55 protein-coding genes and 1 riboswitch (2 of these 56 running past the window's edge) are annotated in these 56,646 nt (G+C 74.7%); of the genes, 39 read left to right on the plus strand and 16 right to left on the minus strand.

The features are described from left to right. The 5 genes from B9L22_RS10395 to B9L22_RS10415 form a co-directional block, all read left to right on the plus strand. Positions 1 to 315, plus strand: partial view of a glycosyltransferase family 4 protein gene (locus B9L22_RS10395; RefSeq protein ID WP_086150332.1) — the final stretch only. It extends 789 nt beyond the left edge of the window; 315 of the gene's 1,104 nt are visible here — the last part of the coding sequence; the start codon falls outside the window, past its left edge; its stop codon occupies positions 313 to 315. Then, the gene (locus B9L22_RS10400) at positions 312 to 1,253 is read left to right on the plus strand and encodes a polysaccharide pyruvyl transferase family protein (RefSeq protein WP_086150333.1); all 942 of its coding nucleotides are present in this window, start codon (positions 312 to 314) and stop codon (positions 1,251 to 1,253) included. The genes B9L22_RS10395 and B9L22_RS10400 overlap by 4 nt, the downstream gene beginning before the upstream one ends. After that, entirely contained in the window at positions 1,250 to 1,603 is a 354-nt protein-coding gene (locus B9L22_RS10405; protein WP_061267236.1) for a hypothetical protein, read from the plus strand. The genes B9L22_RS10400 and B9L22_RS10405 overlap by 4 nt, the downstream gene beginning before the upstream one ends. Further along, on the plus strand, positions 1,590 to 2,816 hold the full coding sequence (locus B9L22_RS10410; RefSeq protein ID WP_143317240.1) for a hypothetical protein: 1,227 nt from the start codon (positions 1,590 to 1,592) through the stop codon (positions 2,814 to 2,816). Before B9L22_RS10405 ends, B9L22_RS10410 begins: the two co-directional genes overlap by 14 nt. 284 nt (positions 2,817 to 3,100) lie before the next feature. Then, positions 3,101 to 4,429 (plus strand): hypothetical protein, encoded by a 1,329-nt coding sequence (locus tag B9L22_RS10415; protein WP_086150335.1) that lies wholly within the window; start codon positions 3,101 to 3,103, stop codon positions 4,427 to 4,429. On the opposite strand, the gene B9L22_RS10420 is transcribed toward B9L22_RS10415, so the two are convergent. Both B9L22_RS10420 and B9L22_RS10425 read right to left on the minus strand, forming a co-directional pair. Further along, positions 4,417 to 5,547: a glycosyltransferase gene (locus B9L22_RS10420; protein WP_233139986.1), complete on the minus strand. Its 1,131-nt coding sequence runs from the start codon at positions 5,545 to 5,547 to the stop codon at positions 4,417 to 4,419. The two genes, B9L22_RS10415 and B9L22_RS10420, sit on opposite strands and share 13 nt — an antisense overlap. Before the next feature lies 1 nt (position 5,548). Beyond that, positions 5,549 to 6,022 carry an acetyltransferase gene (locus B9L22_RS10425; RefSeq protein ID WP_233139988.1) on the minus strand — a complete coding sequence of 158 codons (474 nt, stop codon included), beginning with the start codon at positions 6,020 to 6,022 and terminating at the stop codon, positions 5,549 to 5,551. A gap of 136 nt (positions 6,023 to 6,158) precedes the next feature. On the opposite strand from B9L22_RS10425, the gene B9L22_RS10430 reads away from it, so the two are divergent. From B9L22_RS10430 to B9L22_RS10455, 6 genes are all read left to right on the plus strand, one after another. Then, a complete protein-coding gene (locus B9L22_RS10430; protein WP_233139989.1) occupies positions 6,159 to 7,583 on the plus strand; it encodes a glycosyltransferase in 1,425 nt (474 codons plus the stop codon). A 41-nt stretch (positions 7,584 to 7,624) separates the two neighbouring features. Continuing rightward, complete coding sequence (gene gmd / locus B9L22_RS10435) at positions 7,625 to 8,653, plus strand: GDP-mannose 4,6-dehydratase (RefSeq protein ID WP_061267240.1); 1,029 nt, start codon at positions 7,625 to 7,627, stop codon at positions 8,651 to 8,653. Continuing rightward, entirely contained in the window at positions 8,650 to 9,630 is a 981-nt protein-coding gene (locus B9L22_RS10440) for a GDP-L-fucose synthase (protein ID WP_194522590.1), read from the plus strand. Before gmd ends, B9L22_RS10440 begins: the two co-directional genes overlap by 4 nt. A 94-nt stretch (positions 9,631 to 9,724) precedes the next feature. Beyond that, positions 9,725 to 11,434 (plus strand): polysaccharide biosynthesis tyrosine autokinase, encoded by a 1,710-nt coding sequence (locus B9L22_RS10445; RefSeq protein ID WP_233139991.1) that lies wholly within the window; start codon positions 9,725 to 9,727, stop codon positions 11,432 to 11,434. Positions 11,435 to 11,519: 85 nt separating this feature from the next. Continuing rightward, positions 11,520 to 12,836, plus strand: a complete 1,317-nt coding sequence (locus tag B9L22_RS10450; RefSeq protein WP_061267319.1) for a UDP-glucose/GDP-mannose dehydrogenase family protein — start codon at positions 11,520 to 11,522, stop codon at positions 12,834 to 12,836. A 68-nt stretch (positions 12,837 to 12,904) separates the two neighbouring features. Continuing rightward, positions 12,905 to 13,438, plus strand: a complete 534-nt coding sequence (locus tag B9L22_RS10455; RefSeq protein ID WP_143317242.1) for a CAP domain-containing protein — start codon at positions 12,905 to 12,907, stop codon at positions 13,436 to 13,438. A gap of 135 nt (positions 13,439 to 13,573) precedes the next feature. Here B9L22_RS10455 and B9L22_RS10460 read toward each other — a convergent pair whose 3' ends face one another. From B9L22_RS10460 to B9L22_RS10470, 3 genes are read right to left on the minus strand one after another with little or no spacing between them, the layout of a single operon-like run. After that, entirely contained in the window at positions 13,574 to 14,662 is a 1,089-nt protein-coding gene (locus tag B9L22_RS10460; protein WP_086150340.1) for a hypothetical protein, read from the minus strand. After that, a complete protein-coding gene (locus B9L22_RS10465) occupies positions 14,659 to 15,069 on the minus strand; it encodes a hypothetical protein (protein WP_086150341.1) in 411 nt (136 codons plus the stop codon). The genes B9L22_RS10460 and B9L22_RS10465 overlap by 4 nt, the downstream gene beginning before the upstream one ends. Then, positions 15,062 to 15,529 (minus strand): hypothetical protein, encoded by a 468-nt coding sequence (locus B9L22_RS10470; RefSeq protein ID WP_086150342.1) that lies wholly within the window; start codon positions 15,527 to 15,529, stop codon positions 15,062 to 15,064. The genes B9L22_RS10465 and B9L22_RS10470 overlap by 8 nt, the downstream gene beginning before the upstream one ends. Before the next feature lie 181 nt (positions 15,530 to 15,710). Between B9L22_RS10470 and B9L22_RS10475 the strand changes: the two genes are divergently transcribed. From B9L22_RS10475 to B9L22_RS10515, 9 genes are all read left to right on the plus strand, one after another. Beyond that, entirely contained in the window at positions 15,711 to 15,926 is a 216-nt protein-coding gene (locus tag B9L22_RS10475; RefSeq protein WP_086150343.1) for a hypothetical protein, read from the plus strand. 127 nt (positions 15,927 to 16,053) lie between these two features. Then, complete coding sequence (gene thrS, locus B9L22_RS10480; RefSeq protein WP_085388007.1) at positions 16,054 to 18,084, plus strand: threonine--tRNA ligase; 2,031 nt, start codon at positions 16,054 to 16,056, stop codon at positions 18,082 to 18,084. A 6-nt stretch (positions 18,085 to 18,090) separates the two neighbouring features. Further along, positions 18,091 to 18,729, plus strand: coding sequence for an HIT domain-containing protein (locus B9L22_RS10485; RefSeq protein WP_369824824.1), 639 nt, complete (start codon positions 18,091 to 18,093; stop codon positions 18,727 to 18,729). Then, positions 18,729 to 19,397 (plus strand): phosphatidylinositol phosphate synthase, encoded by a 669-nt coding sequence (gene pgsA, locus B9L22_RS10490; RefSeq protein ID WP_086150344.1) that lies wholly within the window; start codon positions 18,729 to 18,731, stop codon positions 19,395 to 19,397. Before B9L22_RS10485 ends, pgsA begins: the two co-directional genes overlap by 1 nt. Continuing rightward, positions 19,397 to 20,377, plus strand: coding sequence for a phosphatidylinositol mannoside acyltransferase (locus B9L22_RS10495; protein ID WP_086150345.1), 981 nt, complete (start codon positions 19,397 to 19,399; stop codon positions 20,375 to 20,377). Before pgsA ends, B9L22_RS10495 begins: the two co-directional genes overlap by 1 nt. Positions 20,378 to 20,379: 2 nt before the next feature. Continuing rightward, on the plus strand, positions 20,380 to 21,585 hold the full coding sequence (locus B9L22_RS10500) for a glycosyltransferase family 4 protein (protein ID WP_198947291.1): 1,206 nt from the start codon (positions 20,380 to 20,382) through the stop codon (positions 21,583 to 21,585). Beyond that, the gene (locus tag B9L22_RS10505; RefSeq protein WP_086150347.1) at positions 21,582 to 22,232 is read left to right on the plus strand and encodes a hypothetical protein; all 651 of its coding nucleotides are present in this window, start codon (positions 21,582 to 21,584) and stop codon (positions 22,230 to 22,232) included. The genes B9L22_RS10500 and B9L22_RS10505 overlap by 4 nt, the downstream gene beginning before the upstream one ends. A 191-nt stretch (positions 22,233 to 22,423) precedes the next feature. Beyond that, on the plus strand, positions 22,424 to 23,365 hold the full coding sequence (gene pdxS, locus B9L22_RS10510) for a pyridoxal 5'-phosphate synthase lyase subunit PdxS (protein ID WP_034652135.1): 942 nt from the start codon (positions 22,424 to 22,426) through the stop codon (positions 23,363 to 23,365). A gap of 59 nt (positions 23,366 to 23,424) precedes the next feature. Next, complete coding sequence (locus B9L22_RS10515) at positions 23,425 to 23,988, plus strand: NUDIX hydrolase (RefSeq protein ID WP_086150348.1); 564 nt, start codon at positions 23,425 to 23,427, stop codon at positions 23,986 to 23,988. A gap of 6 nt (positions 23,989 to 23,994) precedes the next feature. Here the strand turns inward: B9L22_RS10515 and B9L22_RS10520 are convergent, their stop codons facing one another. Further along, positions 23,995 to 24,666, minus strand: a complete 672-nt coding sequence (locus B9L22_RS10520) for a hypothetical protein (protein ID WP_086150349.1) — start codon at positions 24,664 to 24,666, stop codon at positions 23,995 to 23,997. An 84-nt stretch (positions 24,667 to 24,750) separates the two neighbouring features. Between B9L22_RS10520 and pdxT the strand changes: the two genes are divergently transcribed. The 11 genes from pdxT to B9L22_RS10575 all read left to right on the plus strand — a co-directional run bounded on the left by pdxT (position 24,751) and on the right by B9L22_RS10575 (position 36,928). Next, on the plus strand, positions 24,751 to 25,413 hold the full coding sequence (gene pdxT / locus B9L22_RS10525; RefSeq protein ID WP_086150350.1) for a pyridoxal 5'-phosphate synthase glutaminase subunit PdxT: 663 nt from the start codon (positions 24,751 to 24,753) through the stop codon (positions 25,411 to 25,413). Positions 25,414 to 25,419: 6 nt separating this feature from the next. Further along, positions 25,420 to 26,181 (plus strand): YebC/PmpR family DNA-binding transcriptional regulator, encoded by a 762-nt coding sequence (locus B9L22_RS10530; protein WP_086150351.1) that lies wholly within the window; start codon positions 25,420 to 25,422, stop codon positions 26,179 to 26,181. A 222-nt stretch (positions 26,182 to 26,403) separates the two neighbouring features. Next, positions 26,404 to 26,973, plus strand: coding sequence for a crossover junction endodeoxyribonuclease RuvC (gene ruvC / locus B9L22_RS10535; RefSeq protein WP_034654762.1), 570 nt, complete (start codon positions 26,404 to 26,406; stop codon positions 26,971 to 26,973). A 199-nt stretch (positions 26,974 to 27,172) separates the two neighbouring features. Beyond that, on the plus strand, positions 27,173 to 27,808 hold the full coding sequence (gene ruvA / locus B9L22_RS10540; RefSeq protein ID WP_043651863.1) for a Holliday junction branch migration protein RuvA: 636 nt from the start codon (positions 27,173 to 27,175) through the stop codon (positions 27,806 to 27,808). A 2-nt stretch (positions 27,809 to 27,810) separates the two neighbouring features. Further along, positions 27,811 to 28,887, plus strand: a complete 1,077-nt coding sequence (ruvB, locus tag B9L22_RS10545) for a Holliday junction branch migration DNA helicase RuvB (RefSeq protein ID WP_086150352.1) — start codon at positions 27,811 to 27,813, stop codon at positions 28,885 to 28,887. A 188-nt stretch (positions 28,888 to 29,075) separates the two neighbouring features. Further along, entirely contained in the window at positions 29,076 to 29,534 is a 459-nt protein-coding gene (yajC, locus tag B9L22_RS10550) for a preprotein translocase subunit YajC (protein WP_021483634.1), read from the plus strand. Positions 29,535 to 29,615: 81 nt separating this feature from the next. After that, positions 29,616 to 31,613 (plus strand): protein translocase subunit SecD, encoded by a 1,998-nt coding sequence (gene secD / locus B9L22_RS10555; RefSeq protein ID WP_233139992.1) that lies wholly within the window; start codon positions 29,616 to 29,618, stop codon positions 31,611 to 31,613. Continuing rightward, the gene (gene secF / locus B9L22_RS10560; RefSeq protein ID WP_043651870.1) at positions 31,613 to 32,731 is read left to right on the plus strand and encodes a protein translocase subunit SecF; all 1,119 of its coding nucleotides are present in this window, start codon (positions 31,613 to 31,615) and stop codon (positions 32,729 to 32,731) included. Before secD ends, secF begins: the two co-directional genes overlap by 1 nt. After that, entirely contained in the window at positions 32,728 to 33,333 is a 606-nt protein-coding gene (locus B9L22_RS10565; protein WP_081895974.1) for an adenine phosphoribosyltransferase, read from the plus strand. Before secF ends, B9L22_RS10565 begins: the two co-directional genes overlap by 4 nt. Positions 33,334 to 33,407: 74 nt before the next feature. Next, positions 33,408 to 35,750, plus strand: a complete 2,343-nt coding sequence (locus B9L22_RS10570; protein ID WP_043651895.1) for a bifunctional (p)ppGpp synthetase/guanosine-3',5'-bis(diphosphate) 3'-pyrophosphohydrolase — start codon at positions 33,408 to 33,410, stop codon at positions 35,748 to 35,750. 71 nt (positions 35,751 to 35,821) lie between these two features. Then, positions 35,822 to 36,928 carry an ATP-dependent DNA ligase gene (locus B9L22_RS10575; protein ID WP_086150353.1) on the plus strand — a complete coding sequence of 369 codons (1,107 nt, stop codon included), beginning with the start codon at positions 35,822 to 35,824 and terminating at the stop codon, positions 36,926 to 36,928. Positions 36,929 to 36,958: 30 nt separating this feature from the next. On the opposite strand, the gene ligD is transcribed toward B9L22_RS10575, so the two are convergent. From ligD to B9L22_RS10595, 4 genes are all read right to left on the minus strand, one after another. Continuing rightward, entirely contained in the window at positions 36,959 to 38,035 is a 1,077-nt protein-coding gene (ligD, locus tag B9L22_RS10580; protein ID WP_043651896.1) for a non-homologous end-joining DNA ligase, read from the minus strand. A gap of 10 nt (positions 38,036 to 38,045) precedes the next feature. Beyond that, a complete protein-coding gene (locus tag B9L22_RS20020) occupies positions 38,046 to 38,699 on the minus strand; it encodes a hypothetical protein (protein WP_086150354.1) in 654 nt (217 codons plus the stop codon). Between the two features lie 91 nt (positions 38,700 to 38,790). Continuing rightward, on the minus strand, positions 38,791 to 40,659 hold the full coding sequence (locus B9L22_RS10590; protein ID WP_233139994.1) for a DUF349 domain-containing protein: 1,869 nt from the start codon (positions 40,657 to 40,659) through the stop codon (positions 38,791 to 38,793). Continuing rightward, positions 40,656 to 41,405, minus strand: coding sequence for a peptidylprolyl isomerase (locus tag B9L22_RS10595; RefSeq protein ID WP_086150355.1), 750 nt, complete (start codon positions 41,403 to 41,405; stop codon positions 40,656 to 40,658). The genes B9L22_RS10590 and B9L22_RS10595 overlap by 4 nt, the downstream gene beginning before the upstream one ends. Before the next feature lie 212 nt (positions 41,406 to 41,617). On the opposite strand from B9L22_RS10595, the gene B9L22_RS10600 reads away from it, so the two are divergent. The 3 genes from B9L22_RS10600 (at position 41,618) to B9L22_RS10610 (ending at position 44,556) form a co-directional block, all read left to right on the plus strand. Beyond that, complete coding sequence (locus B9L22_RS10600; RefSeq protein ID WP_369824825.1) at positions 41,618 to 42,400, plus strand: MBL fold metallo-hydrolase; 783 nt, start codon at positions 41,618 to 41,620, stop codon at positions 42,398 to 42,400. 61 nt (positions 42,401 to 42,461) lie between these two features. Further along, positions 42,462 to 43,859, plus strand: coding sequence for a histidine--tRNA ligase (gene hisS, locus B9L22_RS10605; RefSeq protein ID WP_086150356.1), 1,398 nt, complete (start codon positions 42,462 to 42,464; stop codon positions 43,857 to 43,859). A gap of 28 nt (positions 43,860 to 43,887) precedes the next feature. Continuing rightward, on the plus strand, positions 43,888 to 44,556 hold the full coding sequence (locus tag B9L22_RS10610; RefSeq protein WP_086150357.1) for a M23 family metallopeptidase: 669 nt from the start codon (positions 43,888 to 43,890) through the stop codon (positions 44,554 to 44,556). 17 nt (positions 44,557 to 44,573) lie between these two features. On the opposite strand, the gene B9L22_RS10615 is transcribed toward B9L22_RS10610, so the two are convergent. Genes B9L22_RS10615 through B9L22_RS10625 form a run of 3 tightly spaced genes read right to left on the minus strand, consistent with a single transcriptional unit; the run spans position 44,574 to position 47,906 of the window. After that, positions 44,574 to 45,362 carry an energy-coupling factor transporter transmembrane protein EcfT gene (locus B9L22_RS10615; protein ID WP_086150358.1) on the minus strand — a complete coding sequence of 263 codons (789 nt, stop codon included), beginning with the start codon at positions 45,360 to 45,362 and terminating at the stop codon, positions 44,574 to 44,576. Then, positions 45,359 to 47,209 carry an ABC transporter ATP-binding protein gene (locus B9L22_RS20025; protein ID WP_086150359.1) on the minus strand — a complete coding sequence of 617 codons (1,851 nt, stop codon included), beginning with the start codon at positions 47,207 to 47,209 and terminating at the stop codon, positions 45,359 to 45,361. The genes B9L22_RS10615 and B9L22_RS20025 overlap by 4 nt, the downstream gene beginning before the upstream one ends. Then, positions 47,202 to 47,906 (minus strand): ECF transporter S component, encoded by a 705-nt coding sequence (locus tag B9L22_RS10625; RefSeq protein ID WP_086150360.1) that lies wholly within the window; start codon positions 47,904 to 47,906, stop codon positions 47,202 to 47,204. Before B9L22_RS10625 ends, B9L22_RS20025 begins: the two co-directional genes overlap by 8 nt. 106 nt (positions 47,907 to 48,012) lie before the next feature. Beyond that, positions 48,013 to 48,132, minus strand: a riboswitch (TPP riboswitch). A gap of 144 nt (positions 48,133 to 48,276) precedes the next feature. On the opposite strand from B9L22_RS10625, the gene B9L22_RS10630 reads away from it, so the two are divergent. Together B9L22_RS10630 and B9L22_RS10635 are read left to right on the plus strand one after the other, a co-directional pair. Further along, entirely contained in the window at positions 48,277 to 48,714 is a 438-nt protein-coding gene (locus B9L22_RS10630; RefSeq protein ID WP_086150361.1) for a hypothetical protein, read from the plus strand. Between the two features lie 43 nt (positions 48,715 to 48,757). After that, positions 48,758 to 50,413 carry an Rv2578c family radical SAM protein gene (locus B9L22_RS10635; protein ID WP_086150362.1) on the plus strand — a complete coding sequence of 552 codons (1,656 nt, stop codon included), beginning with the start codon at positions 48,758 to 48,760 and terminating at the stop codon, positions 50,411 to 50,413. Between the two features lie 6 nt (positions 50,414 to 50,419). Here the strand turns inward: B9L22_RS10635 and B9L22_RS10640 are convergent, their stop codons facing one another. Continuing rightward, positions 50,420 to 50,887 (minus strand): PPOX class F420-dependent oxidoreductase, encoded by a 468-nt coding sequence (locus B9L22_RS10640; RefSeq protein ID WP_086150363.1) that lies wholly within the window; start codon positions 50,885 to 50,887, stop codon positions 50,420 to 50,422. A gap of 283 nt (positions 50,888 to 51,170) precedes the next feature. Here B9L22_RS10640 and aspS point away from each other — a divergent pair, with 283 nt between their 5' ends. The 3 genes from aspS to B9L22_RS10650 all read left to right on the plus strand — a co-directional run bounded on the left by aspS (position 51,171) and on the right by B9L22_RS10650 (position 53,751). Next, positions 51,171 to 53,027, plus strand: coding sequence for an aspartate--tRNA ligase (gene aspS / locus B9L22_RS10645; protein ID WP_233139996.1), 1,857 nt, complete (start codon positions 51,171 to 51,173; stop codon positions 53,025 to 53,027). A 197-nt stretch (positions 53,028 to 53,224) separates the two neighbouring features. Continuing rightward, the gene (locus tag B9L22_RS20030; protein WP_158097192.1) at positions 53,225 to 53,362 is read left to right on the plus strand and encodes a hypothetical protein; all 138 of its coding nucleotides are present in this window, start codon (positions 53,225 to 53,227) and stop codon (positions 53,360 to 53,362) included. Beyond that, positions 53,359 to 53,751 carry a hypothetical protein gene (locus tag B9L22_RS10650; protein ID WP_086150364.1) on the plus strand — a complete coding sequence of 131 codons (393 nt, stop codon included), beginning with the start codon at positions 53,359 to 53,361 and terminating at the stop codon, positions 53,749 to 53,751. Before B9L22_RS20030 ends, B9L22_RS10650 begins: the two co-directional genes overlap by 4 nt. Here B9L22_RS10650 and B9L22_RS10655 read toward each other — a convergent pair. After that, on the minus strand, positions 53,727 to 54,485 hold the full coding sequence (locus B9L22_RS10655; RefSeq protein WP_061267267.1) for a response regulator transcription factor: 759 nt from the start codon (positions 54,483 to 54,485) through the stop codon (positions 53,727 to 53,729). The genes B9L22_RS10650 and B9L22_RS10655 overlap by 25 nt on opposite strands. A gap of 90 nt (positions 54,486 to 54,575) precedes the next feature. After that, on the minus strand, positions 54,576 to 56,646 hold the 3' portion of the coding sequence (locus B9L22_RS10660) for an MMPL family transporter (RefSeq protein ID WP_338031504.1). It continues 176 nt past the right edge of the window; 2,071 of the gene's 2,247 nt are visible here — the last part of the coding sequence; its start codon lies beyond the right edge, outside the window; the stop codon is at positions 54,576 to 54,578.

Here is a 56,646-nt window from a genome sequence, read left to right on the forward strand (position 1 = left end):
GGCTGCCGTGCGTACCTGCATCCGTCGCGCTGGGAGTCGTGCAGCATCACGGTGCTCGAGATGCTCGCCGCGGGGGTGCCCGTCGTGGTCTCGTCGACGATCCACGCGGCCGAGCCCTTGCGCGCTGCGGGCGTGGCCGTCGTCGCCCACGTCGACCGTCCGGGGGGGCTGCTGGGCCCGCTCCAGGAGGTCGACGAGAACCGGGACCTCGGCCGCCGCGCCCGGGAGTGGACCGAGCGCGCGGCGACGTGGGACCGCGTCGGTGCTCGGTACGGCGACTGGCTGAGCAGGGTCGAGGAGGGAGCGGTCCGATGATCGTGGTGGTGGACCCGGGAGCGGCGTCGACGAACGTCGGCGACCAGATCATCTCGGAGGCGGTCGACGCCGAGCTCGTGACGCCGCTGCGCGAGCAGGGCCACGAGGTCGAGCTCGTGCCCATGCACGGGCGGCTGACCACGGCGCACCGGGCCGCCCTGCGGCACGCGCGCTCCGTGATCGCGTGCGGGACGAACCTCCTCTCCGACCACATGCGGTTCCGCCGCGCGTGGCACTGGCCGGCCGACGACGTCGACCTGTGTCGAGGTCGGCTGACGTTCCTCGGCGTCGGCTGGTGGCAGTACCAGCGGGCCGGGATCGACCCGGTCTCGGCCGCGTGGCTGCGCTCGCTCACGGGCGACGTGCCGTGGGCGGTGCGCGACGAGTACTCGCTCGCCCGGCTCCGCCGCGCGCGCGTGCCGGCTGTCCACACGAGCTGTCCGACGCTCTGGGGCGTGGAGAAGCAGACGCTCCCGTCCGACGAGCGGCGGGTCGTGGTCACGTTCACCGACTACAGCCAGGACCCGCTGGCGGACAGGAGGCTGGTGCACGCGCTCGCCGAGCGGTTCGACGAGCTCCTCTTCTGGCCGCAGGGCCCGGGCGACCGCGAGTACGTGGACGGCGTCCGTCGCGGGACGGGCACGATGCTCGGCCCCCGCCTCGAGGACTTCGACGCGGTGCTCGACGAGCCGGGGACCGCGTACGTGGGCCTGCGCCTCCACGGCGGTATCCGGGCGATGCAGCGGGGCGTGCCCACGCTCGTCCTGTCCATCGACAACCGCGCACGGGAGATCGCGCGGTCGGTCGGGCTGCGCGCGCCGTCGCGGAACGCGGCGCGGCGCTACCGGGAGGACCTGCGGTCGGGCGAGGTGGTCCGCATCGACGTGCCACGGGACGCCGTCGACTCCTGGCGTGCGCGATGGGGGATCGGGTCGTGACGGGGCGTCGGCCGGAGGCGACGGCCGTGCTGTCCGTCCCCGGGCACGCCGCCGCACGCGCGGACCGTGCCGCCGACTACGTGCTCGTCACCGACGAGCAGGGGTGGCACGACGCGGTGGCCGCGGGCCTGGACCCCGTGGCCACGCACCTGCGGTTCAGCGTCACGGACCGCCGCTCCGACGCCGCGGCTCGGCTCGGGCGGCTCGTCATGCCCTGGCGGTGGCGGCGGACCGTCCTCAACACCGGGATCGGCGTCGTGTACTGGCGGCGCGGGGCCCCGCTCGCGCCGCGCCTCGGCGCGCTCCTCGCGGGGAGCAGGCTCGTGAGGCTGACGCATGACCCCTCCTGACGTGCTGCGCCGCTCGCTCGCGGCACCGGCGACGGCCCTGACCCGCCCGCTCGTCCTCTCCCAGGCGGCGGCCAGCGCCGCGGGCGCGTTCGTCGTGCTCCTGGGCGCGTGGCACATGGAGCCCGCCGAGTTCGCGAGCTTCAGCCTCGCGCTGCTGGTGCTGAACGTCGGTACGGGCCTGGTGCGCAGCGGCCTCTTCCAGCCCGCGCTCATCGAGCGGCGCACGGACCCGCACGCCGTGGTCCCGGCCCGCTACGTCGTCGTCGCGGCGGGGGCGGTCGCGGCCCTGGTCGCCGCAGCGGACCTCGCCGTGACCGCGCTCGGTGCCGGCGGAGCGGTCGCGCTGGGGTCCCTCAGCGTCGCGCCGGTCGTGCAGGACTGGCTGCGGTTCCGGTGCATCGGTCAGGGCCGCAACGGCGCGGTCGCGCTCTCGGACGGGGTCCGCCTCCTGCTCGTGCCCGCGGTCCTCCTCGTCAGCGGCTCCTCGCAGCCGCTCGTGGCCTTCTACGCGGTGTGGTGCGCGGGCTACGCCGTCGCGGCCGTCCCGCTCGCGCTGGCCGCCCGACGCGTGGACCGGTACTCGCGGTACGCGGGGTACGGGGCCCGGGCGCGCTCCCAGGCGTACGAGTTCCTCGTCGCGCAGCTCGCGACGACGGTGCCGCTCCTGGTGCTCGGGGCGCTCTCCGTGAGCGCGAGCATCGGTGCGTTCCGGCTCAGCCAGACGCTCTACGGTCCCGTGAACGTCCTCTTCGCCGCGGTCGCGCTGAACCTGCTCTCGGACGCGGTCGGCACGGCCGACCGGCCCGACGACGCCACGCTCGTCCGGCGCGCACGACGTCTCGGCCTGCTCTCCGCGGGGGGCGCGACGGTGCTCGGAGTCGCGCTGGTCGTCGTCGCCGCAGCCGGGACGGTGCACCTGTCGGGCATCGAGCGCGGGGAGCTGGCCGTCGCGCTCGCTGCGGTGGGTTGCTTCGCGGCCTGCGGCGGCCTCGTCGGACCGCACCTCGTGGTCATGCGGATCTTCAAGGCGCAGTCCGTCGTGACCCGGGCACGGGTGGGGATGGTGGCCGTGACATGGTGCGGGTTCGTGGTCGGATACCTGGCCGGAGGGCCATTCTCGAGCCTCGCCCTCGGATTTGTCCTCGGGGGTGCGGGATACGTCGCGTTCTTCCTTCCCGCCGCGGTCCGGACGTACCGCGGGGTGGCGGTGTGAAGCGCGTTCCAGGGGGTGGCGGGAAGTCGATGCGCAGGTATTTTCCGGCGCGGCGGGGGAAATGCGTACGAAGCGCTTCCACGCATTCTCGCGCGGGTGCGGCGCGCGAGGTCACGGAGCCTGTGCCCGACAGCGTGACGGTACGCCGTCCGCACGCAGGAGAGGCCGCCCGCGGCCGCTTCGTGGGGGCTCGGCAGGGCCGGTGCGGGACGTGACACGAGGACAGGTGATGGACTGTGCATGACCGTTCGATGGCTCGCGCTGTCCGGCCGCAAGGAGCCGCGGTGCAGCCTGGTCGCGTCGAGGACCGCGCCGGCGGCCGGGGCTCCTCCGGGCAGACGGGCGGATCCGGGCGCCCCGGCGGCAGCGGGGCGGAGAGCCGTGGCGGCTCGCGCGACCCCGTGCTGGCGCTGGCACGGGGGCTGCTGTACTGCGGGCTCGTCCTCGTCTCCCTGCTGGTCCTGCGGGTGGGCGTCGGAGTCACGGCGGGGGACGTCGTCCTGCTCGCGAGCCTCGCGCTGTGCCTTGCGGCGGTGGGGCGGCCGCCGACGCCTCATCCGTACGGCGCGTGGGCGCTGCCCGCGTGCCTCCTGCTCGTCGTCGGGGGCTGCCTCGCGACCGCGGGCTCGCCGGCGCCCGTGGAGAGCCTCGTCAGCCTGCTGCGGGTGCTCTACGTCGCCCTGGCACTCCCGTGGCAGCTCGCGGTCCTGCTCGACGACGAGCGACGCCTGCGCCGCGGGCTCGTCGCGTTCGGCGTCGGAGCCGCTCTCTGCTCGCTGGGCACGCTCGTGCAGTACGCGCTCGGGCCCGGGGCGATCCCGGGCGGCGTCGTCACGACGGCCGGGCGCTACACAGGGTTCACCGGGCACGTGAGCGACACGGGTGCCGTCGCGTCGCTCGCCGTGGTGATCGGCCTGTCCGGGCTGACGCACGGCCTGGGGCGCCTGCAACGGCTCCTGCTCGTGGGCGTGGCGCTCTCGGGGATCGTCGGGCTCGTCCTCAGCGGCAGCGTGAGCGGCATGCTGGCGGCCGTCCTCGGGAGCGCGACGCTCCTCGTCCTGCGCGGGATCCCGCTCGGACGGGTCGCCGTCGCTGCGGTCGTCGCGGGCGCGGCGCTGTGGTTGGCGGGTGGCGTCCTCGGGGAGACGCAGGGTGCGCTGCGCCCCGCCGAGCGTGTCAAGCAGGTGCTCGGGCTCTCCGGCGGGGATGCGTCGCTCAACACGTCCGCGTCGCGGTGGGACACCATCGTGCTCGGTTGGCGCGGCTTCCTGGAGGACCCGTTCACCGGAGCGGGCCTGGACGCGCGGTCCTCCCTGGTGGTCGAGACGCTCGGCGTGCACAGCCTGCCGGTCGCGGCGCTGTACCAGGGCGGCGCGGTCTTCGCCCTCGGACTGCTCGGCTGCCTCGTCGTCGCGGTCGTCAGGGCCGTGCGGGCCGTGCCTCGGACGCCGATCCAGGTCCGGGTCCTCGCGGTGGGGGTCACGGCGCTCGTCTTCAGCGCCACGGCCCCCAGCCTGTACAACCGCTACCTGTGGGTCCCGGTCGCGCTCGTCGCCGCGGCTGCCGTGCTCGCGCCGGAGGGCCGCCCGGGTCGCGAGGCTCACCGCGTGTAGGCCTGCTCCAGCTCCTCGGCCACGGTCTCCATCGAGTAGTCCTCCCGGACGAGCTCGCGGGCCCGCACGCCCGTCGCCCGGCGGTGGGCCGGGTCGTCGAGGAACGCCGCCACCGCGGCGACGAGGTCGTCGACGTCCTCGCCGACGACCGCCCCGGCGCCCGCACGCTCGACGGGCGCCGCCAGACCGCACGACCGCGTGACGACGACCGGGACCCCGCACGACATCGCCTCGAGCACGCTCATGGGGAACGGCTCGTCGACCGACGGCAGGACGTACAGCGCGGACCGGGCGAGGCGTCGCGCCGTCCGCTCGGGGGGCAGCGCGCCCTCCCACGTCACCCGGGCGCGAGCGTCGCCGGGCAGGTCGGCGATCCGCTCGCGCACCGCCGCGGCCTGGCCCTCGTCGGGCCCGACGAGGGTGAACCGCGCCGTGGGAAAGCGGGGTGCGAGGCGAGCCGCGGCCTCCACGAAGTCCAGGGGGCGCTTGCGCGCGTGCAGCCGCGCGAGGAACAGGACCTCCGGGTGGCGCGGGTCCGCGAGCGGCGCCCCCTCGGCGGGCAGAGGCACTCCGTTGACGAGGCGGCGCACGGTCGCCGCGCGGCCGAAGAGCGTGCGCAGGCCGGCTTCCTCGACGGGGGTGAGCGCGAAGCTCGTGGACGCCCGGGCGACGACGCGCCGGGTGAGGACGGCGTCGAGGGGTGCGGCGAACGGGTGCCCGGACGGCATGACCATGCCGTGCGTCTGCGTCACGAACGGCTTGCCCGAGCGGCTCCAGGCGGCGGCCGCCGGCAGGGTGACGAGGTCGCGTGCGAGATGGACGTGGGCGACGTCGGCGCGCGCACCGTGGGTGCGGATCCATCGCACCATCGCCGGAGCGGCGAGCCCCGCGAAGCCGGTGCCCGGGACGGCCCGCACCGCGGGGAAGGTGACGACGGGCACGCCGTCCCACGTCGTCGGGAGGCGGTCGAAGCCGGACGCCGCGGCGACCAGGACCGCGTCGTGGCCTCGCGCGCGCAGGGAGCGGACCTGGTTCGTCGCGACGCGGACCGGGCCGCCGTAGGCGCCGTCGGGCGTCAGGAGCGTGGCGACGTGCAGGACGCGCAGGCGGGGCGGCACGTCAGAACCGTGTGCGGTCGGAGAGCGACCGCCCGTCCCAGACCCCGCCGTCGGGCACCTCGCCACGGACGACGGACCCCGGTGTGACGAGCGCGGAGCGCCCGATCCGCGTGCCTCCGAGGACGACGCACCGCGCCGTGACCCACGCGCCCGGACCGACGTGCACCGGCGCCGTCACCAGCCCCATGTCCGTCCTGTGTCGGTGGCTGCCGGTGGTGACGAGGGTGTCCTGGGACAGCACGGCGTCGTGCCCGATCCAGACGTCGTCCTGGTTGTGGATCCAGACACCTTCACCGATCCAACAATTTGCTTCGACATGAATCTTCCATGGGAATCGCACGCGCGTACGAGGGCGGAAGACGACCCCCTCGCCGATATGGGCACCGAAGGCGCGCAGCACCGCGACGCGCAGGCGCGAGCTGATCTGCCACGGGTTCGAGACGAACAGCAGCTCGGCCGCACCCCAGAGATACACGAGCGCGCCCGGGCGACCCCAGGACGTCTTTTCCCCGGGTGCCTCCGAGAGCGGTACGACCCGAATTCCGTCGCGTTCTTCCTGTGCTGTCATCTGCCCCCCAGCGAATGTGCCCGAACGTCGTTATCGTGAGTGCGTGAGCATCTCGGGAACGCGCATCCTGGTGATCGGCGCCAACTATGCCCCTGAACCTACCGGAAATGCGCCCTACACGTCGGCGCTGAGCCGTGCGCTCGTCGCGCACGGCGCTCGGGTGCGCGTCGTGACGACCTACCCCCACTACCCGCAGTGGCGCGTGCGCGAGGGTGATCGAGGGTGGGCGCGCCGAGAGCGCATCGACGGCGTCGACGTGCTGCGCCTGCGGCACTACGTCCCGCGGTCGCCGACCACGGCGCGCCGTCTGCTCGCCGAGCTGAGCTTCGGGGTGCGGTCTGCCGCGGTCCGCTGGCCCGACGCCGACGTCGTCCTGCTCGTCTCGCCCTCGCTGTTCGCGGCGGCCGTCGCGATGCTGCGCCTGCGGGCCGGTCGTGCCCTGGCCCCCCGCCGCGCGCGGAGGACGGCGCTCCCAGGGGTCGTCCTGTGGACCCAGGACCTCTACTCGCTCGGCGTCGCGGAGACCGGTACGGCGTCGGGTCTCGCTGCGCGGGCGGTGAGCGCCGTCGAGCGGTTCACCGCCCGCGGTGCGGACGGCGTGGTCGCCATCCACGAGAGCTTCGCGCGCCACCTCCGCGAGTCGCTCGGTGTCGACGCCGCTGCCCTGCGCGTCGTGCGCAACTGGACCCACCTCGCGGACGACGTGGAGCCTGCGGAGCGACCGGCCGTGCGCGCGGCCCACGGGTGGGCCCAGGACGAGACCGTCGTGCTGCACGCGGGCAACCAGGGGGTGAAGCAGGGGCTCGAGAACGTGGTCGAGGCGGCGCGCCGCGCCGACGCGCAGGGGGCTGCGGTGCGTTTCGTGCTCCTGGGGGACGGGAGCCGGCGGGCCGCCCTCGAGGCCGCCGGGGCAGGTGTCCGCAGCCTGCAGTTCCTCGACCCCCTGCCCGACACGCAGTTCCGTGCCGCGCTCCGTGCTGCGGACGTGCTGCTGGTCAACGAGCTCGCCGGGCTCGCGGAGATGTCCGTACCGAGCAAGCTCACGTCCTACTTCCACGCGGCGCGACCCGTGCTCGCCGCGTCGTCCGAGCGTTCGACGACCGCGGCGGAGCTGCGCGCGTCCGGCGGGGGCGTTCGGGTCGACCCGGAGGACCCGCAGGCGCTCCTCGACGCGGCGCTCGTGCTCGCGGCCGACCCAGGACGGCGGGACCGTCTCGGGGCCGCGGGTCGTCGATACCGCGACGAGAGGCTCACGGAGGGCGCGGCGGTCGACGCGTTCGCGGCGGTCCTCGCCGCGACCGCCCGCCGCCCGGTCCCGGAGCCGCGCACGAGCGCGGTCGCGACGGACGCGACGGCCACCGCTGCCCTCGCCACCGCGACGACCACCGCGACCGCGGGCACCGGGGCTCGCGCCACCGCACGGGCGGCCGACGGCGCTCCTCGTGCCCCGGACGTCGCCCGCACGTAGCCATCGGCCGCCGCGCCGCCGCACACCACACGGGGGGAACCATGAAGAAGGCACTCATCTCGGGCATCACCGGACAGGACGGCTCCTACCTGGCGGAGCTCCTGCTCCGCAAGGGCTACGAGGTGCACGGCCTGATCCGCCGCGCCTCGACGTTCAACACGGCACGGATCGACCACCTCTACCAGGACCCGCACGAGGAGGGCGCGCGCCTCTTCCTGCACTACGCGGACCTGTCCGACGGCGCCCGGCTCGTCACGCTCCTCTCGCAGATCCGTCCCGACGAGGTCTACAACCTCGCGGCGCAGTCGCACGTGCGGGTGTCGTTCGACGAGCCCGAGCACACCGCGGACACGACCGGGACGGGCGCGATCCGGCTGCTCGAGGCGGTGCGGCTCGCGGGCGTGGACACGCGCTACTACCAGGCGTCGTCGTCCGAGCTGTTCGGGTCCACCCCGCCGCCGCAGGGCGAGACGACGCCGTTCCACCCGCGGTCGCCGTACGCGGCGGCCAAGCTCTACGCCTACTGGATCACGAAGAACTACCGCGAGGCGTACGGCATGTTCGCGGTCAACGGGATCCTGTTCAACCACGAGTCCCCGCGTCGCGGCGAGACGTTCGTGACGCGCAAGATCACTCGCGCGGTCGCCGCGATCAAGGCCGGCCGGCAGCAGCACCTGTACCTGGGCAACCTGGACGCGGTCCGCGACTGGGGGTACGCGGCCGAGTACGTCGAGGGCATGTGGCGCATGCTGCAGGCCGAGACGCCGGACGACTACGTGCTCGCCACGGGGACGGGCCTTACGGTGCGCGACTTCCTCGAGGAGTCGTTCTCGCACGCGGGTCTCGACTGGGAGCAGCACGTGCGGTTCGACGAGCGCTACCTCCGTCCGGCGGAGGTCGACGCGCTCGTCGGCGACCCGAGCAAGGCTCACGCCGACCTCGGGTGGAAGGCCACGGTCGACGGCCGCGAGCTCGCCCGAATCATGGTGGACGCCGACCTGCAGGCGCTCGACCACGCGGGCTCGCCGTGGATCGACGAGGTGGCGCTCGCGACGTGGGACGCCGCGTGAGCGCGCAGGACCCGGTGGCCTTCGAGCCCGGACCGCTCGACCGCGACGCGGTCTTCTACGTCGCGGGCCACCGTGGGCTCGTCGGCTCCGCCGTCTGGCGCCGCCTCGAGGCGGCGGGGTTCGGTCGGCTCGTGGGCCGCACGTCGGCGGAGCTGGACCTCACCGACCGCGACGCCGTCTTCGCGCTCTTCCGCGCCGAGCGGCCGCGCTACGTCGTGCTCGCGGCGGCGAAGGTGGGCGGGATCCTCGCGAACGCGACGCACCCGGTGGACTTCCTCTCCGAGAACGTCCGCATCCAGGTCAACGTCCTGGACGCCGCGCGCGCGGTCGGGGTGGAGCGGCTGCTCTTCCTCGGGTCGTCGTGCATCTACCCGCGCCTCGCGCCCCAGCCGATCGTCGAGGAGTCGCTGCTCACGGGGCACCTCGAGCCGACGAACGACGCGTACGCGATCGCGAAGATCGCGGGCATCCTGCACGTGCAGGCGGTGCGCCGCCAGGACGGCCTGCCCTGGATCTCTGCGATGCCGACGAACCTCTACGGGCCGGGTGACAACTTCTCCCCGCAGGGCTCCCACGTGCTGCCCGCGCTGATCCGGCGCTACGACGAGGCGGTGCGCAGCGGCTCGCGCGTGGTGACGAACTGGGGGACGGGGACGCCCCGGCGCGAGCTCCTGCACAGCGACGACCTGGCCGACGCGTGCCTGCACCTCCTCGAGCACTACGACGGCGCCGAGCACGTCAACGTGGGTACCGGCCACGACGTGACGATCCGAGAGATCGCGGAAGCGGTCGCGGACGTCGTCGGCTACGACGGCGAGACCCGGTGGGACACGTCGAAGCCGGACGGCACGCCGCAGAAGCTGCTCGACGTGTCGCGCCTGCGCGCGACCGGCTGGGAGGCGCGCACCGGGCTGCGCGAGGGCCTCGAACGGACCGTGGCGTGGTACCGCGAGCGGGCCGGGCTGGTGCGCGGATGACCCGCGCCGGCGGGGGTGCGCCCAGGCTCGCGACGGGCGAGGGGCTGTGCGAGATTGGGGCGGTCGTGGGTCGACGCTCAGGGGGAGCGGGCCGGTGAGGGGGACGACGATGGAGCTCAAGGACTACCTGCTCCTGCTGCGCAGGCGGTGGGTCACGGTCGCCGTCGCGGCGGCGCTCGGACTGGTGCTCGCGGGTGCCTACTCGTTGCTGAGCACACCGACGTACTCCGCGCGGTCCCAGGTCTACGTGTCCGTGCAGGGGTCCGACTCGACGACGGACCTCCTCCAGGGCTCGAACTTCACGGTGCGCCAGGTGAAGTCGTACATCGAGCTCGTGACGAGCCCGCGCGTCCTGGACCCCGTCGTCGACGAGCTGGGGCTCGCGGACGACGCGGCGTCCCTCGCCCAGCGCGTGCAGGCGGACTCGCCGCTCGACACGGCGCTCGTCAACGTCACCGCGACCGACGAGTCGCCCCAGCTCGCGGCCGAGATCGCGAACGCGACCGCGCGCTCGCTCGCCTCGGTCGTCGCCGAGCTCGAGACGCCGGTCGGCGGCGGGGACTCGCCGGTGCAGATCAGCACGGTCAGGGCGGCGTCCGTGCCGACGGCGCCCGCGTCGCCGAACCTGCGGCTCAACCTCGTGCTGGGGCTCGTGATCGGCCTCGCGGTCGGGGTCGCGGTGGCCGTGGTCCGCGAGCTGCTCGACACGCGCGTCCGGTCCACCGCCGACGTCGAGGACGTGACGGACGCGCCGGTGCTCGGCGTCATCGGGTACGAGGCCGACGCGCCGGAGCACCCGCTCATCGTGCAGGAGTCGCCGCAGGCGGTACGTGCCGAGGCGTTCCGACGGCTGCGTACCAACCTGCAGTTCCTCGAGCTCGGACCGGCGGCGCGCACGTACGTCATGACGTCCGCGCTGCCCGGCGAGGGCAAGACCACCACGAGCGTCAACCTCGCGATCACCCTCGCGGACGCCGGCCAGCGCGTCGTGCTCGTCGACGCCGACCTGCGCCGTCCCGCGGTCGCCCGGTACCTGGGCATCGAGGGGTCGGTCGGGCTCACGACGATCCTCATCGGCAAGGTCGCCGTGGAGGACGCGGTCCAGCCGTGGGGCAACGGGAACCTCGACGTCATCGCGTCGGGCCAGATCCCGCCGAACCCGAGCGAGCTGCTCGGTGGCGAGTCCATGGCGCAGCTCCTGGAGCGGCTCCGGACGGAGTACGACGTGATCGTCGTCGACACGCCCCCTCTTCTCCCGGTCACGGACGCGGCCATCCTCGCGAAGGGGGTCGGGGGAGCGATCGTCGTCGTCGGCGCGGGCACGGTGCACCGGAACCAGCTCGAGACGGCGCTGTCGGCACTCGGCACGGTGGGTGTGCGGCCGCTGGGCATCGTGGTGAACCGCGTGCCGGTCAAGGGGCCGGGCGCGGGCCCGTACGAGTACGGCTACTACGAGTACACGGCGGACGCCGCGGCGGAGGCCTCTCAGGGCCGCTCCGCGCGGCGGTCGGCCGTGCGAGGAAGCCGGCACGCTCGCGGCGCGGCACGGCAGGCGGCTCCCGCGACCGGCACGGGGCCGTGGGCACCCGTCGCCTCGGAGGGTCCGGCCGGCGGGGCTCCGGCCGCGGAGGCAACGCGCGGTGCGGTGCCCGCGCCACCGCCGACGGGCGTCGCGACCGCCGTCGACGGCGCGGAGGCCGAGCTCGGCCCGGGGCGCCCCGGGAGCGAGGCGGCGGTGGCGGTCGGGTCGCGCCCGGCGACGGGGACCTTCGACGAGGTGGTGCTGCCGCGCGAGCGGCGGTGAGGGTGCAGGCCGTGGGCCGTGGGCCGGTCGCCCGGCAGCGGGACGGACGCGCGCGGCCATCGGCGGGACGAGCAGGGGGGACGGCATGAGGATCTCGGTGATCGGTTGCGGGTACCTGGGCGCGGTGCACGCCGCCTGCATGGCCCGGCTGGGGCACGACGTGGTGGGGGTGGACGTCGACGCGCGGAAGGTCGCGTCGCTGCGCGAGGGGCGGGCGCCGTTCTACGAGCCCGCGCTCGACGAGCTGCTCGCGGAGGCGCGCGCGTCAGGGCGCCTGACCTTCACGACCGACGTGGCCGAGGCCACGGACGCGGAGGTGCACTTCGTGTGCGTCGGGACACCGCAGCGGGCCGACTCCTACGCCGCCGACCTGTCGTACGTCGACACCGCGTTCCGCGCGCTGCTACCGCACCTGGCCGCAGACGCGGTCGTGGTGGGCAAGTCCACGGTGCCCGTCGGCACCGCGACGCGCCTGGCGGCGGACCTCGCCGCGGCGGCGCCGGGCGCGACGCTCGTCTGGAACCCGGAGTTCCTGCGCGAGGGCTTCGCCGTCCAGGACACGCTGCGGCCGGACCGGCTCGTGTACGGCGTCCCCGACGACGCGGCGGGCGCCCGGGCCGCCGAGGTGCTCGACGCCGTGTACGCCGCGGCGCTCGCGGACGGCACGCCGCGTCTCGTGGTGGACCGCGCGACGGCGGAGCTCGTCAAGGTCGCGGCGAACTCGTTCCTCGCCACGAAGATCTCGTTCATCAACGCGATGGCGGAGCTCTGCGAGGTCGCCGGGGGAGACGTCACCCTCCTCGCCGACGCGATCGGGCTCGACGAGCGCATCGGCCGCCGGTTCCTCAACGCGGGCCTCGGCTTCGGCGGGGGCTGCCTGCCGAAGGACATCCGGGCGTTCATGGCGCGCGCCGAGGAGCTCCACGCCGACCCGGCGGTGAGCTTCCTGCGCGAGGTCGACTCGATCAACCTCCGGCGTCGCGAACGGATGGTCGACCTCACGGTCGGCGTCCTCGACGGCCGCCCGCTCGCGGGCGCGCGCATCGCGGTGCTGGGCGCGGCGTTCAAGCCCGACAGCGACGACGTGCGGGACTCGCCCGCGCTCGACGTGGCGGAGCGGCTCCACCAGCGCAGCGCGCGCGTCGTCGTCACGGACCCCCGCGCGCTCGCGAACGCGCGGGCCAAGGCGCCCGCCCTGGGCTTCGCGGAGACCGTGGAGGAGGCGGTGGACGGCGTGGACGCCGTGCTCGTCCTCACCGAGTGGCGCGAGTACCGCGAGCTGGACCCGGGAAAGCTGTTCGGCCTCGTCGCAGCCCCGCGCGTCGTCGACGGGCGCAACGCGCTCGACGCGAGGGCGTGGCGCGCCGCCGGCTGGACGTACCGCGCGCTCGGGCGGCAGTGAGCGCCGCGCGGCGTCCCCGGCGGCGCCCGTGGCTGCGCACCGCGCGGCGGGCCACCGTCCTCGTCCTGGTGGCGACGCTCGGACCTCTGGCGGCGTGCTCGCCGGACGGCGACGCCGACCACCGGGAGAGCGGTGGTCCGGCGTCCGACCACCCGGCGACGGAGGCGCCCGCCCAGGCCGCGCCCGGCGCCGTGCCTCCGTCGTCCGGTGCGTCGGGGGCGGCGGACCTCGACGAGTATGCCGCGGGCCTGCTGCGGGGGACGCAGGAGGTACGCCGGGACGAGGGGCTGCCCCCGCTCGACGAGAGCGCGTGCGCGATCTCCGCGGCTCGTTCGCGCGCCGCGGCGCTCGTCGGTGCGCCGCTGGAGCACGCGCCGCTCGACGAGGTCCTCGCCGTGTGCGACCCGCCGGCGGGGAGCGCGGCGGAGAACCTCAGCCGCACGGCCGCGGACCCCGCCGAGGTGGTGGACGCGTGGATGGCGTCGCACGGGCACCGGGCGAACCTGCTCGATCCGACGCTGACCTCGGTCGGCATCGCGTGCGCCGCCGACCCGGGCGCCGGGCCGGCGGAGGTCGTGTGCGCGCAGGTGTTCCTCGGTTGACGGCGCTGAACCGTTGATATTTCAACTGTGAGGCACGTTGCGCCCCCGTGCGTCTGTCTGTAGGTTGAGCCCGCCCGCCGAGGCCCGGCGCGGGGGCAAGCGCGCAGGGGGAGCTTGGCGTCGGGCCCGGCGGGCTCAGACGCCCGCGAGGACGCGGGCCGTCCCCTCCGTGCTCGTCCGGTCGCGCAGCGCGCGGCCCAGCCGACGCAGCGCGTCGTCGTCCGCGAGCAGGTCGGACCAGTCGTCCGGGTCGACGCTCGGGGCGTCACCCCGGGCCCGCCGCGCCGCCGCGAGCTGGAGCTGGTAGGCGAGGATCACCTCGCGCGGGCTGCCGGGGACGGCGACGCGCACGTGGTCGACGTCGTCCCGACGCGAGTGCAGCGCGAGCGCGGCGAGGCCGTCGAAGATCTCGATGGTGCGGTGGTACTCGTCCACCGCCGCGCTGGACCCGGGGAGGCCCCCGCCGCCCACGGTCGCCACGACGAAGGCGTGCAGGTGCCCGAGATCGCGCCGGCGCTCGCGGGCGAACGCCGCCGACGACGCGAGCTGGCCCACGATGCCGACCGTCAGCAGGACGCTCGCCGCGAGCACGAGGTACCGGGTGCGCACGCCGAGGACGAGGTACGGCTCGGCGCTGCCGGGCTCGTGCAGCAGCGCGGCCACGAAGCTGAGGACGGCCCACACCATGGCGACGACCGCCCCGGCCGCCGCGACGTCCATGCCCCACCGCAGCCGCACGGGGCGCCGCGAGCGCGTGCGGACGCACGACACGGCGAACGTCGCGGTCGCCGCCACGAACGCGCCGTAGTACAGCGCGCGGTACACCCACATGAGCGGCCGGCCGGAGCTCTGGGCGTCGAGGTCGAGGGTCGTCCACGGCCCGCTCGCGACCGCGAGCGCGACCATCGCCCCGCCGACGAGACCGGCCGCGAGCGCCACGTGCCGCGTCCGTGGCGCGTGCCCGGTCGTCGTGCTGTACGCCCACACGCCCACGAAGAGGCACCCGGCGACGAGCGCGACGTGCTTGGCGACCTCGTGCGTGCCGCCGGGGGCGTGCGTCTTGAGGAGCTCGGCGACGGCCGGGACCCGCAGCGCGGACGCCACCGCGACGAACGCGAGGCCGAGCGGGAGAGCCGCGTCGGTGCCCGTGCGGGCGCGCAGCGCCGTCCATGTGGCGGCGGTGACGAACAGGGCCGTGGCGAGGAGGTCGAGCACGTGGCTCATCGGTAGAGCTCGAGGGACGTGAGGCGTGCGGCCGAGCTCCCGTGCGACGCGATGGAGATCATCAGCTCGCTCGCGAGCCGCTCGACGCGCTGCTCGGCGGGGTCGTCGTGCACGTCGCGGCACCCGGTGGGGACCGGGCCCGGCGCGGGGCCGGGGCGGATCGCGTCGAGCACGTGCACGAGCTCGTGCGCGACGACGTGGTCGCGGTGCGGTCCGGGGAGCGTCTGGCGGGCGTCGACGAGGACGAGGTCGCGCTCGGGGAACGCGAGCCAGAGGCCGGTGACGCCGGGGCCGAGGTCGCCCTCGACGACCTCGAGCGGCTTGCCGCGGGCCGCGGCGACGACGCGGCACGCCTCCTCGATGCTGCGGGCGCGGTCGAGCCCTGCGGCGCGCAGGAGGTCATCCATGGTCGGCCTCCGGGGCAGGAGGGTGCCCGTGGGGCGTGCCGGGCGGTGCCACAGGTGGGAGGTGCTCGAGGCTCCGTACGCGGTCGACGATCTCGATGATGGCGCGGACGTTCTCGGGGGACAGCCCCTGGGCGCGCAGCGCGAACTGCTCCACGCCCTCGTCGGCGAGCGCGGCGCGCAGGCGGTCGTCGGGGCTCTCCTCGGGGTCGACGAGGCTGCCCGTGCTCACCTTGAAGAAGGCGGCGATGCCCTCGACGACGCGCAGGCTGGGCGACGAGCGGTGCCCGCCGCGCAGGGCGCTGAGGTACGCCTCGTTGATGGAGTAGCCACGCTCCGTCATCCAGTGGGCGGCCTCCCTGTTGGTCACGGGACGCCCGCCGCGGCCGCGCGCGAAGAGCTCGTTGAGCCGGTGCCGGAAGACGCGCGCGGTGCGCTCCCCGGGTGCCACGTCGTCGTCCATGGGCCGATTCTGGCAGGCCCGGACCGCGCGTGCGCCGGTCCGGGCCGGCGGGTCACGCGGGTCGTGGCCGCTGCCCGTGCCCCGTCGCGCGGCGTGGTGCCGCCGGGTAGCGTTTCGTGCGGGCGCGGGACGGCCGTCGCCCGGCGCGGGACGCGCGCACCACGACCCCGAGGGAGCCGGTATGAGCGAGCAGACACCGAAGGACCGGGGCGGCCTCGGCGACCTCCTCGGCAAGGCCAAGGAGTTCATGACCGAGGAGCGCATCGACAAGGCCAAGGAGTTCATGACCGACGAGCGCATCGACGACGTCGCGGGGAAGATCAAGTCCGTGGCCCCGGACTCCGTCGACCGGCACGTCGACACCCTCGCCGAGAAGGCGAAGAAGGCCAACGACTGACCTGCGGGTCGGTACGATCGAGGGGCGCCGTCCACGACGGCGCCCTTCGTGCTGTCGGGGACGCCCCGGCGCCGGAGGACCTGACCGGGCGCCGCGGGCGCCTCCCGCCACAGAACGGAGCACGGACGTGTCTGACGTCGTCTCGTCACCACTCACCATCACCCTCGACGCGGAGGAGACCACGGTGACGACGGGCACGACGGGCACGGACCTGTTCGCGTCGCGTCGCGACGTCGTCGTGATCCGCGTGAACGGGGAGCTCAAGGACCTCGACACGCCGGTCGCGGACGGCGACGTCGTCGAGGGCGTGACGATCGACTCGCCCGACGGCCTCGCGGTGCTGCGGCACTCGGCCGCGCACGTGCTCGCGCAGGCCGTCCAGCAGGTCAACCCGGACGCGAAGCTGGGCATCGGCCCGCCGATCACGGACGGGTTCTACTACGACTTCGACGTCGAGACGCCGTTCACCCCCGAGGACCTCAAGGCGCTCGACAAGGCGATGTCGCGCATCATCCGTGAAGGCCAGACCTTCCGCCGCCGCGTGGTCACCGAGGACGAGGCGCGCGCCGAGCTCGCGCACGAGCCGTACAAGCTCGAGCTCATCGGGCTCAAGGGCTCCGGCACCGCGGACGACACCGAGGGCGCGAACGTCGAGGTCGGCGGCGGCGAGCTGACGATCTACGACAACGTGCGCGGCGCCGGGCGCGAGAGCGAGACGGTGGTCTGGAAGGACCTGTGCCGCGGCCCGCACCTGCCGAGCACGCGCCTGATCGGCAACGGCTACCAGCTCATGCGCTCGGCCGCGGCCTACTGGCGCGGGAGCGAGAAGAACCCGCAGCTCCAGCGCATCTACGGCACGGCGTGGCCGACGAAGGACGAGCTCAAGGCGTACCTCGAGCGCCTCGCGGAGGCGGAGCGGCGTGACCACCGCCGGCTCGGCAACGAGCTCGACCTGTTCTCCTTCCCGGAGGAGATCGGCTCGGGCCTGCCGGTGTTCCACCCCAACGGCGCGACGATCCGCATGGAGATGGAGGAGTACTCGCGCAAGCGGCACGTCGAGGCCGGCTACTCGTTCGTCAGCACGCCGCACATCACCAAGGCGAACCTGTTCCAGACGTCGCGCCACCTCGACTGGTACGCCGACGGCATGTACCCGCCGATGCACCTGGACGAGGAGCTCGACGACGACGGCAACGTCAAGCGCGCCGGCCAGGACTACTACCTCAAGCCGATGAACTGCCCGATGCACAACCTCGTGTACCGCTCGCGCGGGCGGTCGTACCGCGAGCTGCCGCTGCGGCTCTTCGAGTTCGGCACGGTGTACCGCTACGAGAAGTCGGGCGTCGTGCACGGGCTCACGCGGGCGCGCGGCTTCACGCAGGACGACGCGCACATCTACACCACGCGCGAGCAGATGCGCGACGAGCTGGGCTCGCTGCTCTCGTTCGTGCTCGACCTCCTGCGCGACTACGGGCTCGACGACTTCTACCTCGAGCTGTCGACGCGCGACCCCGAGAAGTCGGTGGGCGACGACGCCACGTGGGAGGAGGCGACCGAGGTCCTGCGCCAGGTCGCGACGGAGTCGGGCCTGGAGCTCGTCGCCGACCCGGGCGGCGCGGCGTTCTACGGCCCCAAGATCTCGGTCCAGGCGAAGGACGCGATCGGCCGCACGTGGCAGCTCTCGACGATCCAGCTCGACTTCTTCGAGCCGGAGCTGTTCGAGCTCGAGTACACGGCGTCCGACGGCACGCGCCAGCGTCCCGTGATGATCCACCGCGCGCTGTTCGGCTCGATCGAGCGGTTCTTCGGGATCCTCGTCGAGCACTACGCGGGCGCGTTCCCCGCGTGGCTCGCGCCCGTCCAGGTCGTGGCGGTCCCCGTCGCGGAGCCGTTCAACGACTACGTGGCGGACGTCGTCGCGCAGCTCAGGGCGCAGGGGATCCGCGCGGAGGTCGACTACTCCGACGACCGGTTCGGCAAGAAGATCCGCAACGCGAGCACGCGCAAGGTCCCGTTCGTCCTCATCGCGGGCGGCGAGGACGCCGAGGCGGGCGCCGTGTCGTTCCGCTACCGCGACGGCCGCCAGGACAACGGCGTGCCCGTCGCCGAGGCCGTCGAGCGGATCGTCTCCGCCGTGCGCGACCGCGTCCAGGTCTGACGGCGCGTGAGCGACGAGCGCACGGGGGCACCCGGCGCGGCCGACGAGGCCGCGCCGGGCGCCGCACCCGACCCCGCGACCGGTGCGACGGTCGAGACGCCGGACGCGCACCCACGGTTCGACGACGGCCTGGACCGGCTCTGGACGCCGCACCGCATGGTGTACATCGGCGGGCAGGACAAGCCCTCGGACGACTCGCGCGGCCAGTGCCCGTTCTGCCGCGTGCCGGACCGCACGGACGAGGACGGGCTGATCGTCGCGCGCGGCCGGACCGCGTACGTCGTGCTCAACCTCTACCCGTACAACCCGGGCCACCTCATGGTCGTGCCGTACCGGCACGTGTCCGACTACACGGACCTCACGGAGGCCGAGACGGTCGAGGTCGCGCACCTCACGCAGACGGCCATGCGGGTCGTGCGTGCGGTGTCCGCGCCCGACGGCTTCAACCTCGGCATGAACCAGGGCGCGGTCGCGGGCGCGGGCATCGCCGCGCACCTGCACCAGCACGTCGTGCCGCGCTGGGCGGGGGACGCGAACTTCCTGCCGATCGTCGCGCAGACGAAGGCCGTGCCGGAGCTGCTCGCCGACACGCGGGCGCGGCTCGCGGCCGCCTGGCCGACGACCGGCGAGGGGGACGACGCCTGATGTTCGGTCGCCTGCGCGCGCTCACCACGCGCCTGTTCACGCCGCTCGCCGCGTTCCTCCTGCGCGTCGGGGTGAGCCCGGACGCGGTGACGGTCACGGGGACGCTCGGCGTCGTCGTCGGCGCGCTGTGGCTCTTCCCCACGGGCCACCTGTTCGCCGGGGTCATGGTCGTCATGGTCTGCGCCTTCGCCGACGTGCTCGACGGCGTCATGGCGCGGCGCGCCGGCCGGTCGGGTCCCTGGGGTGCGTTCCTCGACTCGACGCTCGACCGGCTCGCCGACGCCGCCGTGTTCGTCGGGCTCACGCTGTGGTTCGTCCGCGCCGACGACCCGCGGCTCACGCCCGACCTCGCCGCGTGGGGGACCGTCGTCGCGCTCGCGTGCCTCGCGCTCGGCGCCGTCGTGCCGTACGCGCGGGCCCGCGCCGAGAGCGTCGGCATGACCGCGCAGGTCGGGATCGCCGAGCGCGCCGACCGCCTCGTCGCGGCCCTCGTCGCCACGGGGCTCGTCGGCCTCGGCCTGCCGCCCGTCGTGCTCGTCGCCGTGCTCGGCCTGCTCGCGCTCGCGAGCGCGGTGACGGTCGTGCAGCGCGTCGCGACGGTGCGCCGCCAGGCGCTCGCCCTCTCCGCGAGCGCCTCCCGGACCGACGACACGGAGGACGGTCGCTGATGGCCCTCGACGCCGGCAAGGCGTTCACGTTCGCCTGGCGCAACGCGCGCAAGGTGCCCGACCCGCTCCTGCGCGGGCTGTTCGACGCGATCGCCGACGTGACATGGCTCCTGCACGGCGGGGGAGTGCGCCAGCTCGAGCGCAACCTCGCGCGCGTCCGGCCCGGGCTCTCGCCGCGCGCCCTGCGCCGGCTGTCGCGCGCGGGGATGCGGTCGTACATGCGGTACTACCGGGAGGCCTTCACGCTCCCCGCCTGGACGCCGGAGCAGGTCGAGGCGCGCGTGCGGCTCGTCGGGTACGAGCACCTTGCCGAGCACCTCGACGGCGACCGGAGCCCGGTGCTCGCGCTGTCCCACCAGGGCAACTGGGACCTCGCGGGCGCGTACGCGACCCCGCACATCGCGCCCGTCCTCACGGTCGCGGAGCGGCTGAAACCCGACGAGCTGTTCGAGGAGTTCCTCGCGTTCCGCACCGGGCTCGGGCTCGAGATCCTCGCGCTGGGCGACGGCGACGTCTTCCGCGACCTCGTGCGCGGCGCGAGCCGGCCGGGGAAGATCATCCCGCTGCTCGCCGACCGCGACCTCACCCACCGCGGCATCGAGGTCGACCTCTTCGGCGAGCGGGCGCGGGTCGCGGCCGGGCCTGCGGCGCTCGCCGTGAGCACGGGCGCGCCGCTCGTGCCGGCCGGCATCTTCTACGAGCGCCTGCGCGGGGAGCGGCGCCGGGCCGCGGGCTCGCCCTGGGGCCTGGTCATCCGCTTCTTCCCGCGCGTCGAGATCGCGACGGACCTCCCGCGCGCCCAGCGGGTGGCCGCCGCGACCCAGTCCTGGGTCGACGCGCTGAGCGTCGCGATCCGCGAGCACCCGCAGGACTGGCACATGCTCCAGAAGGTGTTCGTCGACGACCTCGACCCCGAGCGCTACGCGCGCACGCGCGCCGCGGCGGGCGAGCCGGCCCCGGACGCGGAGCGTGCCGCATGAGCCTGCGCGTGGGCATCGTGTGCCCCTACTCGTTCGACGCCCCCGGCGGCGTGCAGTTCCACGTGCGTGACCTCGCCGAGGCGCTCATGGCGCGAGGCCACGAGGTCTCCGTGCTCGCCCCGGCCGACGACGACACGCCCGTCCCGGACTACCTCACCTCCGCCGGCGGCGCGGTACCGGTGCGCTACAACGGCTCGGTCGCGCGGCTCACGTTCGGCCCGCGCACGGCGGGTCGCGTGCGCCGGTGGCTCGACGCCGGACGGTTCGACGTGCTGCACCTGCACGAGCCCGTGACGCCGTCGCTGAGCATGCTCGCGCTCTGGATCGCGCAGGGCCCGATCGTCGCGACGTTCCACACGTCGCTCGTGCGCTCGCGCGCGCTCCAGGTCGCCTACCCCCTCGTGCGGCAGAGCCTGGAGAAGATCGACGCGCGCATCGCGGTCTCGGAGGACGCGCGGCGCACGCTGGTGGACCACCTGGGCGGCGACGCCGTCGTCATCCCCAACGGCGTGTACGTCGACACGTTCGCCGACGCCGTGCCCAGCCCGGCCTGGCAGGGCACCCCCGAGGCGCCGACGATCGCGTTCCTCGGGCGCCTCGACGAGCCGCGCAAGGGCCTGCCCGTCCTGACGGCCGCGATCCCGCGGATCCTCGAGCAGCTCCCCGGCGCACGGTTCCTCGTCGCCGGGCGCGGCGACGACGGCCGGGACGCCGCGATCGAGGCGCTCGGCGCGCACGCGTCGTCCGTCGAGTTCCTCGGGGGCGTGAGCGACGAGGACAAGGCGAGCCTGCTCGCGTCGGTGGACCTCTACATCGCGCCGCAGACCGGGGGCGAGAGCTTCGGGATCGTCCTCGTGGAGGCCATGAGCGCCGGGGCGTGCGTCGTCGCGAGCGACCTCGGCGCGTTCCGCCGCGTGCTCGACGACGGCGCCGCAGGCGTGCTGTTCCCCGTCGGCGACCCGGAGGCGCTGGCCCGCGCGGTGGTCGACGTCCTCGCGGACCCCGACGCCCGCGCGGCGCACCGGGCGCGCGCGGCCGAGTTCGTGCGGCGGTTCGACTGGTCCGCGGTGACCGACCAGGTCTCCGCGGTGTACGACATGGTGCTCGCGGCGTCCGAGGCGGTCATCCCCGTGCACGAGGACCCGCGCTCGCGCCGCGGCGGGCGGCTGCTGGGCCGCGTCCGCGAGGAGGAGGTGGGTCGCCCGTGACCTGGTCCGAGACCGCCGTCCTCGTCCTCGTCGTCGCGGCCCTGGCCGCGTGGCTGCTGTGGGTCGCCGCGTCGCGGCTCGACCGCCTCCACCGCAAGGTCATGGCGTCGCGGCTGGCGCTGGACGCCCAGCTCGTGCGCCGCGCGTCGGCCGCCGTGGACCTCGCGGCGTCCGGCGAGCTCGACCCCGCGAGCTCCGTCCTCGTCGCCGAGGCCGCGCACGCCGTCCTCGACGACGACGCCGACGCGCGCCGGCTCCGCGAGCAGGTGCCCGGCCTCGTGCCGGCGGACGGCCCGCGGCCCCGGCGCCTCCTGGGCGGCATGGCGGAGTCGCGCGCCCTCGCGGAGAGCGACCTCACCGCGACCCTGCGCTCCGCGCTGGAGGACGCGGACGACCTCGCCGAGGTGCGGTCGGTCCCCGCGGGCGACGAGCTGCTCGCCACGCTGTCCGCCGCGTGGTACCGCGCCCAGCTCGCGCGCCGCTTCCACAACGAGGCCGTCGCCCAGGCGCTACGCGTGCGCAGCAAGTGGTGGGTGCGCCTGTTCCACCTCGCGGGCCACGCGCCGATGCCCGTCACGGTCGAGCTCGACGACGCCGCGCCCGACGCGCTCGTGCGCCCCGTCGCCAGCGCGGCCACCCCCGACTGAGGGGCCGCTCTCGCGGACCGTACCGGGCCCGGCGGCCCGCTCCCGGCCGGTCCGGGGACCGGGGCCGTGGACGGCCCGGCGATAGGATGGGGAGCGCGTGGGAGCATGTGCCGTCGAGCCTGTTCGACGGCGTCCGCGCGCGAGCGCGCGACGTTCCCCTGACCTGAAGGTGTGAGGTACCGGTGACCAACGTGGCCGACCAGAACGTCCCTGCCGAGAGCGCCCCGGGCGCCGCGACCACGGAGGGTGCCGGCGCGGTCGGCACCGCGAAGGTCAAGCGGGGGATGGCGGAGATGCTCAAGGGCGGCGTCATCATGGACGTCGTCACGCCCGAGCAGGCGAAGATCGCCGAGGACGCCGGGGCCGTGGCGGTCATGGCGCTCGAGCGCGTGCCCGCCGACATCCGCGCGCAGGGCGGCGTCTCGCGCATGTCCGACCCGGACATGATCGACGGGATCATCGAGGCCGTCTCCATCCCCGTGATGGCCAAGGCGCGCATCGGCCACTTCGTCGAGGCGCAGGTGCTGCAGTCCCTCGGCGTGGACTACGTCGACGAGTCCGAGGTCCTCACGCCCGCGGACTACGCCAACCACATCGACAAGTGGCAGTTCACCGTCCCGTTCGTGTGCGGGGCGACCAACCTCGGCGAGGCGCTGCGCCGCATCACCGAGGGCGCCGCGATGATCCGCTCCAAGGGCGAGGCCGGCACGGGCGACGTCTCCAACGCGACCACGCACATGCGCACCATCCGCGGGGAGATCCGCCGCCTCACGTCGCTCCCCGAGGACGAGCTGTTCGTCGCCGCGAAGGAGCTCCAGGCGCCGTACGAGCTCGTCAAGGAGGTCGCCGCGACCGGCAAGCTCCCGGTCGTCATGTTCACCGCCGGCGGGATCGCGACCCCGGCCGACGCCGCGATGATGATGCAGCTCGGCGCCGAGGGCGTGTTCGTGGGATCGGGCATCTTCAAGTCCGGCAACCCCGCCCAGCGCGCGGCCGCCATCGTCAAGGCCACGACGTTCTACGACGACCCCGACGTGATCGCCAAGGTCTCCCGCGGGCTCGGCGAGGCGATGGTCGGCATCAACGTCGACGACATCCCCGTCCCGCACCGCCTGGCCGAGCGCGGCTGGTGATCGACCGCCGCGCGTCGCAGCCGTCCGTCGTCGTGCCGACGACGGACGGCTGAGCCGTCGTGGCCGAGGCCGCCGGAGCGCCGTCGTCCCTGGGCCCCGACTGGGTGCTCGGGGACGACGGCCTGTACTTCCGCCGCGGCGCGCGCGTGCTGCTCCTCGACGACGCCGACCGGATCCTCCTCGCACGCGGGCACGACGTCGACCAGCCCGAGCGCTCGTGGTGGTTCACGATCGGCGGGGGAGTGGACCCGGGCGAGAGCGACGTCGACGCCGCCCTGCGCGAGGTCCGCGAGGAGACGGGCCTGCGCCTCGACCCGGGCGCTCTCGTCGGCCCGGTGTACACGCGCAGCGCGATCTTCGACTTCTACCGGCAGCACTGCCGCCAGGACGAGGTGCTGTTCCTCGCGCGCGTCACCGGGGCGGACCGCGACGGCGGGCTGAGCCGCGCCGGGTGGACGGACGTCGAGCTCGACGTCGTCGACGAGATGCGCTGGTGGGCGCTCGACGACCTGCGCGGCGTCCAGATCGAGGTCTTCCCCGAGGGGCTGCCCGACCTCGTCGCACCGCTGCTGCACGGGTGGGACGGCGTGACGCGGCACCTCGGCACGGCGCGCGCGGACTGACCGGCGCTACGCCCGGCGGGCGATCACCCGCCACACGATCCCGCCGACGAGCAGCCCCGCGCCCAGCAGCCCGCCGCCGATCGCGACGAACCACAGCACGATCGTGCCGCCGAGCGTCGCGAAGAACGTGCCGAAGCGCCAGCCCTCGGTGACGACGAACGTCGTGCCTGCGGGTGCTGCGCCCTGCGCGACGGTCACCGTGCACGTCCCGGACGCCGGCGGCGTCGCCTCGGACACCGTCGTCGCCTGGAAGGAGCCCAGGCCGGAGCTCCCGGACACCGACGGGGCGCTCACCGTGAGGTCGCCGTCGGCGCAGGTCACGGTCACGTCCTCGACGTCGAGGCCCGCGCCGTCCGAGGACCCCGCGCGACCCACCGCCCAGATGCTGTACGGCTGGCCGCCCGTGACCGTGAGCTCAGCCTCGCCCGGCACGTCGCCCGACGCGAGCGCCGCCGACCCGGGCCGGCCCGCGCCGTCGATCACGCCGGTCGGCAGTGCCCGGACGAACGTCGTGACGCCGAAGACCCCCGCCACGAGCGCGAGCACGAGCACGACGGCGCCGACCACGATCATCGTCGTGGCGCCGCGCGTGCTGCGCGGGGGCCGCGGCGCCACGCCGGGGTACGGCGCCGGACCGGGCGCGGGATAGGGCTGGCCGGGGGCGGGCGGGTACGTCACGACGGCGAGGCTAGCAACCGGGGGCGCGGCCAGAGGCCCGCCGCGGGACGGGCGGCGGGGGCCGCCGACGTATCATTCCCCTTCGTGACGATCACGATCGGTGTCCTGGCCCTCCAGGGCGACGTGCGCGAGCACCGCGCCGCGCTCGAGGCCGCGGGCGCCCGCACGGTCGGCGTCCGCCGCCCCGAGGAGCTCGCCGCGGTCGACGGGCTCGTGCTCCCGGGCGGCGAGTCGACGACCATCGACAAGCTCCTGCGCATCTTCGAGCTCGACGAGCCGCTGCGCGCGCGCATCGCCGAGGGCCTGCCCGTCTACGGCTCGTGCGCCGGCATGATCCTGCTCGCTGACCGCATCCTGGGCGGCACCGCCGACCAGCGCACCATCGGCGGGCTCGACGTGACGGTCCGCCGCAACGCGTTCGGTCGGCAGGTCGACTCGTTCGAGACCGACCTCGCGTTCGCGGGTCTGGCGCCGGCGGACGACGGGCGCGACGACGCACCGAGACCGGGCCGGGACGGGGACGCGGTGCACGCCGTGTTCATCCGGGCGCCCTGGGTCGAGGAGGCCGGGCCCGGGGTCGAGGTGCTCGCCCGGATCCCCGAGCACGGCGCACCCGGCATCCCCGCGGCCGCCGCCGGTAGGATCGTCGCAGTCCAGCAGGGATCGCTGCTCGCCACCTCGTTCCACCCGGAGATCTCCGGGGACACGCGCGTGCACGAGCTGTTCGTCAGAATCGCGAAGGGGTAGGAACGCATGTCAGGGCACTCCAAGTGGGCCACGACCAAGCACAAGAAGGCGGCCATCGACGCCAAGCGCGGCAAGCTCTTCGCGAAGCTCATCAAGAACATCGAGGTCGCGGCGCGCACGGGCGGCGGTGACCCCGCGGGCAACCCGACGTTGTTCGACGCCATCCAGAAGGCGAAGAAGTCGTCGGTCCCCAACGACAACATCGACCGCGCCGTCAAGCGCGGCTCGGGCACCGGCGCCGACGCCGTCGACTACCAGACGATCATGTACGAGGGCTACGGCCCCAACGGCATCGCCGTCCTGGTCGAGTGCCTCACCGACAACAAGAACCGCGCGGCCTCCGAGGTCCGCCTCGCGTTCAGCCGCAACGGCGGCAACCTCGCCGACCCGGGCTCCGTGTCCTACCTCTTCGCGCGCAAGGGCCTCGTCGTCGTGCCGAAGGCGGCGGGCGTGACCGAGGACGACGTCATGCTCGCCGCGCTCGAGGCGGGGGCCGAGGAGGTCACCGACTCCGGCGACGTCATCGAGGTGCTGTCCGAGGCGAGCGACCTCGTCGCCGTGCGCAGCGCGATCCAGGAGGCGGGGATCGAGTACGACTCCGCCGACTCGATCTGGCACCCGTCGATGGAGGTCGAGGTCGACGCCGAGGGCGCGCGCAAGATCCTGCGCCTCATCGACGCGCTCGAGGACAGCGACGACGTGCAGAACGTCTACGCCAACTTCGACGCGTCGGACGAGGTCATGGCGGAGCTCGAGAACGACGACTGATCCCGTCGGCTCGGTCACCGAGACCGACGACGTGGTCCCCCTGGGTGGCGGGGCGGGTGAGGCGCGCGCGGTCTACCATCCGCGGTGCTCGTCCCTCGCGCCGCTCCCGCCAGGCCCGCCACGACCGCGCGCACCTCACCCGCCCCGCCGGTGTCGGCTCGCCGTGGTCGGCGGCCCGCGAGGCGGACGGGTTCCGTGGTCGGGTCGTGGGAGGGTACTGGGGTGCGCGTTCTCGGAGTGGATCCTGGGCTGACCCGGTGCGGTGTCGGGGTGGTGGACTCCGCGCGGGGGCGGCGGGCCGAGCTCGTCGCGGTCGGGGTGATCCGGACGGACCCGGAGCTGAGCGTGGACCTGCGGCTGCTGCGGATCGCGGAGCGGCTGGACGCGTGGTTCGACGAGCACGTGCCCGACGTCGTGGCGGTCGAGCGCGTGTTCGCGCAGCACAACGTCGGGACGGTCATGGGCACCGCGCAGGCCGCCGGCATCGCGATGGTCGGGGCCGCGAAGCGGGGGGTCCCCGTCGCGCTGCACACGCCGTCGGAGGTCAAGGCCGCGGTCACGGGGAGCGGACGCGCCGGCAAGGAGCAGGTCCAGCGCATGGTCGCGGGGATCCTCGGCCTCGCGGAGCCGCCGAAGCCCGCGGACGCGGCCGACGCGCTCGCGCTCGCGATCTGCCACCTCTGGCGCCCCGCGGGCGCCCTGCAGGGCGGCGAGCGGCACGAGCTCACGGCCGCGCAGCGCGCCTGGGCGGCCGCCGAGCACGCGGCGAAGGGACGGCGCGCGCCGCGCTAGCGGCGCCGGTTCCGCCGGTCGTGCCGGTGGGGGTGCAGGCGGTCCGTGTCGGTCGTTCGGCGGGTGGGCGGCCCTTGCTAGAGTGACCGCGGTCGTACGGGTGTTCGACGCGCCCCCTCGGTGCGCGGCCCGACGGCGGTCCCCGGGGCCGGCGGACCATCGGACCAGGTCGGCGCTGCCGGCCGGGAGAGGAGCCTGCGTGATCGCGTCCCTGAGCGGTGTCGTGGCGAGCGTCCAGCTCGACCGCGCCGTGCTCGAGGTCGGAGGAGTGGGCTACCTCGTCCACGCCACGCCCGCCACGCTCGCCGGCCTGCGCGTCGGGGAGACGGCGCGCCTCGCGACGAGCCTCGTCGTGCGCGAGGACTCGTTCACGCTCTACGGCTTCGCCGACGACGACGAGCGCGCCGTCTTCGAGACCGTCCAGACCGTGAGCGGCGTCGGTCCGCGCCTCGCGCTCGCGATGCTCGCCGTGCACACGCCCGACGGCCTGCGCCGTGCGGTCGCGGGCGCGGACATCGCCGCGCTCGTGCGCGTCCCGGGCATCGGCAACAAGGGTGCGCAGCGCATCGCGCTCGAGCTGGGCGACAAGCTCGGCCCGCCCACGGGCGCCGACGCCCCCGAGGCGGGATCGACCGCCTCGGCGTCGGCTCCGCGTCCGGAGGACCGGCGCGACCAGGTGGTCGAGGCGCTCGTCGGGCTCGGCTGGAACCTCAAGGCCGCGGACGACGCGGTGTCCACCGTGCTCGCCGAGGCGGGCGTCGACGTCGTCGAGGCACCCGACGTGGCGGGCGCGCTGCGTGCCGCGCTGCGGGTGCTCGGCGGGCCGAGGAGCTGACGATGGCGACCTTCGACCAGGTGGGACTCGACGACCTCGGCGGGGACGGCACGTTCTCGTCGGAGCGCATCGTCGCGGCGGGCGCGGACGACCTCGAGCGTGCGGCCGAGGCTGCGCTCCGCCCGCGCCGGCTGGAGGAGTTCGTCGGCCAGGCCGTCGTGCGCGACCAGCTGTCGCTCGTGCTCCAGGCCGCGCTCGCGCGGGGGAGCGCACCCGACCACGTGCTCCTGTCGGGGCCGCCCGGGCTCGGCAAGACGACGCTCGCCATGATCATCGCCGCGGAGCTCGGCACGTCGCTGCGCGTGACGTCCGGGCCCGCGATCCAGCACGCCGGCGACCTCGCGGCGGTGCTGTCCTCGCTCGAGGAGGGCGAGGTCCTGTTCATCGACGAGATCCACCGGCTGGCGCGACCGGCCGAGGAGCTCCTCTACATGGCGATGGAGGACTTCCGCGTCGACGTCGTCGTGGGCAAGGGGGCCGGGGCGAGCGCCATCCCGCTCTCGCTGCCGCCCTTCACGGCGGTCGGCGCGACGACGCGCGCCGGGCTCCTGCCCGCGCCGCTGCGCGACCGGTTCGGCTTCACCGGGCACCTGGACTTCTACTCGAGCGACGAGCTCGAGCGCGTGCTGACGCGCTCGGCCGGCCTGCTCGGCGTCGCGCTCGACCCCCAGGCCGCCCGCGAGATCGCCGGGCGTTCGCGCGGCACGCCCCGCATCGCGAACCGCCTGCTGCGGCGCGTGCGCGACTGGGCGCAGGTGCGCGGCGACGGGACCATGGACCTCGCGGCCGCGCGCGCGGCCCTCGAGGTCTACGAGGTGGACCCGATCGGCCTCGACCGGCTCGACCGCGCGGTGCTCACCGCGCTGTGCACCCGCTTCAACGGCGGTCCCGTGGGCCTGACGACGCTCGCGGTCACGGTGGGCGAGGAGGCGGAGACGGTCGAGACCGTCGCCGAGCCGTACCTCGTGCGCGAGGGCTTGATCGGGCGGACGCCGCGGGGCCGCGTCGCGACCCCGGCCGCCTGGGCGCACCTCGGGCTCACCCCGCCGCGCGAGGGCGGCACGCTCTTCGACGCCTGAGGCGACGCCGGAGGTCACGAGCCCGCGAGGACGCTCCGTGACGGCGGTCACAGGCGCTCCGCGGGTGGTCCTAGAATGGTCGGACCCGGGCGGGCGGAACTCCGCGGCGAGACGGCTCGTTGGTGAACCGTGCGCGCACGCCTAGACTGCGCGCAGATCCCGCACAGAACAGGACACGAGACTCCGTCATGGATATCAGCTTCATCCTCATCCTCGCCCTCGCGGCGGGTGCGATGTTCCTCATGACCAGCCGCACCCGCAAGCAGCAGCGCGAGGCCCAGAACTTCCGGGCGACCCTCGCCCCCGGGCAGGAGGTGATGACGGGCTCGGGCATGTTCGGCACGGTCGTCGACGTCGACGACGAGGCCGACGTCATCACCATCGAGTCGACGCCGGGCAACCAGTCCCGGTGGCTGCGCGCCGCGATCGCCAAGCTCGTCGAGCCCCCGGTCGAGGAGACCGAGGAGACGACGGCGGACGACGCGTCCGAGGACGCGGCCGAGTACGGCACCGCCGGTGCCGACGCCGGGACCACCACGAAGGGCGACGTCGACGACCTCGTCGTGCCCGACGACCTCTCCGGTCTGACCGATGACCGGTCGGAGAAGGACCGCGGACGCCGGGACGACGGCACCGACATCAAGTGACCCTATGCCGGTCGCTGCCGCGACCGGCCTGACGCGGTGGGCCGCGAGGCCCACCGCACACGCACGAGAAGAGACGGACAGTTGGCCACCAGCAGCACACGAGCGAGGCCCGTACGGACCCTCGTCACCCTGGGAATCCTCATCGTCGTCCTCTTCGGGGCCCTCTTCGCGGGCACGAAGCTCGACCCGAAGTCCGAGGACAACCCGGGCGGGGCGAGCCTCACCCCGGGCCTCGCGCTTGATCTCGAGGGTGGCACGCAGATCATCCTGGAGCCCGTCGCCACCGACGGCTCGCAGCCGACGGCCGAGGACATCAACCAGGCGATCAACGTCATCCGCCAGCGCATCGACGCGCAGGGTGTCTCCGAGGCCGAGATCACGAGCCAGGGCCGCAACAACATCGTCGTCGGCATCCCGGGGCAGCCGTCCCAGGAGACCATCGACCTCGTCAGCACCTCGGCCCAGATGCGCTTCCGCCCCGTGCTCTCCGTGGGCATGCCGACAGCGACGCCCGCCGACGAGTCCACCGACCTGGCTGCGGGCGACGACGCCGCGGCCGAGGACGCCCCGGACGCGACGGAGTCCGCGGACGCCGCCACCGACGGCGCGACGGACCCGGCGGCCGAGGACGGCACGGACCCGGCGGCCGACGCAGCGACGGACGCCCCGGCGGACGACGCCACGACGGACCCGGCGCCGGAGACGACCCGCCCGGAGAACCCGAGCGACCTCGCGCAGATCACGCCGGAGCTGCAGGCGCAGTTCGACGCGCTCGACTGCACGCTCCCCGAGAACCTCGTGGGCGGCGACAGCGGCCCGACCGACAGCGCGTTCGTCTCGTGCGCCGACGACGGCACGGCCAAGTACATCCTCGGCCCGGTCGAGATCGAGGGCACCGACATCTCGAACGCGAGCTCCGGCCTGCGCGTCGGGCAGAACGGCGTCGTCACCAACGAGTGGGTCGTCAACATCGAGTTCGACTCCGAGGGCACCAAGGCCTTCCGTGACGTCACGACGCGTCTCACGACGCTCCCGTCGCCGCAGAACCAGTTCGCGATGGTCCTCGACGGCCTCGTCATCTCGGCACCCGTCTCGCAGGTCGCGATCCCCGACGGCAAGGCCGAGATCTCGGGCAGCTTCACGCGCGACAGCGCGGCGACGCTCGCGAACCAGCTCAACTTCGGCTCGCTGCCCCTGACGTTCGAGGTGCAGAGCCAGGAGCAGATCTCCGCGACGCTCGGCTCCGAGCAGCTCGAGAAGGGTCTGCTCGCGGGCGCGATCGGCCTGCTGCTGGTCGTCATCTACTCGCTCTTCCAGTACCGCGTGCTCGGCCTGGTCACCGTCGCGTCGCTCGGCATCGCGGCCGTCGTGACGTTCGGCGTGATCTCGGTCCTCTCGTGGACGATCGGGTACCGCCTGTCGCTCGCCGGCGTCGCGGGGCTCATCGTCGCGATCGGTATCACCGCGGACTCGTTCATCGTGTACTTCGAACGCATCCGCGACGAGCTGCGCGACGGCCGGACGCTGAACTCCGCGGTGGAGAAGGGCTGGCAGCGTGCCCGCCGCACGATCCTCGCCTCGGACGCGGTGAACTTCGTCGCCGCGGTGGTCCTGTACTACCTGGCGGTCGGCGGCGTGCGCGGCTTCGCGTTCACGCTGGGCCTGACCACCCTGGTCGACCTGATCGTGGTGTTCCTCTTCACGCACCCGCTCATGCAGCTCCTCGCCCGGACCAAGTTCTTCGCGAACGGCCACCCGGCGTCGGGCCTCGACCCGCGGCGCCTCGGGGTGCGTGGCACGCGGTACGCAGGTCGCGGCCGCGTCGTCGGGGCGACCTCGACGGCACCCGCGGGCGGCGGCGACGTCGTCGAGGACGCGCCGGTGCAGGACGCCCCGGCGCGCGAGCGCACGGCGCCCGTCCGGGAGACGGTCGGTGCCGGCGTCGGCCGGTCCGACGGCCCGCGCATGACCATCGCCGAGCGCCGTGCCGCCGAGCGGCGGGCCGCCGCCTCCGCGGACGGCGACGAGGGGTCCCCGGCCGCTGACGCGGCGGGCGACGAGAACGAGGAGAAGCACTGATGGCCAGCGGTTTCGCCCAGTGGGGCAACGACCTGTACACGGGCCGCCGGTCCTACGCCATCGTCGCCAAGCGGCGCGCCTACTTCGTGGTGGCGCTCGTCCTGGTCGTCCTGTCCCTCGGCATCATCGGGGTCCGGATCGCCGGTGACGGGCTCAACCTCGGCATCGAGTTCCGCGGCGGGTCGGAGTTCACCGTCTCCGGCGTCTCGGACACCTCGCAGCAGCCGGCGCTCGACGCCGTCGCGGCGGTCGCCCCCGAGGAGGTGCCGCGCGTCACCTCGGTGGGCTCCAGCACCGTGCGGGTGCAGACGGCGGAGCTCAGCAACGCGCAGGTCGAGCAGGTCGCCGTCGAGCTCGCGAGCGCGTACGACGTGTCCGAGGGGGAGGTGACGAGCTCGTACATCGGCCCCACCTGGGGCAAGGACGTCTCCCAGAAGGCGATCGTCGGCCTCGTCGTCTTCCTGCTCCTCGTGAGCCTGGTCATGACGATCTACTTCCGGAACTGGCGCATGGCGCTCGCCGCGGTCATCGCGCTGTTCCACGACCTCATCGTCACCGTGGGCATCTACGCGGCGATCGGCTGGGAGATCACGCCGGCGACGGTGATCGGCCTTCTGACGATCCTCGCGTACTCGATCTACGACACGGTCGTGGTCTTCGACAAGGTCCGCGAGAACACCGCGGGCGTGCTCGACCAGACGCGCAGCACCTACGCCGAGCGGGCCAACCTCGCGATCAACCAGACGCTCGTGCGCTCGATCAACACGTCCGTCGTCGCGCTGCTCCCCGTCGCAGGCATCCTCTTCATCGGGGCGTTCCTGCTGGGCGCGGGCACGCTGCGCGACATCGCGCTCGCGCTCTTCGTCGGCATGGCCGTCGGCGCCTACTCGTCGGTGTACCTCGCGACGCCGCTCGAGGTCGCGCTGCGCGAGCGGGAGAAGCCCATCCAGGAGCACACGGCCAAGGTCCTCGCGCTGCGCGCGGAGCGGGCCGAGGTCGCGGGCGACGAGGAGGACGCCGCGCTCGCGGCGGCCGGCGTCGGGGCGGGGCACCGCCAGCTCCAGCCGGGCGCGCACCAGGGCAACAAGGCGCAGCCGCGCCGCCGTCGTCCCCGATGACGGCACCCGGTCACGTGCCGGCCGGCGAGGCGGGCGGCCTGCGCGCCGTCCACCTCGCCGGGCTCGGCCCGGAGCGCGCCTCGCGCGTGCTCGAGCTCGTCCGTGCCGTCCCGGACTACCCGGGACCGGGGATCGTCTTCCGGGACATCACCGGCCTGCTGGCCGACGGCGACGCCTTCGGCCACGTGGTCGAGGCGCTCGGCGACGTCGCGCGCGCCGCGGGCGGGGTCGACCTCGTCGCGGGCATGGAGGCGCGGGGCTTCCTCATCGGGGCGCCGCTCGCGACACACCTCGGCGTCGGGTTCGTGCCGCTGCGCAAGGCGGGCAAGCTCCCGCCGCCCACGGACACCGTCACGTACGACCTCGAGTACGGCACCGCGACCATCGAGCTCCGGTCGGGAACACTGCCCCCGGGTGCGCGTGTTCTCGTGGTGGACGACGTGCTCGCGACCGGGGGCACGGCGGCCGCGGGCGCCGAGCTCGTCGAGCGCGGGGGAGGCGTCGTGGTGGGCCTGGCGTTCCTCCTCGAGCTCGAGGGCCTGGGAGGCCGCGAGCGGCTCGCGGGCCGCGAGGTGGCCACGCTGGTCCACGTCGAGTCGTAGGATTGCCACTCCGGTCGTCTCGGCTGGTCGCCGGCATCGTGCCGGTGGCGGCCGCCCTGCGGAAGGAGGCGCGCATGAGCGAGAACACCCGGACGTCGCGCGCTCCTGAGCGTGCGGGCGCCCCGACCTCCGGCACCGGCGGCTCGGGCGGGCGCGGTGTGCGCTCGCGCCTGGTCCGCTTCGGCGCGCGCCCCAACGCGGGCAGCCCGGCGCTCGAGCCGGTGCTCCAGGCCGTCCGCACCAACCACCCGCGCACGGACCTGAGCGTCATCGAGCGCGCGTACGAGACCGCAGAGCGCGCCCACCGCGGCCAGCTGCGCAAGAGCGGCGACCCGTACATCACGCACCCCGTCGCCGTCGCGACGATCCTCGCCGAGCTCGGGTTCGACGGGTCGACGCTCGCCGCCGCGCTGCTGCACGACACGGTCGAGGACACCGACTACTCGCTCGCGCAGCTCACCGAGGAGTACGGCGAGGAGATCGCCATGCTCGTCGACGGCGTGACCAAGCTCGACAAGGTCACGTACGGCGACGCGGCGCAGGCCGAGACGGTGCGCAAGATGGTCGTCGCCATGGCACGGGACATCCGCGTGCTCGTCATCAAGCTCGCCGACCGCCTGCACAACGCGCGCACCTGGAAGTACGTGTCGTCGTCGTCGGCGGGTCGCAAGGCGCGCGAGACCCTCGAGATCTACGCGCCGCTCGCCCACCGCCTCGGCATGAACACGATCAAGTGGGAGCTCGAGGACCTGTCGTTCCAGGCCCTGTACCCCAAGGTGTACGACGAGATCGTCCACCTCGTCGCCGAGCGCGCACCGGCGCGCGAGGAGTACCTGGCCGTGGTGCGCGAGCAGGTCACGGCCGACCTGCGCAGCGCGAAGATCAAGGCGACCGTCACCGGCCGGCCGAAGCACTACTACTCGATCTACCAGAAGATGATCGTGCGCGGCCACGACTTCGCGGAGATCTACGACCTCGTCGGCGCGCGCGTCCTGGTGGACAGCGTCCGGGACTGCTACGCGGCGCTCGGTGCGCTGCACGCGCGGTGGAACCCCGTGCCGGGGCGGTTCAAGGACTACATCGCGATGCCGAAGTTCAACATGTACCAGTCGTTGCACACGACGGTCATCGGACCGGGCGGGAAGCCGGTCGAGATCCAGATCCGCACGCACGAGATGCACCGGCGCGCGGAGTACGGCGTCGCGGCGCACTGGAAGTACAAGGAGACCGCGAAGTCGGGCGGCAAGACGGCGAAGGACGACGCCGCGGCCAACGACATGCGGTGGCTGCGCCAGCTCGTGGACTGGCAGCGCGAGACGGCCGACCCGGCCGAGTTCCTCGACTCGCTGCGCTTCGAGATCGGCGGTGCGGAGGTCTACGTCTTCACCCCCAAGGGCGACGTCATGGCGCTGCCGGCGGGCTCGACGCCGGTCGACTTCGCCTACGCGGTGCACACCGAGGTCGGGCACCGGACGATGGGCGCGCGCGTCAACGGCCGGCTCGTCCCGCTCGACTCGACGCTCGAGAACGGCGACTCCGTCGACGTCCTCACCTCGAAGTCGGAGAACGCGGGTCCGAGCCGTGACTGGCTCGCCTTCGTCAAGAGCCCGCGGGCGCGCAACAAGATCCGGCAGTGGTTCTCCAAGGAGCGCCGCGAGGAGGCCGTCGAGCACGGCAAGGACGCGATCGCCAAGGCGATGCGCAAGCAGAACCTGCCGATCCAGCGCCTGCTGTCGCACGAGTCGCTCGTCGCGCTCGCCAACGAGCTCCGCTTCGCGGACGTCACCGCGCTGTACGCGGCGATCGGCGAGGGTCAGGTGTCGGCGGCGAACGTCGTCTCCAAGCTCGTCCAGGCGATGGGGGGCGAGGAGGGCACGGTCGAGGACGTCGCCGAGACCGCGCGCCCCGGGAACACCGCGCGCCGCGTGCGCACGGGCGACCCGGGCGTCATGGTCAAGGGCGTCGACGACATCTGGGTCAAGCTCGCGAAGTGCTGCACCCCGGTCCCGGGCGACGAGATCATCGGCTTCGTCACGCGCGGGCAGGGCGTGAGCGTGCACCGGGCGGACTGCGCGAACGTCGTCGGGCTGCGCAACCAGCCCGAGCGGATCGTCGACGTCTCGTGGACCACGGGCAGCAACGCCATGTTCCTCGTGCAGATCCAGGTCGAGGCGCTCGACCGTGCGCGCCTGCTCTCCGACGTGACGCGCGTCCTGTCGGACAACCACGTGAACATCCTCTCGGCGACCGTCTCGACCTCGAACGACCGCGTGGCGATGTCGCGCTTCGTCTTCGAGATGGCGGAGCCCGCGCACCTCGCGCAGGTCCTCAGCGCGGTCCGCAAGGTCGACGGCGTGTTTGACGTCTACCGCATCACGGGGACGAAGGCCGCCGAGACGGCGCAGCTCCCCGCCTGAGCCCGCGGGCGGCACGCTGACCGAGGCCACCACGCCGCGCAGGGCGGCAGACCCGGTGGCAGCATCGGCACATGGACCTGCCCGTCATGCCACCCGTGCTGCCCATGCTCGCGAAGTCCGTGCCCGCCGTGCCCGATCCCGACGCCGTCGACGGCGGGTACGTGTACGAGCCGAAGTGGGACGGTTTCCGCGCGATCGTGTACCGCGACGGCGACGAGGTGCGGCTCGACAGCAGGAACGCGCGGCCCATGGACCGCTACTTCCCCGAGGTCGTCGAGGCGGTGCGGGCCGCGCTGCCGCCCCGGTGCGTGGTCGACGGCGAGATCGTCGTCGCGCGGGACGGTCGCCTCGAGTTCGAGGTGCTCCAGCAGCGCATCCACCCGGCGGCGTCGCGCGTGCGCCTGCTCGCGGAGCAGACCCCCGCGGCCCTCGTCGTGTTCGACGTGCTCGCGCTGGGGGACGAGGACCTCACGCGCGCGCCGCTCGCGCGGCGGCAGGAGGCGCTCGACTCCCTGGGCCTCGACGGCCCGGCCGTGCACGCCACGCCCCGCACGCGCGACGTCGCCGTGGCGCGGGAGTGGTTCGACACGTTCGAGGGGGCGGGCCTCGACGGCGTCGTCGCCAAGCCGCTCGACGGCACGTACCAGCCGAACAAGCGCGCGATGCTCAAGATCAAGCACGGCCGCGAGGCGGACGTCGTGCTCGCGGGGTACCGCCTGCACAAGACGTCGACCCCCGCGAAGCCGCTGCTCGGCTCGCTCCTGCTCGGCCTGTACGACGACGCGGGCCAGCTCCAGTTCGTCGGCGTCGCCGCGTCGTTCCCGACGGCGCGGCGCGCCGCGCTGGTCGAGGAGCTCGCGCCGCTCGTCGTCGAGCCGGGCACGCCGGACGCGGACGCGCACCCGTGGTCCGGGTGGGAGAACCCGGCCGGGGAGCGGATGCCGGGTGCGGTGTCGCGCTGGAGCTCGGGCAAGGACCTGTCGTTCACGCCGCTGCGCCCGGAGCGCGTGCTCGAGGTCGCCTACGACCACATGGAGGGCTCCCGGTTCCGGCACACCGCGCAGTTCCGGCGCTGGCGCGACGACCGTGACCCGGAGTCGTGCACCTACGAGCAGCTCGAGGAGCCGGTGCGCTACGACCTCACGGGCATCCTGCCCGGGGCGCCCGGCGTCGACTGACGCCGCCCGCACCCGCGTGGTCGCGGCACGTCAGTCCCGGGCGCGGTCCCGGTCCTTGCTCGGCTGGACGCGCTTGGGCTCGCCGGGCATCTTCGGGTACTCGGGCGGGTAGGGGAGGTCCCCGAGCCCGTGCTCGGCCTCGTCGCGGCGGGACAGCTCCAGGGCGGGCTCGAGCGACGCGCCCGGGTCCTCCCGGTCGGCACGCAGGGGTGCGAAGAGGTCGCCCACGGCGGCGAAGCGCGCGGGCATCGACAGCACGTCGAAGTCGTCGGGGTGGACGTCGCCGAGCTCCTCCCAGCGCAGGGGAGCGGACACCGTCGCGCGCTGGTTGGAGCGGATCGAGTAGGCCGACGCGATCGTGCGGTCGCGCGCCATCTGGTTGTAGTCGACGAAGATCTTGGCGCCGCGCTCCTCCTTCCACCACTTCGTGGTGACCTGGTCCGGCAGGCGCCGTTCGAGCTCACGACCGATCGCGATCGTCGCGCGGCGCGCGGCCACGAAGTCCCACTCGGGCGCGACCGGGACGAACACGTGGATCCCCCGACCGCCCGACGTCTTGGGGTAGCCGGGGAGACCGAGCTCGTCGAGGATCTCGCGCAGGTGCGGTGCGACGCGCACGGCGTCGTCGAAGTCGGTGCCCGGCTGCGGGTCGAGGTCGATGCGGAGCTGGTCCACCGCCTCGACGTCCCCGCCGCGCACGGGCCACGGGTGGAACGTCAGCGTGCCGAGGTTGGCCGCCCAGGCGACGACGGCGAGCTCCGTGGGGCACACCTCGTCGGCCGTGCGCCCGCTCGGGAACGCGATGCGCGCGGTCTGCACCCACTCGGGCGCGCCCTTCGGGATGCGCTTCTGGTAGAACGCGTCGCCGGTGTTGTCCGTGCGCGTGCTCATGCGGGCGCCCTCGAACACGCCCTTGGGCCAGCGCTCGAGCGTCGTCGGGCGGTCGACCAGAGCGCCGAGGATGCCGTCGCCCACGTCGAGGAAGTACTGCACGACGTCGAGCTTGGTGAGCCCGCGCGCGGGGAAGACGACGCGGTCCGGGCTCGTGACGCGCACGGTCCGTCCTCGGACGTCGAGCTCCACGGGGGGAGTCGTGGCTGCGGCCATGCCGACCAACCTAGACCGGGTCGCCGGTCCCGGCGAGCAGGAGCGCGAGGGTGCGCCGCGCCTGCGCCCGGCCGGCCCACCGGTGGCGCAGCTCGAGCGACCGCGCCGCCGCACGGGCGTCGAGCCCGCACACCGCCTCCAGCCGGCGCAGGGTGCTCAGCGCCTGCACCGGCTCGCACCGGGTGGCGACGTCGAGCGCGGTCCGCAGCACCGACGTGACGAGCACTCCCGCGACGAGGCTCGTCTCGTCGCGCAGCACGTGCGCCTGCCGCGCGGCCCGACCCTGCCGCGGCGGTGGGCGGTGACGCCCGGGCGGATGGACGACGTCGAGCACGCGGGGCGGCGCGGAGCCGCACAGCACCCACGCGGCGGCTGCGCCCGCGAGCACCGTGCCGCGCGGGACCTGGTCGCGGACGGCGAGCGCGCGCAGCGTGGGGGTGACGGGGATGCTCGCCGGCGCGGCGACGTCGCCCCACAGCCGACGCAGGGCGCCCGCGCGGACGAGCTCCTGGAAGGCCGCCGGCCCGCCGACGTCCTCCGGGACGACGAGCAGGCCGACCTCCGGTCCCGGCGGCGCGAGCAGGTGCGCGAGCGCGGCGGCGGGGACGTGCCCCGTGGCGCGGGCGGGTGCGGCGTGGTCGGGCGCGGTCGTGGCTGCGGGCACGCCCCTACCGTGCCGCACGGCGGTGGGTACGCGGAAGGGCCGGCACCCGCCTGTGGACGAGCGCCGGCCCTGTGACCGAGCGGGACGTGCGTCAGCCGCGCGAGTCCTCCGCCGCGCGGACGACCTGCTCGAGCCAGGAGCGCCGTGCGGCGAGGGCCGTCTCGGCCTCCTTCACCGCGCGCGCGTCCCCGCGGCTCTGCGCGGCGGCGAGGTCGGCCTCGAGCGCCTCGATCGCGGCCTCGAGCTGCGCCGCCGCACCCTCCGCGCGGGCGCGCGTCTCGGGGTTGCTCCGCGTCCACTGCGCCTGCTCGGCGTCGCGGACCGCGTTCTCGACGGCGCGCAGACGGCCCTCGACGCGCTGCAGGTCGCCGCGCGGCACCCGGCCGGCCTCCTCCCAGCGCTCCTGGAGGTCGCGCAGCGCCGCCTTGGCCGCGGCGAGGTCCTTGACGGGCACGAGCGCCTCCGCCTCGGTGAGCAGCGCCTCCTTGACCTCGAGGTTCGCCGCGTACTCGGCGTCGGTCGCGGAGTTCACCGCGTCGCGCGCCTGGAAGAACGTGTCCTGGGCGGCGCGGAAGCGGGCCCACAGCGCGTCGTCGTCCTTGCGGCTCGCCCGGCCCGCGGCCTTCCAGCGCGCCATGAGGTCGCGGTACGCGCCCGCCGTCGGGCCCCAGTCGGTGCTCGACGACAGCGCCTCGGCCTCCGCGACCAGCTTCTCCTTCGCGGCCTTGGCGGAGGCGTTGCGCTGCTCGAGCTCGGCGAAGTAGTGCCGGCGCTCGCGGTCGAACGCGGTGCGCGCGTGGCTGAACCGCTTCCACAGCGCCTCCTCGCTCGCGCGGTCGATGCGCGGACCCGAGCGCTGGGCCTCCTTCCAGCGCTCCAGCAGCCCGCGCAGCTCCTCGCCCGCGGGCCGCCACTGCATGCGGCTCGGGTCGGTCGCGGCGATCTTCTCCGCGGCCTCGATGATCTCCGTGCGGGCCTCGAGAGCCGCGGCCTTCGCCGCGGCGCGCTCCGCCTCGAGCTGCGCGCGACGCTCGGCAGCGGCGCCGCGGAGCGACTCGACCTGCGCCCGGAGCCCGTCGAGGTCGCCGACCGCGGAGGGCTCCGCCGTCTCCTCGGTGAGCCGGGCGATCGTCTGGTCGATCTCCTTGACCGACAGGTCCGTGCTGGTCAGCCGCGCCTCGAACAGCGCGACCTTCGCCTGGAGGTCGAGGTAGCGGCGCACGTACAGGGTGAGCGCCTCCTCGGCGCCGACGCCCGGGAACTGCCCGACGGAGCGCTCGCCCGCGCTCTCGCGGACGTACACCGTGCCGTCCTCGTCGACCCGACCGAACGCGGCCGCGGCCTTGGCGGCGGCCGAGTCGTCGGCCAGCGCCGGGACAGCGGGCACCTCCGGCACGACGGCCGCTGCGGCGGGAGCGCCCGCGGCCGGGGCGGCCGGCTTGCGCGGCGGGTGCGGGAGCGCCGACGGCTTGGGCCGCGGCCCGGGACGCGGGGCGGCGGGCCGGGGTGCCGACCCGGCGGGTGCCGTCGTCTCGGCGGGTGCTGTCGCCTCGGCGACGGGAGCGTCGTCGGCTGCCTCGGCTGCCTCGGCGGCAGGCGCCTCCGGTGCGGCGTCAGCGGGCGCGGCGGTCTCGGCCTCGGCGGCGGGAGCGTCGTCGGCCTCGGGGGCCTCGGTCTGCTCGGCCTCGGGGGCGGTCTCGGCCTCCGCTGCCGGTGCGTCGGTCGCCTCGGCCTCGGCGGCAGGCGTGGCCTCCGCCTGCTCGGCCGGAGCGGCCTCCTCGGCCGCGGCGGCGGGACCCTCGTCGGTGGCCTCGGTGGCCTCGGTGGCCTCGGTGGCCTCGGTGGCCTCGGTGGCCTCGGGCGTCGGCTCCACGTCTGTCGCGTCGACCCGTCCGGTCTCGCTCGCCTCCGCGGGCTCCGGTGCCGGTGCGCTCGCCTGGTTCTGGGCGGGATCGCTCACTGGGTCTCAACTCCTTCGATGGTGACCGGGGTGGCGGGGGACCCGTCGCCGGATCCGTCCTGCGTCCCCGCGTCAGCGACTGCCTGGACGACGTCCAGGCCGGACGTGATGGTGCCGAACACCGTGTAACCACCCGCCGCGTCGGACGGGATGGTCGAGTCCTCGTAGACGAGGAAGAACTGCGAACCCATCGAGCTGGCGTCCCCGCCCTGGCGGGCCATGGCGACGGTCCCCGCGGGGTAGACGTCGTCGGTGGGGGCGTTCTCGACGGGACCGAACTTGTAGCCCGGGTCGCCCGTGCCGGTGCCCGTCGGGTCGCCGCACTGGAGCACGTAGATGCCCGACGTCGTGAGGCGGTGGCACGACGTGCCGTCGAAGTACCCGGACTCGGCGAGGGACACGAAGCTCGCGACCGCCTGCGGGGCGGCCGCGCCGTCGAGCGTGAGCGTGAGGTCGCCCGCGCTCGTGGTGAGCGTCGTGGTCCAGTCCCGGCCCTCGGCGGCGGACGCGGGCGGCAGGGTGTGCTCGCCTGAGGGCGCCGCGCTCGTGTCGCCGCCCGGGTCGGTACCGGGATCCTGGGTGGCGGCGAGCGCCCACCAGACGGCGACGCCGATCACGACGAGCGCGACGACGACGCCCACGATCGACCACGTGCGCTGGCGCTTCGCCCGGAGCTGGGCCACGTGACGGTCCCACTTCTCCTCACGACGACGCGCCTGCTCGCGCTCGCGACTCTTCGTCGACACCCCAGCTCCTTCGTCCGGCGCCGCGACGGCGCGCACGGTCGACCCCGGTGCGGCCGTGGTCGGTACGGGACAGTCTAGGCACCGAGAACCCTGGTGGCGGGTGGATTTGCCGCGCGCAGGTCACGGTCCGGTATCGACGGCGCCGCCCGAAACCCGCGCTGCGCCCGCCCGGAGCCGCCCCACCGCCCGTGCCGCGGGCTACCCTCGCCCTCGTGGACCGACCTCGTGGCACGACGCCGACGCCCCCGGCCGAGCACGGCCCGACCCCGCCCGGACCGGCCGTGCACGTGGTGGTGGCGCCCGTCTTCGGCACGAGCTGCGCGGTCGTGAGCGCCCCGGGCGGGGACTGCGTGGTGGTCGACGCGGGGGCGGGGGTCGCGGACGCCGTCGTCGCGCACGTCCGCTCCGCGGGCCTCGTGCCCCGCGCCGTGCTCGCGACGCACGGGCACGTCGACCACACGTGGGACGCCGCGGCGCTCGCCGACCGCTTCGGGGTTCCCGTCGTGCTGCACGCGGCCGACGCGTACCGGCTCGCGGACCCGTTCGGGAGCCTGGAGCACGGCGGACCCGCCGCGAGCCGGCCGGGCGCCGTCGTGTCCGGCCCGCTCGGCGCGGCGCTCGCGGCGGCCGGCGCCGGGCCGCAGGACTACCGCGAGCCGGGCCGCGTCGAGTCGTTCGACGTACCCGCGGGCGGCGAGCGGGAGCTGCGCTGGGGCGGCGTCGCGCTGCGCGCGGTGGGCGCGCCCGGGCACACCGAGGGCTCCACGCTCTACCTCGTGGGCGAGCCGGGAGCGGGCCTCGTGCTCAGCGGCGACGTCCTCTTCGCGGGCTCTGTCGGCCGCACCGACCTCCCAGGCGGGGACGGCGCCACGATGGCCCGCACCCTGCGCGACGTCGTCGCGCACCTGGACCCGGCCTGGGACGTGCTCCCGGGGCACGGCCCGGCGACGACGGTCGCGCGCGAGCTGGCGACGAACCCCTTCCTCGCCCGCTGAGCGCAGGACCGGGGGCCGGACGATGCGGTCGTCGGTCCCGGCGTCTGGGAAGATCTGACCCATGGCCAGGCCCACACCCCTCTCCGGTTTCCCCGAATGGCTCCCCGACGGTCGGATCGTCGAGCAGCACGTCCTCGACACCCTGCGCCGGGTGTTCGAGCTGCACGGGTTCGCCGGGATCGAGACGCGCGCGGTCGAGCCGCTCGACCAGCTCCTGCGCAAGGGGGAGACGTCGAAGGAGGTCTACGTCCTGCGCAGGCTCCAGGAAGAGCCGCAGGACGACGCCGCGGCCGGGTCGGCCGCGAAGGGCGACAAGCAGCTCGGCCTGCACTTCGACCTCACCGTCCCGTTCGCGCGCTACGTGCTCGAGAACGCCGGGCACCTCGCGTTCCCGTTCAAGCGCTACCAGATCCAGAAGGTGTGGCGCGGCGAGCGCCCCCAGGACGGGCGCTTCCGCGAGTTCACCCAGGCCGACGTCGACGTCGTCGGCGCGGGCGAGCTGCCCTACCACTACGAGGTCGAGCTGCCGCTCGTCATGGCCGAGGCGCTGGGCGCGCTGCGCGACATCGGCGTGCCCGAGGTCCGCGTCCTCGTGAACAACCGCCGGGTCGCCGAGGGGTTCTACCGCGGGCTCGGCATCGACGCGGTCGACGACGTCCTGCGCCAGATCGACAAGCTCGACAAGGTCGGCCCCGAGAAGGTCGCCGCGCTGCTCGAGTCCGAGGCCGGCACGACGCCCGAGCAGGCGCAGGCGTGCCTCGCGCTCGCGGGCATCAGCGGGAGCGACTCCGGCGTGGTCGACCGCGTGCGCGCGCTCGCGGCCGAGCACGGCGTGGAGAGCGAGCTGCTGGAGACCGGGCTCGGCGAGCTCGGCGCGCTGATCGAGGCCGCGAGCGTGCGCGCCCCGGGCGTCGTCGTCGCCGACCTCAAGATCGCGCGCGGCCTCGACTACTACACGGGATCCGTCTACGAGACCGTGCTCGTGGGCCACGAGCAGCTCGGCTCGATCTGCTCGGGGGGTCGCTACGACACCCTCGCGTCCGACGGTGCGAACACCTACCCCGGCGTCGGGCTGTCGATCGGCGTGTCCCGGCTCGTGTCGCGCCTGCTCTCCGCCGGCCTCGTGCGCGCGACGCGCGCGGTGCCGAGCGCCGTCGTCGTGGCCGTCACGAGCGAGGAGACGCGCGACGCCTCCGACGCGGTCGCGCACGCGCTGCGCGCCCGCGGGGTGCCGGTCGAGGTCGCGCCCGCCGCCGCGAAGTTCGGCAAGCAGATCCGCTACGCCGACCGGCGCGGCATCCCGTTCGTCTGGTTCCCCGGGCGCGTCGAGGACGACGGCACGCGCTCGCCCGACCAGGTGAAGGACATCCGCTCGGGGGAGCAGGTCGACGCCGACGCGGGGACGTGGGAGCCGCCCGCCGAGGACCGCTTCCCGCGCGTCGTGCCCGCGGAGGGCTGACCCGCCGCACCGGGGAGGGGAGGGCGACGTGACGCGACCGGTCGAGCTCGCCCTGCCCTTCCAGGGGACGTGGCTCGTGCGCAACAGCCCGGCGCGCCGCGTGCCGAGCCACGGCACCGACCTCTTCGCGACGACGTACGCGATCGACTTCGTCGCCGTCCGAGGGCGGCGCACCGCCGCCGTGCGCGACTGGCGCACCGTGCTTGGCACCGAGCCGCCCGAGCGGTTCGTCGCGTTCGAGCGGCCCGTGCTCGCCCCGGCGGCGGGCACCGTCGTCGCGGTGCACGACGGCGAGCCCGACCACGAGGCCCGCCGGTCGCCCACCGCGCTGCTCGGCTACGCGCTCACGCAGGCGGCGCGGGCGCGCGGTGGCGCCGCGGCGCTCGCGGGCAACCACGTGGTGCTCGCCCTCGACCCGCCCGGCACGTACGTCGTCCTCGCGCACCTGCGCGCCGGGTCCGTGGCCGTCGTGCCCGGCCGACGGGTCGAGGCGGGCGAGGAGCTGGGCCGGTGCGGGAGCTCGGGGAACTCGACGCAGCCGCACGTGCACGTGCAGGCCATGGACGCGCCGGACGCGCTCGCCGCCCGCGGGCTGCCGCTCGTCTTCCGGGGCTTCCGCGAGCGGTCCCGCGACGGCTCGTCGCGCGTCGTGGACCTCGGCGTCCCGGCGGAGGGTGCGGTCGTCGAGCCCGCGTGACCGCGGTCCGGCAAGCCTCACGCCGTGAGCGCGCCCAGCCCCGTGACCCACCCCCCGCGGACCCCGACGACGACCACCGCCGCGGCGACGGCCAGCACGGCGACCGCGGCGACGACGTCGGGCACGCCGAGCGGGACGGGCCGCGCCGTGGTGCGCGGACCGGAACCGAGGCCCCGCGACTCGAGCGCCACGGTCAGGCGCTCGGAGCGGCGCACGGCACCGACGAGGAGGGCGAACGCGGCGGTGCCGAGCGCGCGGGGGGACCGGGGGAGCGTGCCGGGCCGCCGCCGCGGGTCGCGCACGGCCTGCGCGCAACGGATCGTGTGCCAGGCGTCGGGCAGCTCGACGAGCAGCCGGTGGGCCGCGAGCACCGCGTACGTCCACGTCAGGGGCAGCCGCCCGTGCTGGTGGAGGCTCGTCATGAGGCGCACCGGGTCGGTCGTCACCGCGACCGTGAGCGAGAGGGCGCCGACGAGCAGCGTGCGCACCGCGAGCCCGGCGCCGATCGTCAGGCCGTCGGAGCCGACGGTGACCGGGCCCAGGTCGACCGGGTCGCCGCCGGGCCGGGTGGCGACGTTGACGACCAGCAGGCTGGTCGCGAACACCAGGAAGGGCACGTGCGCCAGGGCGAGCGTGCGCACGGGGACGCGTCCCGCGACCAGCAGCGCCGCGACCGTGAGCACCCACCCGATCGCGGGGGTGTACGGGTCGGTGACGAGCAGCGCACCCGTCGACACGACGAGGACGGTCGCCAGCTTGACCGTCGGGTTCCAGCGCCCGAGGGGCGTGCTGTGCGGCGCGCTCACGGGGCGACCTCCGCGAGGGCTGCGGGCGCGGTCTCTGCAACGTCGGCTGCGACGGCGGTGCCCGAGGCGGCGTCGAGCGCCCGGACGAGCGCGCCCGGGTCCACGCCGTGGCGGCGGCCCGTGCGGGCCCACCACGCGAGCAGGGGAGGACGGCGCAGGCGGGCGCGCCGGCACAGCGCGTCGTCGGCCAGCACGGTGGCGGGCGGCCCGAGCGCCACGAGCCGGCCGCCGATGACGACGGCGACACGGTCGGCGAGGGCCGCGACGAGCGCGAGGTCGTGCGTGACGACGACCACCGCGCCGCCCGCGTCGGCACGCTCGCGCAGCGCGTGGGCGACGGCGTCCGCCTGGGCGCGGTCGAGCCCCGACGTGGGCTCGTCGGCGAGGAGGACGGGCGGATCGAGCACGGTCGCCGTCGCGAGGGACAGTCGCCGCTGCTCGCCGCCGGAGAGCCGGTACGGGTTCGCGTCGACGAGGTGCGTGAGGGCGAACGCGTCGAGGGTGCGCGCGACGCGTCCGTCGACGTCGTCGAGCCGCGCGAGCCGGGCCGACCAGGCGACCTCGTCGCGGACCGTGCGCGCGAGGAGCTGGTGCTCCGGGTCCTGGAACACCATCGCGACGGGCGCGCCGGGCGCCGTCGTGACCTCGCCCGTGGTCCGTTCGAGTCCCGCCAGCCCGCGCAGGAGGGTCGACTTGCCGCCGCCGTTGGGCCCCACCACCGCGAGCACCTCGCCCGCGTGCACGTCGAGGTCGACGTCGCGCACCACCGGCGTCTCGTCCTGCCCGCGCCCTCGGCGGCCCGCCGCGGCGGCGCGGTGCACCGCGAGGCGACGGGCACGCAGGGCGACCGGGCGGTCAGGGGCGAGCGCCGCCGGGCCGGTGTCTGCGTCACGGGGGTCCGCGGCGCGGGGGTCGACGGTGCGGGGGTCGGCGGAGTGCGCGAGGTCGACGAGCCAGGCGTCGGTCGCGGGCGCGCCGAGCGTGCCCGGGGCTCCTGCCTGCCGGAGCCGGACGTCGAGCGGCAACCAGCACCCGAGCTCGGCGAGCGTGGCGGCGTGCGCGCGCAGGACGGCGGTCGTGGGGCCGTGCGCGACGACGCGGCCGGTGTCGTCGAGCACGAGCGTCGCGTCCGGGAGCGTCCCGACGTCGTCGAGGCGGTGCTCGACGAGCACGACCGACCGGCCGGAGGTGCCGTGCGCGCCCTGTTCGGGCGCCCGGACGAGCCCGCCCACGAGCGTCCCGACCTCGTGCGCCGCGGCCGGGTCGAGGAACGCCGTCGGCTCGTCGAGGACCACGAGCTCGGGGTCGGCGACGAGCGCCGCCGCGAGGGCGACGCGCTGCGCCTCGCCTCCCGACAGCGCGTGGGTCGGCCGGTCGTGCAGGTGGTCCGCACCGACGGCGGCGAGCGCGGTGGCCGCGCGGGCGTCCATCGTGCGCGGGTCCGCCGCCCGGTTCTCGAGCGCGAACCGCAGCTCGTCGTCGACGCGGGCGAGGCACAGCTGGTCGCCCGGCCGCTGCTGGACGAGGCCGACGCGCGCGGCGAGCGCCGCCGGGGTCGTGTCGCGCGGGTCGACGCCCGTCACGCGCAGGTCGCCCGTGACCGACCCTGGGAGCGTGTGGGGCACGACGCCGACGAGCGCGCGCAGCAGCGTGGACTTCCCGCAGCCCGAGGGGCCGAGCACGAGCAGCCCGGTGCCCGCGGGGACGGTGAGGGTGAGGTCGTCGAGCACGCGCGTGCCGTCGTGGCCCACGGTGACGTTGAGGCCGGCGGCGGCGACGGCGTCGGGCACGTCGCCGGGCACGGCGTCCGGCGTGACGTCCCGTGCGGCGGTCGGTGCCTCAGCCACGGCGGTCTGCCCCGATCGCGAAGGCGTCGAGCGCGCCGGTGCGGGCGAGGGCGTCGCCGAGGAGGCGCGCCGCGATCCCGCACAGCACGACGCACGAGACGACCTGCACGCCGAGCCGGAGCATCGCGTAGTCCTGCCCGAGCCAGCCGAAGCGGACCGCGTTGAACGCGTAGGTGACGAGCGCCGCGCTGACGCCCGACGCGACGAAGACCCACCAGCCGTAGCGGCGGTACCGGGTGAGTGCGAAGGGGATCTCGGCGCCCACGCCCTGGACGAGCCCCACGAGGACGAGCAGCGGGCCGGCGGGCGACGCGAGGAAGACCACCTCGACGAGCGCCGCGAGCGTCTCGGTGAGGATGCCGACGCCCGGCTTGCGCACGATGTACGTCGCGAGCGGGCCGACGACGATCCACGCGCCCGCGAGCACGTTGGCGGCGAGGTCCGCGAGCGGGCCCATGGCGAGCTGGAGCGGGGCCCAGAGCTGCACGATCGCCCAGTAGACGAACCCGAACACGACCCCCAGCACGGCGACGAGGACCGTCTCGTGGAGGGTGAGGCCGCGGCGTCGGGCACGGCTCGGGGGAGCGGCGACGGCGCGGTCCCGGGGGGCGGGCGTGGGACCCACGCCGTCAGGTCGGTCGTCGGGCGTGGCGGTGGGCGGGGTCGCCCGGGGCGGCGTGGTGCGGGGCTCGGTCATGCGGTTCCCTCCGTCGGGCCCCCGGGGCGAGGGGTGCACGACGGCGCGCCACCGCTGCCCCCGCGCGGACGGCACGCGCGGGGCGCGGGCACGAGCGCGCAGGGGGACGGTGACGTCCGCCCTGCTCCCTTCGCTGGTACGAACCAGATCAGGTTCCACGGGTCTGCAGGAGGGACGGGTGTCCGGCCTGCACTCTCAGCGCTCGTGCGCTCCCCGGGGGCGTTCGGCCCGACCCTAGGGCCTGGACGCCCGCCGGACAATCCCGGCGTCTCACCCACCGGGACGCCCGGCCGCCGTGAGAAGGTGACGGCGACGAGGCGCCCGCGCGGACCGGGGACGGGCTCCGACCACGAGGAACGAGGCAGTGCGCATGACCCGAGACAACGACCCCGCCGCGGTCGCCGAGCTGGACCGCCTCGACGAGGCCGTGCGGAGCGCGTCCGCGGGCGACACGTCGGCGCAGATCGCGCTGTGGCGGCAGACCGTGCGCCTCGGCACGTGGTTCTTCATCGCGCGGGGGTCCGAGGACCAGCCTCGTCCGTACGCCGTCGCTGCGGACCAGGGGCCCATGATCTGCCTCTACAGCAGCGCCGCGCGCGCGGACGAGGCGGCCCGGGCGCTCGGTCTGGCGGACGACGAGACAGGCTCCGTGCCGCTGCTCGGGGTACCCGTGCCGGCGGCGATCGACTACGTCGCGTCCTTCGGCGCGGCCGGGGTCGTCGGTGTCGCGCTGGACCACCCGCGCATCGGCCACCACATCCCCCTCGGGAACCTGGCGCTGCTCAAGGCGTGGTCCGCCGACGGCTGACCCGCCCTTGACAGCGCGTTCGAACGTTTGTTCGAATAGCGCGATGCGGTGGGACGGACAGGCGCTCGGCGCGGACGACGGCGCGCTCCCCGGGCTGGAGCGGGTCGGCCTCGTCCGCAGCGTGCGCACGCCCGAGTTCGCGGGCATCACGTTCCACGAGGTCACGGCCAAGAGCGCGCTGTCCAAGGTGCCCGCGATGTCGCGCATGCCGTTCCGGTGGACCGTCAACCCGTACCGCGGGTGCAGCCACGCGTGCTCCTACTGCCTCGCGCCCGCCACCCCGGTGCTGCTGGCCGACGGCACGCAACGGCCGATCGGCGAGCTGCGTGTCGGCGACGAGATCGTCGGCACCGCCCCGCACGGCGCGTACCGGCGCTACGTGCGCACCCGGGTGCTCGACCGCTGGACCACCCGCAAGCGTGCCTACCGCGTGACCCTCGCCGACGGCACGCGCCTCGTGGCGAGCGGCGACCACCGGTTCCTCACCGAGCGCGGGTGGCGCCACGTCGTCGGCGGTGCCGGGCACCGTGCCCGCCTGGCGCTCGGCGACGTGCTCGTCGGGCCGGGCGCCGCGGCGCTCGCGGACGGGCGGCCCGTCCTCGACGGCCAGGACGTCACCGGCGGCGAGGCGCTGCGCGTCGACTCGCTGGAAGCGCTCGACGGGCCGGGGGAGACGACGGAGCTGGTCGACATCACGACCGGCACGCGCGACTTCGTCGCCGCGGGGGTCGTGAGCCACAACTGCTTCGCCCGCCCCACGCACCAGTACCTCGACCTCGACGCGGGCGAGGACTTCGACCGGGAGGTCGTGGTCAAGGTCAACGTCGACGACGTGCTGCGGGCCGAGCTCGCCCGCCCGTCCTGGGCGCGCGAGGCCGTCGCGCTCGGCACCAACACCGACCCGTACCAGCGCGCCGAGGGTCGCTACCGCCTCATGCCCGGCATCATCGACGCGCTCGCCGGGTCGGGCACGCCGCTGTCCGTGCTGACCAAGGGCACGCTCCTGCGCCGCGACCTGCCCCTGCTCGTCGACGCGGCCTCGCGCGTCGAGGTCGGGGTCGGCGTGTCCCTCGCGCTCCTGGACCCCGAGCTCCAGGCGAGCGTGGAGCCGGGCACGCCCTCGCCGCGCGCGCGGCTCGAGCTCGTCCGCACGGTCCGGGAGGCCGGTCTGCCGTGCGGCGTCATGGTCGCCCCCGTGCTGCCGTGGCTCACCGACTCGACCCGCGCGCTCACCGAGCTGCTCGACGCCGTCAAGGACGCGGGCGCGACCGGCGTCACGGTGCTGCCGCTGCACCTCAAGCCCGGCACTCGCGAGTGGTACATGGGCTGGCTCGCGCGCGAGCACCCGCGGCTCGTCCCCGGGTACGAGCGCGTGTACGGCCGCGGCACGTACGCCTCGACGGCGTACCGGTCCTGGCTGTGGGACCGGGTGCGGCCGATGCTCGAGGCGCGCGGGTTCGCCGTCGCGGGGCACCGCGGCCCCGCGGGCGTCGAGGGGCGGTTCCGCCGCGGCGAGCCCGGCGACCGGCGACGCCGGTCAGGACCGCCGACGGACGGCGCCTACCCGGCCGGCAGCCTCGCCGTCGACCCGGCGCCGCAGGACGCGCGCCACGGCCACGGCGGGGCGCTCGCGGGCATGCCGGTGGACGGCGGCGGGCTCGACGTCGTCGGCGGGGGAGTGGAGCAGGTCCTGTTCTGACCTGTCTCAGGCGTCGGCGAGGCGCGCCGGGAAGCCACCCGTCGCCACCGGTCCCCAGCGCGTGATCGTCAGCCGCACGAGCGACTTGCCCTGGGTGACCATGGCGGCGCGGTACTCGTCCCAGTCCGGGTGCTCGCCGCTGACGGCGCGGTAGTAGTCGACCAGCGGCTCGACCGACTCGGGCAGGTCGATCACCTCCGCCTCGCCGTCGACCTGCACCCACGGGTCGGAGAACCGCTCGCCCAGGGACAGCAGCGACGCGCGCGGGTCGCGGCGCACGTTGACCGCCTTGGCGCGCTCCGGGTACGTCGACACGACGACCCGACCCGCGTCGTCCACCCCGTACGTGACCGGGCTGAGCTGAGGGCGGCCGTCGGCGCGGGTGGTGACGAGGACGCCGTCGTGCCGGGAGCGCAGGAACTCCTCGAGCTCGTCGCGCTCGACGCGCCGGTTCGTCGCGATGGTGCGTGCCACGGGTCACCCTCCTTCGTGCGGGCGGCGGGCCGGACGGCCCTGCCGCGGCCGGTCGGCCCGTGCGCGCCCGCAGGCGCCGCGCCGGTCCCGGCGGTGCCGCCACGGGACGTCGCGGCGGCACCGCCACGGTATCCGGTCGTCCCCGCCGGTCGAGAGCGGACCGTCGACCGCCTCCGGTCGGAGGTATCCGGTCGAGCCGCCCGCCCGCCCGCACTAGACTTCAGCGGACGCGTCCCCGCTCCGGGAGCGCGACCCCCCACCGCCCACCTGGAAGGAACCCTCCGTGCTGCGCACCCGAACGGCCGGCTCACTGCGGGCCGAGCACACCGGTCAGACCGTCACCCTCACGGGCTGGGTCGACCGTCGGCGCGATCACGGCGGCGTCGCCTTCATCGACCTGCGCGACGCCTCGGGCATCGCCCAGGTGGTCATCCGCGACGAGGCGGTCGCGCACCCGCTGCGCAACGAGTTCGTCCTCCAGGTCACGGGCGAGGTCTCGCGCCGCCCCGACGGGAACGAGAACCCGTCCCTGCCCACGGGCGAGATCGAGGTCGTCGCGACCGACGTCGTCGTGCTCAACACCTCCGAGGCCCTGCCGTTCCAGGTCTCGACGGCGCTCGCGGACACCGAGACGATCGGCGAGGAGGCGCGCCTCAAGCACCGCTACCTCGACCTGCGCCGGCCCGCCCCCGCGCACGCCCTGCGCCTGCGCGCCAAGGCGAACCAGGCCGCGCGCCGCGTGCTCGACGCCGAGGAGTTCGTCGAGATCGAGACGCCGACGCTCACCCGCTCGACGCCCGAGGGCGCGCGCGACTTCCTCGTGCCCGCGCGCCTCGCGCCCGGCTCCTGGTACGCGCTGCCGCAGTCGCCCCAGCTGTTCAAGCAGCTCCTCATGGTCGCGGGCATGGAGCGCTACTACCAGATCGCGCGCTGCTACCGCGACGAGGACTTCCGTGCGGACCGACAGCCGGAGTTCACGCAGCTCGACGTCGAGATGAGCTTCGTCGAGCAGGACGACGTCATCGCGCTCGCCGAGAAGATCCTCGTCGCGCTGTGGGAGCTCATCGGGTACACGATCCCGACGCCCATCCCGCGCATGACCTTCCACGACGCCATGCGGCTCTACGGGTCCGACAAGCCCGACCTGCGGTTCGGCAACCCCCTCGTCGAGCTCACGGACTACTTCCAGGACACCCCGTTCCGCGTGTTCCAGGCCGAGTACGTCGGCGCCGTCGTCATGGCGGGCGGGGCGTCGCAGCCGCGTCGCCAGTTCGACGCGTGGCAGGAGTGGGCCAAGCAGCGCGGCGCTCGCGGCCTCGCGTACGTGACGTTCGGCGAGGACGGCACGCTCGGCGGCCCCGTCGCGAAGAACCTGTCCGACGCCGAGCGCGAGGGCCTTCGCGACGCGACCGGCGCGCAGCCGGGGGACGCCGTGTTCTTCGCCGCGGGCAGGACGTCGGACTCGCGTGCCCTGCTCGGCGCCGCGCGCCAGGAGATCGCGAAGCGGACGGGTCAGATCGACGACGACGCGTGGGCGTTCGTCTGGATCGTCGACGCGCCGCTGTTCAAGCCGACCGGAGATGCCGCCGACGAGGGTGACGTAGCCCTGGGCCACTCCGCCTGGACCGCCGTGCACCACGCGTTCACGTCGCCCACGCCGGACTGGGTCGACACGTTCGAGCAGAACCCGGGCGAGGCGCTCGCCTACGCCTACGACATCGTGTGCAACGGCAACGAGATCGGTGGCGGGTCCATCCGTATCCACCGTCGGGACGTGCAGGAGCGCGTCTTCGACGTCATGGGGATCGGGCCCGAGGAGGCGCAGGAGAAGTTCGGCTTCCTGCTCGACGCCTTCAAGTTCGGCGCGCCCCCGCACGGCGGGATCGCGTTCGGCTGGGACCGCATCGTCGCGCTGCTGACGAAGTCGGACTCCATCCGCGACGTCATCGCGTTCCCCAAGTCGGGCGGCGGGTACGACCCGCTGACGCAGGCACCGGCCCCGATCACGCCCGAGCAGCGCAAGGAGGCGGGCGTCGACGCGAAGCCCGCCGCCCCGTCGCGCGACGGCGGCACCGAGGGCGGTGCTGAGGGCGGCGCGGACGGCGACCCGGCCGGTGAGAGCGGGCGCACGGACGCCTGACCCCAGCACGCTCGACGCCGAGGGCGCGCCACCCCGCCGGGTGGCGCGCCCTCCGCGCGTCCGGAAGCTGTTGATCCCGCTGCCGCGACCTCAAGATCTTGAGCAGATCCTGAGGTTTCGCTGCGCCGACGCGGCGGGTCCGTCGCGCCACGACGCGCAGGATCGATCCCGTCGGACACCACGAGAACGAGGCACTCATGACCGCCCTGCTCACCGACCGCGACGCGGTCGACGTCGTCGAGCCTGCGCCCCACGGCGCCCGGCTCGACCGTGATCGGTGCACGCCCGACGAGACCCGGGGCGTCCCGGGCCGCCACCACGGCCCCCGCACGTGAGGGAGGACCTGCGCCAGGCGTGGACGGCGCTCACGGACGACCTGGACGGCGACGTGCAGGCGGTCCGGCGCTTCTTCGTCGCGTACCGGGACCTCGTCGTCCCACGGGTCGACGCGGCGGCGGTCGCGCTCGCCCGGGGCGACGACGAGGAGGCGCGCAGCACGCTGCTCACGGTGCGGTCGACGTCGCTCATGGTCGGGGCCGCGGAGGTCGGCGACGCCGCCTCCGCGGTGCTCGACCGGCACCGCGCCGGGCACCGCACGACCGCGGACGAGGCGCGCGCGCTCGGGACGCTGCGGGCCGCCGCGCGCAGCGCGTGCGACGAGGTGGCGCTGCTGCTCGGCGACCCGCCGCCCGCCGCCGGTCAGCCCGTGGGGTCGAACCGGTAGCCGACGCCGCGCACGGTGCGGATCCACCGGGGCGACGACGGACCGTCGCCGAGCTTGCGGCGCAGATTCGCGATGTGCACCTCCACGCTGCGCCGGTCCGCGTCCGTGACGTACGTGCCGGCGTCGTACTCCTCGCCCCACAGGACGCGGACGAGCTCGTTGCGGCTGACGACGCGACCCGCTGCCTCGACGAGCGCTCCCAGGAGGTCGTACTCGCTGCGCGTGAGGTGGACGGCCTCGCCGTCGACCGTGGCGGTGCGGCGCGGGACGTCCAGCAGGAGCCCGTCCGACCCCACGAGGGTCGGCTCGTGGTCCGCCGGGGCGGGCCGGGCGGCGTCGGCGCCGTCCGACGGCAGGCCGCGTCGCGGGCGCCGCAGGAGAGCCTCGATGCGGGCGCGCAGCTCGCGCGGACGGAACGGCTTCGTCTGGTAGTCGTCGGCACCGGCGTCCAGGCCCATGAGGGTGTCGATCTCGTCGGTGCGCGCGGTGAGCATCACGATGTAGGTGTCGGAGATCTGACGGATGCGCCGGCACACCTCGAACCCGTCGATGTCGGGCAGGCTCACGTCGAGGGTCGTCACGACCGGGTCGGTCCGCCGGACGAGCTCCACGCCCTCGACGCCGGTCGCGGCCGCCTCGGTGACGAAGCCTGCCTGACCGAGCACCGTCTGCAGGAGATCACGGATCTCCGCGTCGTCCTCGACGATGACTGCGGTGCGTGTGTTGTCCGCCATCCGTCTCCCCCCGTGCGACTGAGTCTGCCGCCTACCGTAGCCGCCCGCGGGAGTGCCCGCGCACGAACCGTCCCCGCCGGTCGGAGCGTCTCAGTGGGTGATCGCGAGCCGGCGGTGCACCCGGCGCAGCGGCCCGGGTGCCCACCAGTTGTACCGCCCGAGCAGCGTCATCGTCGCGGGGACCAGCAGGAGGCGCACGATCGTCGCGTCGATGAGGACGGCGACGGCGAGCGCGAACCCGACCTCCTTGATGACGAGCAGGTCGCCGAAGACGAAGCCCGCGAACACGACGACGATGATCGCCGCCGCCGACGTGATGATCCGCCCGGAGCGCTGCAGGCCGAGGCGGACCGCCTCGTCGTTGGAGAGCCCGGCGTCGTACAGCTCCTTGATGCGCGCGAGCAGGAACACCTCGTAGTCCATGGCGAGACCGAACGCGAACGCGACGACGAGCGCGACGACGTACGTCTCGATCCCGCCCACGGACGAGAAGTTCAGCAGCCCTTCGAGGTGGCCGTCCTGGAAGACCCACACGAGGACCCCGAGCGAGGCGGCGAGCGACAGCGCGTTCGTCAGGAGCGCCTTCACCGGCACCACGACGGAGCCGGTCATGAGGAACAGCAGCACGAGCGTCGCGCCCACGACGATCCCCACGGCCCACCACACGCGCTCGCCGAGCGCCTCGAGGAAGTCGACCTGCCCCGCCGCCTGACCGGTGACCCACACGTCGAAACCCGGGTCCGTCGCACGGACCTCCCGCACGACCGACACGGCCTCCGGCCCGCCGGCGTCGTCGGTGTCGACGTGCACGCCCACGACGGCGTACGACCCCAGGGGCGCCGCCGGGTCGACGCTCTCGACCCCGTCGAGCGCCGCCACGTCGTCGGCCCACGCCTGGGCGTCCTCGACGCTCGCGTCCACGACGGCGACGACCTGGGCGCCCGCACTGGACGGGTACTGCGCGGCGAGCTCGTCCACGAACTCGCGCTGGGGAGAGCCCTGGGGGAGCAGCTCGATCCCGGAGTTCCGCAGCTGCAGCCCGAGCACCGGCAGCGCGAGGACCACGAGGAGCGCCGCGGTGGTGAGCAGCACCCACAGCGGGTGCCGCTGGACGCGCCCCGCGAGACGGGAGAACGCGCCCTCGTCCGACTGCACGTCCGCGGTCCGGGCGAGCACGCGGCGCAGGCCCGGGACCCGGCCGAGCAGCCCCGGGCGGGCGAGGCGACGGCCCGAGTACGCGAGCAGCGCCGGGACGAGGGTGAGCGCCGTCGCTACGGCCACGAGCACGACGCCGAGCCCGGCCGCGCCGACCGCGCGCAGGATGTCGGGGCGGAACACCATGAGCCCCGCGATGGAGATCGCGACCGTCAGCGCCGAGAACGCGACCGTGCGGCCCGCGGTCTCCATGGTGCGCACGAGCGCCGCGTGCACCACGCCGTCGCCGCGCCGCCGGCGCAGCGACGGGTCGTCGCCCGCCTCGATCAGCCGGTGCAGCTCCTCCCGGAACCGCGACACCACGAGCAGCCCGTAGTCGATGGACAGGCCCAGGCCGAGCAGGGTGACGACGTTGACGATGGAGGCGTCGACGTCGAGCACGTACGTCAGGCCCAGCAGCACTCCCAGGCCGGCGCCGATCGACGCGACGGCCCCGGCCATCGGCATCGCCGCGGCGAGGAAGCCGCCGAAGACGAGCACCATGATGAGCAGCGCCACGGGGAGGGCCACGGCCTCTCCCGTCGTCAGGTCCTCCTTCACCTGGCTCGTGATCGCCTCGACGATGAGCCCGTTCGAACCCACGAGGCCCGTCGCGTCGCCCGCCGCCTCCGGGGCGGCGTCCGCGAGCACCCCGGGTACGGCCTCGAGCTGCTCGACGACGCGGTCCGCGACCGCGTCGGTGCGCTCGGCGTCGAGGTCGGTGCGCAGCGTCACGACCGAGAGGAAGCCGCGCCCGTCCTGCGCGACGAGCGACTGCGCCGCGGGGTCCTCCACGCCGCCCGGGATCACGTACGGGTCGATGACCGTGTCCACGCCCTCGATGGCGACGAGGTCGGCGTCGACCCCCGTCATCGCCTCCACGACCTGCGGGTCCGCCGGGTCGACGCCGGACACCAGGAGCGTGATCTCCGTCCCGCCCTCGTCGTTCTCCGCGAGGACCTGCGAC

The organism is Cellulosimicrobium sp. KWT-B, from assembly GCF_002127155.1.
Taxonomy (GTDB): domain Bacteria; phylum Actinomycetota; class Actinomycetes; order Actinomycetales; family Cellulomonadaceae; genus Cellulosimicrobium; species Cellulosimicrobium funkei.

Excerpts from the sequence above, each read along its gene's own strand:
- ruvB (WP_086150352.1), top strand. The coding sequence starts at position 27,811 with ATGGCGACCTTCGACCAGGTGGGACTCGACGACCTCGGCGGGGACGGC.
- B9L22_RS10450 (WP_061267319.1), top strand. The coding sequence starts at position 11,520 with ATGAGGATCTCGGTGATCGGTTGCGGGTACCTGGGCGCGGTGCACGCC.
- secF (WP_043651870.1), top strand. The coding sequence starts at position 31,613 with ATGGCCAGCGGTTTCGCCCAGTGGGGCAACGACCTGTACACGGGCCGC.
- hisS (WP_086150356.1), top strand. The coding sequence starts at position 42,462 with ATGGCCAGGCCCACACCCCTCTCCGGTTTCCCCGAATGGCTCCCCGAC.
- B9L22_RS10575 (WP_086150353.1), top strand. The coding sequence starts at position 35,822 with ATGGACCTGCCCGTCATGCCACCCGTGCTGCCCATGCTCGCGAAGTCC.
- B9L22_RS20030 (WP_158097192.1), top strand. The coding sequence starts at position 53,225 with ATGACCGCCCTGCTCACCGACCGCGACGCGGTCGACGTCGTCGAGCCT.
- B9L22_RS10570 (WP_043651895.1), top strand. The coding sequence starts at position 33,408 with ATGAGCGAGAACACCCGGACGTCGCGCGCTCCTGAGCGTGCGGGCGCC.
- gmd (WP_061267240.1), top strand. The coding sequence starts at position 7,625 with ATGAAGAAGGCACTCATCTCGGGCATCACCGGACAGGACGGCTCCTAC.
- B9L22_RS10410 (WP_143317240.1), top strand. The coding sequence starts at position 1,590 with ATGACCCCTCCTGACGTGCTGCGCCGCTCGCTCGCGGCACCGGCGACG.
- B9L22_RS10635 (WP_086150362.1), top strand. The coding sequence starts at position 48,758 with ATGCGGTGGGACGGACAGGCGCTCGGCGCGGACGACGGCGCGCTCCCC.
- yajC (WP_021483634.1), top strand. The coding sequence starts at position 29,076 with ATGGATATCAGCTTCATCCTCATCCTCGCCCTCGCGGCGGGTGCGATG.
- B9L22_RS10495 (WP_086150345.1), top strand. The coding sequence starts at position 19,397 with ATGGCCCTCGACGCCGGCAAGGCGTTCACGTTCGCCTGGCGCAACGCG.
- B9L22_RS10565 (WP_081895974.1), top strand. The coding sequence starts at position 32,728 with ATGACGGCACCCGGTCACGTGCCGGCCGGCGAGGCGGGCGGCCTGCGC.
- B9L22_RS10630 (WP_086150361.1), top strand. The coding sequence starts at position 48,277 with ATGACCCGAGACAACGACCCCGCCGCGGTCGCCGAGCTGGACCGCCTC.
- B9L22_RS10470 (WP_086150342.1), bottom strand. The coding sequence starts at position 15,529 with ATGGACGACGACGTGGCACCCGGGGAGCGCACCGCGCGCGTCTTCCGG.
- B9L22_RS10530 (WP_086150351.1), top strand. The coding sequence starts at position 25,420 with ATGTCAGGGCACTCCAAGTGGGCCACGACCAAGCACAAGAAGGCGGCC.
- ligD (WP_043651896.1), bottom strand. The coding sequence starts at position 38,035 with ATGGCCGCAGCCACGACTCCCCCCGTGGAGCTCGACGTCCGAGGACGG.
- B9L22_RS10460 (WP_086150340.1), bottom strand. The coding sequence starts at position 14,662 with ATGAGCCACGTGCTCGACCTCCTCGCCACGGCCCTGTTCGTCACCGCC.
- B9L22_RS10465 (WP_086150341.1), bottom strand. The coding sequence starts at position 15,069 with ATGGATGACCTCCTGCGCGCCGCAGGGCTCGACCGCGCCCGCAGCATC.
- pgsA (WP_086150344.1), top strand. The coding sequence starts at position 18,729 with ATGTTCGGTCGCCTGCGCGCGCTCACCACGCGCCTGTTCACGCCGCTC.
- B9L22_RS10655 (WP_061267267.1), bottom strand. The coding sequence starts at position 54,485 with ATGGCGGACAACACACGCACCGCAGTCATCGTCGAGGACGACGCGGAG.
- B9L22_RS10400 (WP_086150333.1), top strand. The coding sequence starts at position 312 with ATGATCGTGGTGGTGGACCCGGGAGCGGCGTCGACGAACGTCGGCGAC.
- B9L22_RS10475 (WP_086150343.1), top strand. The coding sequence starts at position 15,711 with ATGAGCGAGCAGACACCGAAGGACCGGGGCGGCCTCGGCGACCTCCTC.
- B9L22_RS10625 (WP_086150360.1), bottom strand. The coding sequence starts at position 47,906 with ATGACCGAGCCCCGCACCACGCCGCCCCGGGCGACCCCGCCCACCGCC.